This is a genomic window from Kiloniella litopenaei (assembly GCF_000982415.1).
Classification (GTDB): Bacteria; Pseudomonadota; Alphaproteobacteria; order Kiloniellales; family Kiloniellaceae; genus Kiloniella; species Kiloniella litopenaei.
Map to the genome: position 1 here is coordinate 1 of NZ_LANI01000022.1, position 57,671 is coordinate 57,671.

General features: G+C 47.2%; 56 protein-coding genes (1 of these 56 running past the window's edge). 33 read left to right on the plus strand and 23 right to left on the minus strand.

Annotated elements, in window-relative coordinates; genetic code table 11:
- The first annotated feature begins 317 nt into the window (after positions 1-317).
- On the plus strand, positions 318-839 hold the full coding sequence (locus tag WH95_RS14715; RefSeq protein WP_046508626.1) for a GNAT family N-acetyltransferase: 522 nt from the start codon (positions 318-320) through the stop codon (positions 837-839).
- Positions 840-928: 89 nt separating this feature from the next.
- On the opposite strand, the gene WH95_RS14720 is transcribed toward WH95_RS14715, so the two are convergent.
- Positions 929-1,867 carry a choline kinase family protein gene (locus WH95_RS14720; protein ID WP_052742061.1) on the minus strand — a complete coding sequence of 313 codons (939 nt, stop codon included), beginning with the start codon at positions 1,865-1,867 and terminating at the stop codon, positions 929-931.
- 10 nt (positions 1,868-1,877) lie between these two features.
- The gene (locus tag WH95_RS14725; RefSeq protein WP_046508628.1) at positions 1,878-4,301 is read right to left on the minus strand and encodes a GcvT family protein; all 2,424 of its coding nucleotides are present in this window, start codon (positions 4,299-4,301) and stop codon (positions 1,878-1,880) included.
- A gap of 175 nt (positions 4,302-4,476) precedes the next feature.
- Here WH95_RS14725 and WH95_RS14730 point away from each other — a divergent pair, with 175 nt between their 5' ends.
- From WH95_RS14730 to nadC, 5 genes are all read left to right on the plus strand, one after another.
- On the plus strand, positions 4,477-5,256 hold the full coding sequence (locus tag WH95_RS14730; protein ID WP_046508630.1) for a DeoR/GlpR family DNA-binding transcription regulator: 780 nt from the start codon (positions 4,477-4,479) through the stop codon (positions 5,254-5,256).
- A gap of 98 nt (positions 5,257-5,354) precedes the next feature.
- On the plus strand, positions 5,355-6,365 hold the full coding sequence (locus tag WH95_RS14735; RefSeq protein WP_046508632.1) for an NUDIX hydrolase: 1,011 nt from the start codon (positions 5,355-5,357) through the stop codon (positions 6,363-6,365).
- A 164-nt stretch (positions 6,366-6,529) separates the two neighbouring features.
- Positions 6,530-7,552, plus strand: a complete 1,023-nt coding sequence (nadA, locus tag WH95_RS14740; protein ID WP_046508634.1) for a quinolinate synthase NadA — start codon at positions 6,530-6,532, stop codon at positions 7,550-7,552.
- 12 nt (positions 7,553-7,564) lie between these two features.
- Positions 7,565-9,169: an L-aspartate oxidase gene (locus WH95_RS14745; RefSeq protein ID WP_046508636.1), complete on the plus strand. Its 1,605-nt coding sequence runs from the start codon at positions 7,565-7,567 to the stop codon at positions 9,167-9,169.
- A 29-nt stretch (positions 9,170-9,198) separates the two neighbouring features.
- Entirely contained in the window at positions 9,199-10,050 is an 852-nt protein-coding gene (gene nadC / locus WH95_RS14750) for a carboxylating nicotinate-nucleotide diphosphorylase (protein ID WP_046508638.1), read from the plus strand.
- Between the two features lie 8 nt (positions 10,051-10,058).
- Here the strand turns inward: nadC and WH95_RS14755 are convergent, their stop codons facing one another.
- The 6 genes from WH95_RS14755 to WH95_RS14780 all read right to left on the minus strand — a co-directional run bounded on the left by WH95_RS14755 (position 10,059) and on the right by WH95_RS14780 (position 15,557).
- Positions 10,059-10,250: a DUF2474 family protein gene (locus tag WH95_RS14755; RefSeq protein ID WP_046508640.1), complete on the minus strand. Its 192-nt coding sequence runs from the start codon at positions 10,248-10,250 to the stop codon at positions 10,059-10,061.
- Positions 10,250-11,254: a cytochrome d ubiquinol oxidase subunit II gene (gene cydB, locus WH95_RS14760; RefSeq protein WP_046508641.1), complete on the minus strand. Its 1,005-nt coding sequence runs from the start codon at positions 11,252-11,254 to the stop codon at positions 10,250-10,252. The genes WH95_RS14755 and cydB overlap by 1 nt, the downstream gene beginning before the upstream one ends.
- Positions 11,244-12,689, minus strand: a complete 1,446-nt coding sequence (locus tag WH95_RS14765; RefSeq protein ID WP_046508643.1) for a cytochrome ubiquinol oxidase subunit I — start codon at positions 12,687-12,689, stop codon at positions 11,244-11,246. Before WH95_RS14765 ends, cydB begins: the two co-directional genes overlap by 11 nt.
- 218 nt (positions 12,690-12,907) lie before the next feature.
- Positions 12,908-13,750: a homocysteine S-methyltransferase family protein gene (locus tag WH95_RS14770; protein ID WP_046508645.1), complete on the minus strand. Its 843-nt coding sequence runs from the start codon at positions 13,748-13,750 to the stop codon at positions 12,908-12,910.
- Positions 13,750-14,613, minus strand: a complete 864-nt coding sequence (gene metF / locus WH95_RS14775) for a methylenetetrahydrofolate reductase [NAD(P)H] (protein WP_046508647.1) — start codon at positions 14,611-14,613, stop codon at positions 13,750-13,752. The genes WH95_RS14770 and metF overlap by 1 nt, the downstream gene beginning before the upstream one ends.
- Positions 14,614-14,618: 5 nt before the next feature.
- Positions 14,619-15,557 carry an ArsR/SmtB family transcription factor gene (locus tag WH95_RS14780; protein ID WP_046508649.1) on the minus strand — a complete coding sequence of 313 codons (939 nt, stop codon included), beginning with the start codon at positions 15,555-15,557 and terminating at the stop codon, positions 14,619-14,621.
- A 526-nt stretch (positions 15,558-16,083) separates the two neighbouring features.
- Here WH95_RS14780 and ccmA point away from each other — a divergent pair.
- From ccmA to WH95_RS14865, 17 genes are all read left to right on the plus strand, one after another.
- Complete coding sequence (gene ccmA, locus WH95_RS14785) at positions 16,084-16,758, plus strand: heme ABC exporter ATP-binding protein CcmA (RefSeq protein ID WP_046508651.1); 675 nt, start codon at positions 16,084-16,086, stop codon at positions 16,756-16,758.
- A complete protein-coding gene (gene ccmB / locus WH95_RS14790; protein ID WP_046508653.1) occupies positions 16,755-17,441 on the plus strand; it encodes a heme exporter protein CcmB in 687 nt (228 codons plus the stop codon). Before ccmA ends, ccmB begins: the two co-directional genes overlap by 4 nt.
- A 185-nt stretch (positions 17,442-17,626) precedes the next feature.
- The gene (locus WH95_RS14795) at positions 17,627-18,361 is read left to right on the plus strand and encodes a heme ABC transporter permease (RefSeq protein WP_046508655.1); all 735 of its coding nucleotides are present in this window, start codon (positions 17,627-17,629) and stop codon (positions 18,359-18,361) included.
- Between the two features lie 212 nt (positions 18,362-18,573).
- Positions 18,574-18,780, plus strand: a complete 207-nt coding sequence (gene ccmD / locus WH95_RS14800) for a heme exporter protein CcmD (RefSeq protein ID WP_046508657.1) — start codon at positions 18,574-18,576, stop codon at positions 18,778-18,780.
- Positions 18,777-19,232 carry a cytochrome c maturation protein CcmE gene (ccmE, locus tag WH95_RS14805; RefSeq protein WP_046508659.1) on the plus strand — a complete coding sequence of 152 codons (456 nt, stop codon included), beginning with the start codon at positions 18,777-18,779 and terminating at the stop codon, positions 19,230-19,232. The genes ccmD and ccmE overlap by 4 nt, the downstream gene beginning before the upstream one ends.
- Complete coding sequence (locus tag WH95_RS14810; RefSeq protein ID WP_046508661.1) at positions 19,229-21,229, plus strand: heme lyase CcmF/NrfE family subunit; 2,001 nt, start codon at positions 19,229-19,231, stop codon at positions 21,227-21,229. The genes ccmE and WH95_RS14810 overlap by 4 nt, the downstream gene beginning before the upstream one ends.
- Positions 21,226-21,783: a DsbE family thiol:disulfide interchange protein gene (locus WH95_RS14815; protein WP_046508663.1), complete on the plus strand. Its 558-nt coding sequence runs from the start codon at positions 21,226-21,228 to the stop codon at positions 21,781-21,783. The genes WH95_RS14810 and WH95_RS14815 overlap by 4 nt, the downstream gene beginning before the upstream one ends.
- A 49-nt stretch (positions 21,784-21,832) precedes the next feature.
- Positions 21,833-22,336, plus strand: a complete 504-nt coding sequence (locus WH95_RS14820; protein ID WP_046508665.1) for a cytochrome c-type biogenesis protein — start codon at positions 21,833-21,835, stop codon at positions 22,334-22,336.
- Positions 22,333-23,556 carry a c-type cytochrome biogenesis protein CcmI gene (ccmI, locus tag WH95_RS14825; RefSeq protein WP_046508667.1) on the plus strand — a complete coding sequence of 408 codons (1,224 nt, stop codon included), beginning with the start codon at positions 22,333-22,335 and terminating at the stop codon, positions 23,554-23,556. The genes WH95_RS14820 and ccmI overlap by 4 nt, the downstream gene beginning before the upstream one ends.
- Before the next feature lie 124 nt (positions 23,557-23,680).
- Positions 23,681-24,478, plus strand: a complete 798-nt coding sequence (locus WH95_RS14830) for an ABC transporter ATP-binding protein (RefSeq protein WP_113772035.1) — start codon at positions 23,681-23,683, stop codon at positions 24,476-24,478.
- 44 nt (positions 24,479-24,522) lie between these two features.
- Positions 24,523-25,284 carry an ABC transporter substrate-binding protein gene (locus tag WH95_RS14835; RefSeq protein ID WP_046508669.1) on the plus strand — a complete coding sequence of 254 codons (762 nt, stop codon included), beginning with the start codon at positions 24,523-24,525 and terminating at the stop codon, positions 25,282-25,284.
- 127 nt (positions 25,285-25,411) lie between these two features.
- Positions 25,412-26,182 carry an ABC transporter permease gene (locus WH95_RS14840; protein ID WP_046508838.1) on the plus strand — a complete coding sequence of 257 codons (771 nt, stop codon included), beginning with the start codon at positions 25,412-25,414 and terminating at the stop codon, positions 26,180-26,182.
- Positions 26,182-26,895 (plus strand): ABC transporter permease, encoded by a 714-nt coding sequence (locus WH95_RS14845; protein ID WP_046508670.1) that lies wholly within the window; start codon positions 26,182-26,184, stop codon positions 26,893-26,895. The genes WH95_RS14840 and WH95_RS14845 overlap by 1 nt, the downstream gene beginning before the upstream one ends.
- A 172-nt stretch (positions 26,896-27,067) precedes the next feature.
- Entirely contained in the window at positions 27,068-28,048 is a 981-nt protein-coding gene (locus tag WH95_RS14850; RefSeq protein ID WP_046508672.1) for a sodium-dependent bicarbonate transport family permease, read from the plus strand.
- Position 28,049: 1 nt separating this feature from the next.
- Positions 28,050-28,361, plus strand: coding sequence for a P-II family nitrogen regulator (locus tag WH95_RS14855; RefSeq protein WP_046508674.1), 312 nt, complete (start codon positions 28,050-28,052; stop codon positions 28,359-28,361).
- A gap of 309 nt (positions 28,362-28,670) precedes the next feature.
- Positions 28,671-29,249 carry a hypothetical protein gene (locus WH95_RS14860; protein WP_052742062.1) on the plus strand — a complete coding sequence of 193 codons (579 nt, stop codon included), beginning with the start codon at positions 28,671-28,673 and terminating at the stop codon, positions 29,247-29,249.
- A gap of 116 nt (positions 29,250-29,365) precedes the next feature.
- The gene (locus tag WH95_RS14865; RefSeq protein ID WP_046508676.1) at positions 29,366-30,523 is read left to right on the plus strand and encodes a mechanosensitive ion channel family protein; all 1,158 of its coding nucleotides are present in this window, start codon (positions 29,366-29,368) and stop codon (positions 30,521-30,523) included.
- A gap of 65 nt (positions 30,524-30,588) precedes the next feature.
- Here the strand turns inward: WH95_RS14865 and WH95_RS14870 are convergent, their stop codons facing one another.
- The gene (locus WH95_RS14870; RefSeq protein ID WP_113772036.1) at positions 30,589-31,077 is read right to left on the minus strand and encodes a CreA family protein; all 489 of its coding nucleotides are present in this window, start codon (positions 31,075-31,077) and stop codon (positions 30,589-30,591) included.
- 12 nt (positions 31,078-31,089) lie between these two features.
- Complete coding sequence (locus tag WH95_RS14875) at positions 31,090-31,680, minus strand: DNA-3-methyladenine glycosylase I (protein ID WP_046508678.1); 591 nt, start codon at positions 31,678-31,680, stop codon at positions 31,090-31,092.
- A 144-nt stretch (positions 31,681-31,824) separates the two neighbouring features.
- Here WH95_RS14875 and WH95_RS14880 point away from each other — a divergent pair, with 144 nt between their 5' ends.
- Entirely contained in the window at positions 31,825-32,454 is a 630-nt protein-coding gene (locus tag WH95_RS14880) for a carbonic anhydrase (RefSeq protein WP_046508680.1), read from the plus strand.
- A gap of 89 nt (positions 32,455-32,543) precedes the next feature.
- A complete protein-coding gene (locus WH95_RS14885; protein WP_157845980.1) occupies positions 32,544-32,957 on the plus strand; it encodes a hypothetical protein in 414 nt (137 codons plus the stop codon).
- Between the two features lie 94 nt (positions 32,958-33,051).
- Here the strand turns inward: WH95_RS14885 and rfaE1 are convergent, their stop codons facing one another.
- A complete protein-coding gene (gene rfaE1 / locus WH95_RS14890) occupies positions 33,052-34,548 on the minus strand; it encodes a D-glycero-beta-D-manno-heptose-7-phosphate kinase (RefSeq protein ID WP_046508849.1) in 1,497 nt (498 codons plus the stop codon).
- 222 nt (positions 34,549-34,770) lie between these two features.
- Between rfaE1 and WH95_RS14895 the strand changes: the two genes are divergently transcribed.
- Positions 34,771-36,087: a hypothetical protein gene (locus WH95_RS14895; protein ID WP_052742064.1), complete on the plus strand. Its 1,317-nt coding sequence runs from the start codon at positions 34,771-34,773 to the stop codon at positions 36,085-36,087.
- Between the two features lie 60 nt (positions 36,088-36,147).
- Here the strand turns inward: WH95_RS14895 and WH95_RS14900 are convergent, their stop codons facing one another.
- The gene (locus tag WH95_RS14900; RefSeq protein WP_046508682.1) at positions 36,148-36,702 is read right to left on the minus strand and encodes an ActR/PrrA/RegA family redox response regulator transcription factor; all 555 of its coding nucleotides are present in this window, start codon (positions 36,700-36,702) and stop codon (positions 36,148-36,150) included.
- A 146-nt stretch (positions 36,703-36,848) separates the two neighbouring features.
- The gene (locus WH95_RS14905; RefSeq protein ID WP_204247805.1) at positions 36,849-38,237 is read right to left on the minus strand and encodes an ActS/PrrB/RegB family redox-sensitive histidine kinase; all 1,389 of its coding nucleotides are present in this window, start codon (positions 38,235-38,237) and stop codon (positions 36,849-36,851) included.
- A gap of 182 nt (positions 38,238-38,419) precedes the next feature.
- On the opposite strand from WH95_RS14905, the gene WH95_RS14910 reads away from it, so the two are divergent.
- Complete coding sequence (locus tag WH95_RS14910) at positions 38,420-39,238, plus strand: ABC transporter ATP-binding protein (RefSeq protein ID WP_046508686.1); 819 nt, start codon at positions 38,420-38,422, stop codon at positions 39,236-39,238.
- Positions 39,239-40,087, plus strand: a complete 849-nt coding sequence (locus WH95_RS14915) for an ABC transporter permease (RefSeq protein WP_082114178.1) — start codon at positions 39,239-39,241, stop codon at positions 40,085-40,087. It begins immediately after the preceding gene.
- Between the two features lie 50 nt (positions 40,088-40,137).
- On the opposite strand, the gene cobT is transcribed toward WH95_RS14915, so the two are convergent.
- Entirely contained in the window at positions 40,138-41,166 is a 1,029-nt protein-coding gene (gene cobT / locus WH95_RS14920) for a nicotinate-nucleotide--dimethylbenzimidazole phosphoribosyltransferase (RefSeq protein WP_046508688.1), read from the minus strand.
- 222 nt (positions 41,167-41,388) lie between these two features.
- Between cobT and cobS the strand changes: the two genes are divergently transcribed.
- Together cobS and WH95_RS14930 are read left to right on the plus strand one after the other, a co-directional pair.
- Positions 41,389-42,249: an adenosylcobinamide-GDP ribazoletransferase gene (gene cobS, locus WH95_RS14925; protein ID WP_052742066.1), complete on the plus strand. Its 861-nt coding sequence runs from the start codon at positions 41,389-41,391 to the stop codon at positions 42,247-42,249.
- Between the two features lie 9 nt (positions 42,250-42,258).
- Complete coding sequence (locus WH95_RS14930; RefSeq protein ID WP_052742067.1) at positions 42,259-42,957, plus strand: histidine phosphatase family protein; 699 nt, start codon at positions 42,259-42,261, stop codon at positions 42,955-42,957.
- Here WH95_RS14930 and WH95_RS14935 read toward each other — a convergent pair.
- Both WH95_RS14935 and WH95_RS14940 read right to left on the minus strand, forming a co-directional pair.
- Entirely contained in the window at positions 42,952-44,493 is a 1,542-nt protein-coding gene (locus WH95_RS14935) for an inorganic phosphate transporter (protein ID WP_082114179.1), read from the minus strand. The two genes, WH95_RS14930 and WH95_RS14935, sit on opposite strands and share 6 nt — an antisense overlap.
- Before the next feature lie 277 nt (positions 44,494-44,770).
- A complete protein-coding gene (locus WH95_RS14940) occupies positions 44,771-46,381 on the minus strand; it encodes a GMC family oxidoreductase (RefSeq protein WP_046508692.1) in 1,611 nt (536 codons plus the stop codon).
- A gap of 260 nt (positions 46,382-46,641) precedes the next feature.
- Here WH95_RS14940 and WH95_RS14945 point away from each other — a divergent pair, with 260 nt between their 5' ends.
- Positions 46,642-47,343 carry a lipid-binding SYLF domain-containing protein gene (locus WH95_RS14945; protein ID WP_052742068.1) on the plus strand — a complete coding sequence of 234 codons (702 nt, stop codon included), beginning with the start codon at positions 46,642-46,644 and terminating at the stop codon, positions 47,341-47,343.
- 97 nt (positions 47,344-47,440) lie between these two features.
- On the opposite strand, the gene WH95_RS14950 is transcribed toward WH95_RS14945, so the two are convergent.
- The 4 genes from WH95_RS14950 to WH95_RS14965 all read right to left on the minus strand — a co-directional run bounded on the left by WH95_RS14950 (position 47,441) and on the right by WH95_RS14965 (position 50,205).
- Positions 47,441-48,382: a cobalamin biosynthesis protein gene (locus WH95_RS14950; protein ID WP_046508695.1), complete on the minus strand. Its 942-nt coding sequence runs from the start codon at positions 48,380-48,382 to the stop codon at positions 47,441-47,443.
- A 20-nt stretch (positions 48,383-48,402) separates the two neighbouring features.
- Entirely contained in the window at positions 48,403-48,900 is a 498-nt protein-coding gene (locus WH95_RS14955; RefSeq protein WP_046508697.1) for a DUF2244 domain-containing protein, read from the minus strand.
- A gap of 118 nt (positions 48,901-49,018) precedes the next feature.
- Positions 49,019-49,498: a hypothetical protein gene (locus tag WH95_RS20715; RefSeq protein ID WP_052742069.1), complete on the minus strand. Its 480-nt coding sequence runs from the start codon at positions 49,496-49,498 to the stop codon at positions 49,019-49,021.
- Positions 49,499-49,509: 11 nt separating this feature from the next.
- On the minus strand, positions 49,510-50,205 hold the full coding sequence (locus WH95_RS14965) for an EI24 domain-containing protein (RefSeq protein ID WP_046508699.1): 696 nt from the start codon (positions 50,203-50,205) through the stop codon (positions 49,510-49,512).
- Between the two features lie 303 nt (positions 50,206-50,508).
- On the opposite strand from WH95_RS14965, the gene WH95_RS14970 reads away from it, so the two are divergent.
- Both WH95_RS14970 and WH95_RS14975 read left to right on the plus strand, forming a co-directional pair.
- Positions 50,509-51,126 (plus strand): SCO family protein, encoded by a 618-nt coding sequence (locus WH95_RS14970; protein ID WP_046508702.1) that lies wholly within the window; start codon positions 50,509-50,511, stop codon positions 51,124-51,126.
- Between the two features lie 274 nt (positions 51,127-51,400).
- Positions 51,401-52,117, plus strand: a complete 717-nt coding sequence (locus tag WH95_RS14975; protein WP_046508704.1) for a M48 family metallopeptidase — start codon at positions 51,401-51,403, stop codon at positions 52,115-52,117.
- A gap of 7 nt (positions 52,118-52,124) precedes the next feature.
- Here the strand turns inward: WH95_RS14975 and WH95_RS14980 are convergent, their stop codons facing one another.
- From WH95_RS14980 to gyrB, 3 genes are all read right to left on the minus strand, one after another.
- On the minus strand, positions 52,125-53,633 hold the full coding sequence (locus WH95_RS14980; protein ID WP_046508707.1) for an SEL1-like repeat protein: 1,509 nt from the start codon (positions 53,631-53,633) through the stop codon (positions 52,125-52,127).
- A gap of 131 nt (positions 53,634-53,764) precedes the next feature.
- Entirely contained in the window at positions 53,765-55,717 is a 1,953-nt protein-coding gene (locus tag WH95_RS14985) for a transglycosylase domain-containing protein (protein WP_245622982.1), read from the minus strand.
- Between the two features lie 309 nt (positions 55,718-56,026).
- On the minus strand, positions 56,027-57,671 hold the 3' portion of the coding sequence (gene gyrB, locus WH95_RS14990) for a DNA topoisomerase (ATP-hydrolyzing) subunit B (protein ID WP_082114181.1). 809 nt of this gene lie beyond the right edge of the window; the window shows 1,645 of its 2,454 coding nt (coding positions 810-2,454); its start codon lies beyond the right edge, outside the window; it ends in the stop codon at positions 56,027-56,029.

The following is a 57,671-nucleotide window of genomic DNA, read 5'->3' on the forward strand; positions in this document are numbered from 1 at the left end:
CCCCTCAACCAACACTGTCAAAGACCTTTTTGCAAAAAACTCACATTTTTTTAATATTACCTTCACAAGGGGTCTTTGCGTAAGTTTATTACCCGAAACATAACCATCTGTGATGTTTTCTGAAAAGAACAGATTCCCGAAAGTAAAAATCATGAAAGAATCAGTGCAAATCCATGAAGAATCCCTGACTCTAAATATGAATCGATGCAAAAAAACACGTATGATTCTTCCGCACATTATAAAAAACAACTCTCGTCCCTATAAATTTGTCCGAATTTCTGCGAATCACCCCAAACAAAAAGGATTCTGCACTCGAGATGCCCATAGATAACGATTTTATATTCAAAAGAATCTCTTCCGACGACGCTGCCCTTTATAGAGAACTCAGATTGGAAGGCCTGAAAAACACACCCGAAGCATTTGGCGCATCTTATTCGGATGAATCAACCAAAGCGCCTTCTCATTATCGGGAGCTCTTAACAAACAACGAAGTGTTTGGTGCCTACACCAACAAAGGGATAATTGTTGGTATTGCTGGCTTAGCCATTCCAAGGAAAGAGAAGCTCAAACACAAAGGAATGTTGTGGGGCATCTATATAAAGCCGGAAATGCGGGGTAACGGTTTGGCCAAACAACTAATTTCACAAATTATCGAAATAGCAAAGCACAGAACCGAAGAGCTTCTCTTAACTGTGGTGACATCGAATACTTCAGCCATCAAGCTATATAAGAAGCTGGGCTTTATCGAATATGGGTGCGAACCCAGAGCCATCAAGGTTGGAGATTGTTACTATGATGAACTTCTTATGCGCTTACCACTCAAGACAAAAGCCATATAAGAAGCATACGCCATTTCCCGATACCTAAATAACCAGATTAACGGCTAAATATCATTCCCCGGACAACACCTCCCCCCCTAAAGAAGGAATCAATCATATAGCCGCCCCTCATCAACCGCGCGAAGGTGCCCGGCAAAATCAGAAGAAGACATTAACGCCTTACAACGCTCAAAGCGCTCAATACTGTAGGCCCAAAAATCTTCGGCCGGATTATTATTCCCGTGCTGAATTAGCCCCCAAAGCGTCCAGAGAAGATCACACATTGCCTTGTAGATGACCATACGACCAAGAATTTCAGCTGGTGGTTCCTCCCCCCAGTAAGCAACAAGTAATTCCCGATCCTGTTCCTCGGAAAATTCAGCTTCGACTGAAAGATCGCCAAGATCCCAGAGAGGATCATTCATCCCTGAATATTCCCAGTCCACAATCCACATCTTATCGCCGTCATCCAGAAAGTTTTCAGACAGGGGATCACAATGACACGGTGCTAACGGCAGATTTTTCTTTGAGGCCAATATATTGCGAATATTTTGTGCCTCTTCGACAACCTCGGAATACCCCTCGGGCAAGGTGACATCCAAGCCAGAGAGAACCTTCAAATACTCATCAATCATGGCAAAGAGTTCAAAACGGAACAAAAACTCCTGACCAGAGTTATGCAACAGGGCCAAGGAATGCCCAGCACGCCCCACAGCCCCGGATACTTCTTTGAAGGCAAGAGGGCTCATTGTTTGCGCCCCCTCCAAGAATCTAGAAACCATCACACCGCTTGCAGGATCACTATAGAGTACTTCCGCAGATACCTCTATATCCGCAGCAACTTGTGCATTATGAGATTCAACAGACCGATCAATATATGCCTCAGTTCCCTCACCGGGAATTCGAACAATATAGCTCTCGTCATTTCTCGATAGCTTAAAAACAAGGTTTGTCAGCCCACCGAGGCGTTCAACACTATAGCTGCCGGGTGTCCAATCTTCTAGCTCAGGAACCAACAACAGGACTGATGTAATTTGCTGCGCATCCATTTCCATCCCCTTACATTTTTAATCGCTTATTCGTCGGATCATACAATGCGCCATCAACACGCACTGCAGGATAGCGTTTACCAAAAGCTTCAATCTCGAATCCCTGTTGGTCAGCAAGCGAAGCAGGAAGATAACCCATCGCAATTTGCGTCCCGATTGTATGACCATGATTTGCAGATGTCGTCAGCCCAACCACATCATCCCCGTGGAAAATTGTTTCTGCACCATAAAGAGAGACATCAGCCTCAACAGTAAAGGTCGATAATTTTTCAGTCGGCCCACTTTCCTTGATCGACAAAAGAGCTTCACGGCCAATGAAATTTTCTTTTGATTTCAACGCGACCTTAAAACCCAGCCCCGCCGCATAGGGATTGTAATCTGGGGTTACTTCCGAGCTCCAATAGACATAGCCCTTTTCCAATCTCAAGCTATCAATCGCCCGGTAACCAATATTGGCAATTTCATAGGATTGCCCTGCCTCCCAGAGCTTTTCGTACACATGAGCAGTAAATTCAGTTGGAATATGTAATTCCCAACCCAATTCACCAACATAACCAATACGCAACGCCCAAAGAGTTGCAGCGCCAATTTCAATTTGTTGACAGGTCGAAAAAGGGAAAGCGTCGTTGGAAATATCTTCCCGCGTAACAGACTGCAAAACAGCCCTTGAATTTGGCCCACAGATATTGATCACGGCCCGGGCAGAAGTCACATCAAACGTATGGACCGACCCATCTGCTGGTAAATGTGATTTAATCCAATGAAAATCATGCGTCGCAAAACCGCTACCTGTAATAATATAAAAGCGCTCACGCCCCAGACGACAAATCGTCAAGTCAGCTTCAATCCCGCCTTTTTCGTTACAAAGCTGAGTATAGATAACCGATCCATCTGGCTTATCAAGGTTTGAAATAGCGAGCCTTTGCAAGGCTGCTAATGCGCCCGGCCCGACAACTTCCATCTTCGCAAAAGAGGATTGATCTATTAATCCCACATTCTCTCGCACTGCCTTGCACTCTTTGGCAACAGGAGAGAACCAGTTTGTTTTCTTGCGGTCAAAATCCAGCTGATCAACAGCTTCTTCCCTATCCTGCGCAAACCAGTTTGGGCGCTCCCAGCCCGCTTTGCTGCCATAACAGGCCCCTTTTTCCTTCAAGATATCATAAAGCGGGCTGCGTCTTATTCCTCTGGCCGCTTCGGCTTCCTCGCCTGGTTTATGGAGCAGGTAATGCCCCCCATAGTGTTCAACGGCACGGTTATACATAAAATAGTTAGTGTTATGATGTTCACTGAACCGCCGAATATCCAGGGGCCAAAGATCAAGGCTCGGGGCTTCATTAACGATCCACTCAGCCATCATTTGCCCGGCGCCACCGCCTGCGGCAATCCCGTAGAGGAAACCACTGGCAACAAAATAGTTATCAAGCTCAACGGCCTTTCCCATTACAAAGTCACCATCTGCAGAATAGGGAATAGGGCCATTAATAAGTTCGCGAATACCAACAGAGTTAATTACCGGTGTGATTTCCGAAGCCAGACAAGCCAACTGTTCAAAGCGGTCAAAATTTCCACCCAGTAGTTCCCGCCCGAATCCCTGAGGAATACCATCATCCCCAAAGGGAAGCGTTCCTTTTTCATATCCGCCGACAACCATTCCTCGCACTTCTGGCTTGTAATAGACCAACCGATCCGGATCACGCATGGTTGGCATGTTCTTGGGCATATCAGGGATTGGATCAGTGATCATGTATTGATGTTCCAAAGCACACGCGGGCACTTTTACGTTACTAAGCTTGCCGAGATCCCGAGACCACATACCACCAGCATTTACCAATATGTCGAAAGTCCAAGTTCCCTCAGAGGTAACGACCTCGGTGGCTTGCCGTCCGTTTCGACGCACTTCCAGTACTTCGACACCCTGGTAAATTTTTGCCCCCTGATCTCGGGCCCCCTTTGCCAATGCCTGACAAACCGAACTTGGGTCAATATAACCATCACTTGGAATGTAGGCCGCCCCTTCGACACCGTCCGTTGTCATAATCGGAAAGAGTTCCTGAGCCTCTTGTGTCGTCAGGATTTGCATCTCAAGACCAAAGCTTTTGGACGTTGTCGCCAAACGCTTTATTTCGAGCATGCGATCCTTAGAACTTGCCAATCTAAGGCTGCCAACCTTTTTCCAATCCAGTGCTTGCCCGGTTTCGGCTTCTAGCTTGTCATATAGTTCAACAGATTTCTGTAACATGCGGGTTGTATTCCGCGAGGATCTTAACTGCCCAACCAAACCAGCGGCATGCCATGTTGCCCCATGGGTTAACTGATTTTTTTCCAAAACAGCCACATCCTGCTTGCCCATACGCGTCAGATGATAGGCAATAGAACACCCTATAATCCCACCCCCGACAACAAGAACCTCTACATGACGCCGATCAGTCATCACTTTCTCCCTAGAGCAACAAATGCCCACATAAATCCACAATAACCACATAAAACCACTTAAATTAGAGTCGCGTCAATCACAAAAACTCAAAATTTGAGGATAAATTATGTTTTTCTTGTGGATTTGATGTTATAGACAGAGAAACAACAGCAAAGATATGAAATAGAATTAAATGACCCCTTCAAAACGCCAACTCGATATCCTGAAAAACGTTCGCTTTAATGGCTTTTGCACCACGTCCGCTCTTGCAGATACCCTTGAGGTTTCAATGGAAACAATCCGCAGGAATGTAAATAGCCTTGTCGCAGAAGGTTTATTGGAAAAAGTACACGGTGGCGTCTCACTTCCTGAAAGTATTCCAGAACCATCCTTTTCCCGGCGGCTTGCAGAGGATAAAGAAGCCAAACAACAGATCGCCGCCCTGGTCGCAGCACAAATTCGCAACGGAGAATCACTTTTTCTCGATAATAGCTCGACCACTGCTTACGTTGCCATGGCACTTAGCGAACATAAAAATTTGTTCATCGTTACAAACTCGGCCTCGATTGCCAATATACTGGTAAGTAGAAATGGAAACAGAGTATTTTTAGCCGGGGGAGAGCTGAGGGAACATGACGCAGGCGCTTTCGGCCCCGAGGCGTTGGAATTCGTAAGTCGGTTTGAGCTGGACCACGCGATACTATCGGCATCAGCTGTGCATTGCGAAAAGGGTTTTATGGTCAACCATCTTTGCGAAGCAGTATTCTCTCAAACCCTAATCAGCCATTCCCAACAGACCATTATGGCGCTTGACCAAAGCAAGTTTGATAAAATGGCCCCGGTTAAACAATGCGACTTCTCTCAAATCAATCAATTTGTCACGAACAACGCGCCTCTGGACCCTTTGCGAGAAGCAATTAAACTTGGCGACTGTGATTTACTGACCGCAGAACAACAAACCTTTTCACAGTAGAAATTTGCAGATTATACCAATCACCCGCCATCAGCCCCCTTGCCTAATCGCAATTCCTCTGTGATCTTAGGCGCTTAAGTAAAGAGGGCAAACTAGGAATGAATGCAAGCACAGAACCAGCAAACGGACAGGTCGTGATCGGGCTGAATGCCGTTATTGTTGCGATTATTGAAGAGCAACCAAAGGTTCTTGTCGTACAACATACATCCGAAACATTGACTGCCCAGCACGAAACCCTGACAGAACGAACAGCTCTGCCCCATGACAATCGGCACGAAGCTCTTCCCTTTGGCCCCTTCTACCCGCTTAAACACCGCACCCTTGAGACAGGATTGAGATCATGGGTGGAAGAACAGACAGATCATGACATCGGGTATGTCGAACAGCTCTATACATTCGGCAACGAGGGACGTGACCCTCGTGAAGAAGCAGGCGGCGCCCGTCTGGTGTCCGTTGGTTACCTTGCTTTGGTGCAAGACACCGGGCCAACCGCAATTGAGAATGCAGTTTGGCAGGACTGGTATCGTTTCTTCCCATGGGAAGATTGGCGCGATGGTACGCCCTCTATATTAGAGAGCGATATTATTCCCGCCTTACGAAGCTGGATTGTAAATGCCCCAAATAGCGACGAAAAAAAAGATCGCTACGAACGAACCTGCATCACCTTTGGATTGGATGACACTCCCTGGAACGATGAACTGGTTCTCGAGCGGTACGAGCTCCTCTATGAAGCAAGTTTAGTCACAGAACGACAAGATAGCTTGAATGGAGAAAAAATAAGTGACCATCGCGGAACCGCAATGGCACTGGATCATCGACGCATTTTAGCAACAGCTATTGGGCGCCTGCGGGGTAAAATAAAATATCGACCTGTCGTGTTTGAGTTGATGCCCCCAACCTTTACCCTGTTGCAACTCCAAAAAGTTGTCGAGGCTCTCTCGGGATCCCTTCTCCATAAACAGAATTTTCGGCGCCTGATCGAGAAAAAGGGTCTGGTGGAAGCAACGGGTAAAATCGAAAGCCAGACCGGGGGGCGTCCGGCCAGTCAGTTCCGTTTTCGGCGTGAAGTCCTTAAAGAACGACAAGCACTGGGTGTCCGGCAAAACTGACTCTCTCAAAAAAACCCGAGTCATCTCTGCACCACCCTACTTATACTAATATTGAGCATAATATGCTTGACCCAAGTAATACTCATTTGTAGCATAAGCCAAACAGGGGCTACCCATCTTTTTTTATAGCCCCCTTATACTCAAATGGAGCAAAAGAGGTTGTCATGTCTGCCAATATCGCACTAGCAGAGACAGAAGAATACACATACACCCCAGAAGTAGCCAAACGTACTGCAGCTGTCTTTGATCAGGTTTACCCCGCGATAAGTAAGGAAGAATGGCCCGATTTTGCACCTTATGTTGATGAGATCCTGCGGTTAAAAAAAGAACGTAATGCAGTTGTTCTCGCCCACAACTATCAGACCAGAGATATCTATCACTGCGTTTCTGATATCGTCGGGGACTCACTGGCTCTGGCACAAAAGGCCGTTGATGTCGAAGCCGACGTCATTGTCATGGCGGGGGTTCACTTTATGGCCGAAACAACAAAGCTTCTTAACCCGTCCAAAACCGTCTTGATACCAGACCCCAAAGCCGGGTGCTCACTGGCAGATTCCATCACAGGTGAAGATGTACGTAATCTTCGCAAAAAATATCCCGGCGTGCCGATTGTGACCTATGTAAACACCTCGGTCGAAGTAAAAGCTGAATCAGATATCTGCTGCACATCGGGCAATGCTGTGAAAATTGTTGAATCATTGGGTGTGGATCGGGTGCTCTTGATCCCCGACCGTTTTCTTGCCGCCAATGTTGCCGCCGAAACCAACGTTGAGATTCTGACATGGCAAGGCGAATGCGAAGTACATGAACGCTTTACGGCACGACAGGTTACTCAACTGCGCAAAGCGCACCCCAACGTCACCGTCCTTGCACACCCGGAATGCCCACCAGAAGTTGTCGAAGCTGCGGACTATTCAGGATCAACAGCAGGTATGATCAATTTTGTATCAGAGCAAAAACCAGCCGAAGTTGCCCTGATCACCGAATGTTCTATGGGCGATAACATAGCTTCTGAAAACCCGGATACCAACTTCATCAGATCCTGTAATCTTTGCCCCCATATGCAACGTATCAATCTGATGAACATCTGTGAGTCCCTAAAGACCATGACCCACGAGGTTACTGTCGACCCTGCCCTTGCTGATCGGGCACGTCTTGCGGTTCAACGCATGCTGGATGCAAGTTAGGAAGGCTTCGCCGTGCCCACACAAGCTGACACAATTAAAGGTACAACCACAGATGTTTTGATCATTGGTGCAGGTCTCGCCGGATTGATGGCCGCGCTACGTCTTGCGCCCAAAACAGTTACGCTTTTATCCAAAGGTCCGCTTGGGCAAGAGGCATCCAGCACCTGGGCACAGGGGGGAATATCGGCGGCACTGGATCCTGCCGATAGTCCTGCAAACCACCTCGCGGATACGCTTGCTGTGGCCGGGGGCATTGCAGATGAAGATGTTGCTTCACTCGTCACCGATCTCGGGCCAGAACGCATTCGCGATCTGATCGATCTTGGTGTCATCTTTGATCATGATGACAAAGGCCTGTCCCTCAGCAGAGAAGCCGCACACAGCCACAGGCGCGTTGTCCATGCCAACGGGGATTCGACGGGCAAAGAAGTCATGCGTGTTCTGCAGCTACGGGTCAAAGAAGCCGCACATATTACTGTCCTCGAAAATGCAGAAGCCCTGGATTTGCTATGCCAGAATAAACAGGTTTTCGGCGCAAGCCTTCTGCAAGACAATCAGGTGCTGACAGTCACCGCAGAGGCCACAGTTATTGCAACAGGCGGTATTGGACAAATCTACAGCGCAACAACCAATCCTTTTGCCGCCTGCGGGGATGGACTTGCCATGGCCGCCCGGGCTGGTGCACGACTGAAAGATCTCGAATTTGTGCAGTTTCACCCCACAGCCATAGATGTAGAAGCTACTCCCCGCCCTCTGGCAACAGAAGCTCTGCGCGGGGATGGCGCCTGGTTGGTGAATGAAACAGGCAAGCGATTTATGCAGGATGAACACCCCCTCGCCGAACTGGCGCCAAGGGACGTTGTCGCCAGAGGCATATGGCAACAGATACAAAAAGGGCATCGCTGTTATCTTGATTGCCGTAAATCTATCGGGGATGTCTTTCCCGAAAACTTTCCCACAGTATACGCGCACTGTAAAAACCACGGCATTGATCCGGTAAATGATCTTATTCCGGTCGTTCCCGCCGCCCACTATCATATGGGCGGCATAGAAACGGATAATCGTGGACGGACAAAGCTTAAGAGACTTTGGGCCTGTGGCGAAGTCGCCTGCACCGGCTTGCACGGCGCGAACAGGTTGGCCAGTAACTCCTTGCTGGAAGCGCTGGTTTTTGCCCCCCTTGTCAGCAAGGATATCTGTGATTCTCTTGCCGACAATGCAGTGCGCAGTAAACCGAAAATCAAGATTCCAGAAAGCGCTTATGCTCGTGCCTACACCAAACCAGATGAAGAGAACATCAGTGAACTGCAAACCCTGAACTATCGCCATATCGGACTTTGCCGGGATGAAAAGGGATTAAAAATGCTGCTGAAAGAGCTGGATCGTATCGAGTTAGAGGTCCCGCATGCTTCGGCGCGACTAAGAAACATAATGACCGTCAGTCGCTTGATAGCAGCAACAGCACTTGAGCGACAGGAAAGTCGGGGTGGGCATTATCGTCTCGACTACCCCGCAAGCAATCCTCAGTACCAGCATCACAGCACAATAGATCTGAGCGATGTCATAAAGAACACAGCTACTGGCACAACAAATACTGCAATGAAGCTGGCTTCATAAACGCCCCCAAAGATGAAAAAGTTTAAACGATGAATATACCCTCCCTACCCTTTCCCCTTATTAAACAGGCTGTACAGGCCGCGCTTGTGGAAGACCTAGGATCAACCGGGGATCTCACCAGCCAGTCAATGATCCCCGAAGATGCCCAACTAAAAGCGTCAATCGTTAGCAGGGAGAATGGCATCATTTCCGGGACAGCATTTCTAAAAGCTGCAATGGCTGAATTATCGGAACAGGTGAGCGTCAAAATCCTGCTGGAAGATGGCTCACGTCTTTCGCCCGGCAGTATCGTTGCTACAATAACAGGCCCTGCCCGTGCAATCCTGAGCGGGGAGCGTGTTGGCCTGAACTATATGGGGCATCTATCAGGGATTGCCACGGCCACTCGCAATATTGTTGACCTGATTCACGACCTGCCTGTGCGTGTTACCTGTACCAGAAAAACTACCCCCGGCCTGCGTGCTTTTGAAAAATACGCCGTGCGGTGCGGCGGAGGACACAATCATCGCTTTGGTCTTTATGACGGCGTCATGATCAAGGATAACCATATTGCTGCAGTTGGTGGGGACATTGGAAAAGCCATAACGTCCGCCAGATCTCAAATTGGGCATATGGTCAAAATCGAAGTCGAAGTTGATCGGCTTGATCAGCTGGAACAGGCACTTCCACACAAGCCGGATATTATTCTGTTAGACAACATGGATCTGCCCACCTTGCGTCAGGCCGTTGCCATGATTGATGGGCAGGCCATCGCAGAAGCATCCGGCGGCATCACTCACGAAACGGCACGCGCCATCGCAGAAACCGGCGTTGATGTTATCTCTATGGGATGGCTGACCCACAGTGCGTCTTGTCTGGATTTGGGCTTGGATATCCTCTGACCCCAAACTCAAGAAAGGCCCAGCCAGGCACGGATCGCATAACCGACCACACCCAAAGCGAAAACACCGCCAAGCCACAAGCCAACAAACCAAATCAAACGATGCCAAAGGTTCTTTCCCTCTGGTTGAGGTGTTATTTCGGCCTGATTCTTTATAGGTGCCCTAGGCAAAGTCTTATTCACAGGGCTATTCGTTGCCATCAATGATACCCCTCTTTTGGATCGACTTTTCCACGGAACACCCAATAGGCGTAGGCCGTATAGCCAAGAATTAACGGTATGAGTACCGCAGTACCAATAAGCAAAAATTCCAAACTAACATCCGGTGCGGCCGCTTGCCAGATCGTCAGGCTAGGAGGCACCATGTAAGGAAAAAAGCTGATCCCCAAACCAACATACGTCAAAACAAACAACCCCAGGCTGGCAAAGAAAGGCCAAGCATCGTTCTTTTCCCGAAGCCCCCGCAACAACACCAGCGCCGTGACCAAAACAAGAAGAGGCACCGGAGCCGTATAGATTATTTGCGGCATGGTAAACCAGCGCGCCAGAAATTCCGGATTAAGAAAGGGCGTCCAAATACTGACAAGGCCAATGAGGCCCAAAAGTCCGAATAACGCCGGCTTCGCGTAGCGATAAGCTTTTTCCTGAACTGGTCCGACAGTTTTTAAAATCAACCATGTCGATCCCAGCAGAATGTAGCCCACAGCAACAGATACCCCCGTCAGCAATGAAAACGGCGTCAGCCAATTCCACCATCCACCAGCATAGGCACGATCAACCACATCAATGCCCTGAACCAAAGCCCCCAAGGCAATTCCCTGACAAAAGGCTGCCGCAAGCGAACCGCCAAAAAAAGCCAAATCCCAAAATCCTTGAGAGTTCTTACTTCGCCATCTGTACTCAAAGGCAACACCGCGAAAAATCAGCCCCAACAGCATAAGGGTCAAAGGCGCATAAAGTGCAGGTAGCACAACAGAATACGCCAGAGGAAAAACAGCAAAAAGCCCGCCACCGCCGAGAACCAGCCAGGTCTCGTTCCCATCCCATACCGGCGCAATGGTATTCATGGCATAGTCACGTTCACTTCCCTTGTTAAAGATGGGAAACAAAATACCAATGCCCAAATCGAAACCATCCAGCAGGACATAAGCAAGAACAGCAAAAGCAATTAACAAAGACCAGATAAGTGCGAGATCAATTTCCATTTGTCTTACCTCCTGAAGCTTTTGCTAATTCTTGATCATGTGAAGAGAGCTTTTTCACTGGGAACATACTTGTGGCACGCACGGGGACTCCATCAGATTTATAATCATCAGGGATATCCGTATCCGGTGTTCGCTTCATCAAACGCAGGATATAAACCACCCCGACACCAAACACTGCGAAGTACACCACAACAAAAGCAAGGAGAGATATTGCCACCGCAGGGGCATCAATCGGTGATATGGAATCAGATGTACGCAACAGACCATAAACCGTGTAGGGTTGTCTCCCGACCTCTGTTGTAATCCACCCTGCCAAAAGGGCGATAAAACCGGATGGCGCCATCCATGTCGCAAATCGCAGCATCAAAGGTGTTTCATACAGCTTATTCTGCATGCGCCGAAGAAAGCTCCAGGCCCCCAAGGCAGCCATCAGGAATCCCAGCCCAACCATAATACGAAATGACCAGAAAACAATGGGCACATTCGGCCTGTCTTCCGGGGCCCATTCTTTCAAGCCCTTGATTTCACCATTGAGATCATGCGTCAGAATCAAGCTGCCTAACTTGGGGATTTCCAATGCATAATGAACCGCTTCATCCTGCATTGATGGCAGACCAAAGAGAATAAGTGGCGCCCCTTTTTTTGTTTCAAAATGTCCTTCGATGGCAGCGATTTTAGCAGGCTGATGCTCCAGGGTATTCAGCCCATGAAAATCACCCGCGATAATCTGGATCGGTGCAACGATAACCGCCATCCACATCGCCATTGAAAACATAATCCGCGCAGACTGGTTCGTCTTGTCACGCAACAGATGCCACGCCGCAACACCGCCAACAACAAAGGCCGTTGTCAGATAGGCCGCCAAGACCATATGAACCAAACGATAGGGAAAGGACGGGTTGAAAACAGCAGCCCACCAGTCCACGGGTATAAACTGTCCAACTTCGTTGATACCGTAGCCTGCCGGTGTCTGCATCCAGGAATTCACAGACAATATCCAGAAGGCAGAGAAAAGAGTACCAAGGGCCACCATAAGCGTCGCAAAAAAATGTAGCTTTTTGCCAACCTTGTTCATGCCAAAAAGCATGACACCCAGAAATCCGGCCTCAAGGAAAAAGGCGGACAGCACTTCATAGCCCATTAAGGGACCAAGTATCGGGCCTGTTTTGTCGGAAAAAACACTCCAGTTCGTTCCGAACTGATAGCTCATGACAATGCCAGAGACCACACCCATGCCAAAAACAACGGCAAAGATTTTTATCCAGTATTGGAAAATACGCAGGAAGACATCACGCCCCGTCCAAAGCCAGAGGCCTTCGAGAACAGCAAGGTAACTCGCTAATCCGATAGAGAAGGCCGGAAAGACAATATGAAACGAAATCGTAAAGGCAAATTGCACACGCGCCAGAAACGCAGCATCCAGAAACTCAACCATATCCAATCGCACTCGGATCAGAGTGCCCTCAGTTGTTGATCTGAATCTATAGTCACGTCAAATGGATATAAGCGCAAGACGCCATAAACGAGCGAATTGTCTCGCACAAAAAGTAGGGATTTAGAGTGATACACCTAACTAAAGAGGATGCACTCTTCGCCAGATGCATCCTCTTTTCTATGATCGCACAATTAAAATGTGACTTCATTAAATACAGATCAGTTATTGGCAACCGCTGAATAGTCATTCCAGCTCGACACAGGCACAATGGCCTCACGCGGGGATACATTCGGGCGCGTGACCGGGCGATAGCCATCAGCCGCTTTTTTACGCAACGCCGTATCAAGTCTTGAGGTCTCCTGTGGGGAGCGCCCCCCATGGACAAGGATTTTCTGTCCGACTTGATGCACTGGGAAGCCAGCTTTTATCGTGTCCCCATTTTCAACATAACAAACGCCATCCACCAAATCGCCAACGGTATCATCCGTAAAATCAAGTTCTTCGGAATAATCCAAAAGCAATGGAACCGAAGACCCAAGCTCTAAAAGGGCCTGTCGGGCAGAGGCCAACTGTGCACGTGCCTGTTCCAAATCGGCCACAGGCTTGAACGTCAGCGCATCAACGCCCCCAGATACAAGTCCCTGAACCTGAATGTAAGCACCATATCGCAATTCATTATCAGTGCCAGATGCACCAGACTGATCTGCAACGCCCAACACAAATCGACGACGATCACCGCCGGGCAGGGAATCAACGGCGAGACAAGCAGCCTCCGCGGCCAGATGATTGATAATAAAGACTTCATCCTGCATATCGAACTTTGCCAAAGCATCTATCGAAGCTTCTTTTGTATGAGTTCGAATAACATCCGCGCCTGCTTCCAAAAAGTCTTTGTGGGCAGCCGTCACCAAATCGGGGCGGGAAATGTTCAAGGCGGCAAGGCAATCGTCGTTACCAAAAGTCGCACGCTTTAGATCAATCGCAGCCTCACGCAGGGTTGGCTTCAAATCGCCATCAGTTAACAAAACACGGCTGTTTAGCGCATCAATAAAGTTTCTCATTATGCAGCTTCCTTCTCTTCAGCTTGAATAGATAGAAGCCGGCATACAGCTTCTGTTAACGGTGAACGGTTAAGTGTATAAAAATGGAATGCGTTCACACCGCCATCGATCAAATCACGGCACAGATCCAGACAGAGCGATACGGCAACGGCCGCAGCCGTTTCAGGATTATCGTCCAACCCCTCGAAAGCTTTGCTAACCCAGTCTGGAATTGTCGCGCCACAACGATCGGCAAAGCGCTGTAATTGAGTAATATTATTAATGGGTAAAATACCCGGAATAATCGGAATTGTTATGCCCGCTTTTCGCGCGGCCTCAACAAAGCGAAAATAGCACTCAGCCTCAAAGAAAAACTGGGTGATGGCCGTTGTGGCCCCCGCATCCTGTTTTTGCTTCAAAAACGCCAGATCATCGGCCAATGACTTACTGTCGGGATGTGGATCAGGATAGGCCGCAACGGCAATATCGAAATCACCCAGTTCTCTCAGACTTGCAATAAACTCAACAGAATCCCGAAAACCATTTTCATGAGGTTTAAAGGCCGCACCCGGTTCCTCTGCATCACCACGCAAGGCAACCAGACGGGTTACACCCAGATCACGCCAACCTTTGACCGTTTCCAGAATATCAGCTTTTGATGCGCCGGACATTGTGATGTGAGCCGCAAGTGTCAGGTCTTTGTCTTGTGACAGCTGTTCCAGCAGATTTTTTGATTTCTGTTGCCCGGACCCACCCGCTCCATATGTAATAGAGTAGTATTTCGGCTCAAAAGCTTTCAGACGCGTTACAGTCTTTGTTAGATTATCAAGACCGTTTGCCGAAGTCGGCGGAAACAGTTCAAAACTGATATCGGGTCTTTTCATTCTTTTTACTCCGTATTGGGATCGCGACGCGCTGTCCAAATGCAGACCGTCAGCGGATCACCCGGAAGATGTTCTGGGTCAGAGAGGGTTAACCCCGCATCATCACAAAACTCTTCAATTTGTTTATCATCAAAACCCAACCAATGATGTGCATGATCATCGCGCAGGCTGTCCATACGGTGGGGCGCGAAGTCCACCAGAATTAAACGGCCCCCGGGCTTGATAACCCTTGCAGCCTCGCGCAGACACATTCGCGGATCGAGCGCATAATGCAGAACCATGTTCAGACACACAGCATCGAAACGGGCATTACCAAAGGGTATTTGGTACATATCCCCCTGGCGCACCTGACAGTTTGTCAAACCTGCACGATCAATATTGTTTCGGGCAATTGCCAACATCTCGCGGGAAATATCCAAACCGACAATGGAACCGACTTCGCCAGAGACAAGTTCCAGCACGCGTCCGGTTCCGGTCCCAATGTCGAGCAACTCCTCTACAGGTTCACTCAACAACGTTTCCTGGAATGCTGTTTCAATAGAAGAGGTATCGATATGAAGAGATCTGATCTCGTGCCAATCCGAAGCATTTTTACGGAAATATTCCTGTGCTTTGCGACCACGCTCTTCTTTAATGTCTTCCAGTCGTTGAAAATCCAAAGCGAGTTTAGGGTCATCTGCCGGGATCAAATCAATAATCAATCGCGCCAATTCTGAACAGGGCTGGTTATCCGATAGCCTGAAATAAGCCCAATTACCTTCTTGATGACGTTCCAGAAGCCCCGCTTCCATCAAAAGCTTCAAGTGGCGTGAAACACGTGGTTGGCTTTGTCCAAGAATTTGAACAAGCTCGCTCACAGTCAATTCCGCATGGGCACATAGTCCCAAAACACGTAACCGCGTTGGTTCGGCGATTGACTGTAATCCTTTTAATAACACTTCCACGATAACGACTCCTCTAGGCGTGAGCTGTGCGCCAAAATCAATATAACAATATCTTTATATTGTGATTTATCAAGATAAAAAATAACCCAATAGCGATCATTTTTTACTCTCATGCGACACTTGCGGTTTTATCTAATTGTTTTCACAGCATTTTATATAGTTCATTCACTACCATTACAAAAAATGAAGAATCTTTAAGCCATAGGATAAATCACCATTTCGCCACATTTAGGGCTAAGTCCCTTCAAAATTGGGTCCTACATTCAAAACCGTAGAGAGCTTCCCCTCTCTGCTAGAGATCCTGAAGATCTCCACATTACCCCAAAGCTGGACTCTAGCGGCTGCCGGATACCCGACTGGCAGCCGCATCCTCTTTAAGGACTCCCGATCCCCTTGCGTCATAAGGAAACACCTTATTGGCGAGAGGGGATTTTTTTTGCTATACGCTTTTTAGTTATTCGCGAAAGAACTGATCGGGCATGATGACTTCTGCACTTTCGTTCCTATAAAAATAAGGGTTTAGAAATTGGGCAATAGCCTTTTCCATGGGGAAGACCTTACCTGTATAAGAGGTGGGCGCACCGTCTTTCTCGGATTGAATTTCAGTCTATCAGAAGGAGAGGCCCTAATTTTAGAAGGACCGAACGGTAGCGGGAAGTCCAGTCTGATACGCATGCTGTCCGGCCTTGTCCGACCAAAGCTAGGTAAGATTCTCTGGCAACAGCAGGATGCCACAAAAGAGCCCGAAATTGTCCAAAGGCACATCCACTACATCGGACACCGAAACGCAATTAAGCCTGTCTTAACAGTTTTGGAAAATCTGGCCTATTGGTCGGGAAAGACAAAAGACGATCCGAGTTTGGACGATGCATTGGATCATTTCAGAATGCTTCCCCTTAAACACACCCCGGCGAATCTTCTGTCATCCGGGCAGAGCAGACGGCTAACCCTGTCACGCTTGCTGGCATCAGAGCGATCTGTCTGGCTATTGGATGAACCCTCTGTCGGGCTGGATGTCGCATCAGTGGCTTTGCTGGAGAACGTCATACAAACGCACAGATCAAAAGGCGGGTCTGTTATTTTTGCGACCCACAGCCCTATTCATGTTGAAAGTCCAAGCCGATTAAACCTGCAGGATTACAGCCCGCTTTATAACAAGGAACTTCTTGCGGTCGAAGATGACGAGGAGTCCTGGGTATGACAACTTTCCTGAACATTGTTTCCAGAGATTTGCGTCTGGCTCTACGCCAAAAGTCAGATTTAACCATGGCCGTTTTGTTTTTTATTCTCACCGCCATGCTATTTCCTTTTGGTCTCGGGCCAGAGCCAAACTTGCTCGCGCGTATTGCCCCCGGCATTATTTGGGTCACGGCGCTGTTGGCTGTCCTGCTTTCTCTTGAACGGTTATTTCTTGCTGATTACGAAGACGGAAGCCTGGAACAACTGATTCTGTCCTCAACATCGCTGGAAGTTGCGGTCCTCGCCAAGGTCCTCGCACACTGGCTGACAACTGGCCTCCCCCTTATTCTGGCGGCTCCGTTGATTGCCCTGCTGTTTAATATGGATTCTGATGCCATGACGATTCTTCTGATTGCCATGATGTTGGGAACACCAAGTCTGAGCTTAATCGGAGCTATTGCAGCCACACTTACACTCGGTGCAAGACGCGGGGGTGTCTTGATTCCTCTGCTCGTTCTCCCACTTTATATACCAACATTGATTTTTGGTGTCGGGGCTATTGATGCGGCCATGAACAGTCTGGAAGCTGGTGCAGTGATCGCCAATGCGCGACCTCACCTTTTGTTGCTTGGCGCGATATTGCTCGTTTCGTTATTAATAACGCCACTGGCCGGAGCCGCCGCTTTAAGGCAATCGGTAGAGTAAAAAACATAAGAAAGTGAGTTGAGACCAATTGATAAATACCCAAGTTGATTGATATCTCAAAATTGATTGATATCCCAAAATTGATTGATATCAAGGCAAGGTATATATCTTTGCACTAGTGTCTGCTCACCATTGAATGAACCTGTGCCTGATGCACAAGAATGTAAATTGAAGGGATAAGGACAATGTCGGTCTTTCACCGATTTGCCAATCCAAATAGATTTTTGAAGCTGACCAATCAGGTGCTTCCATGGGTTTCCGGCCTGACAGTAATCTCACTGGCCGTCGGTCTCTACATGTCATTTTTCACCTCTCCCCCTGATTATCAACAGGGTGAAAGCGTACGAATTATGTACATTCATGTGCCCTCTGCGTGGATGGCCATGTTTGTTTACACCTCAATCGCTATTGCATCCGTATGCTCTTTGATCTGGCGGCATCCTCTTGCAGATCTTGCGGCCAAGGCATCCGCCCCCATCGGGGCTGGTTTTACCTTTCTGGCCCTTGCAACAGGATCACTTTGGGGCAAGCCCATGTGGGGAGCCTGGTGGGTATGGGATGCACGCCTGACATCTGTGCTCATTCTCTTCTTCCTTTATCTCGGCCACATGGCCCTGATGCATGCCTTTGAAGAACAGGAACGGGGAAACAAGGCGGCAGCCATTCTTGGGATTGTCGGTTTTGTAAATATTCCGATTATCAAGTTCTCTGTCGATTGGTGGAACACGCTTCATCAACCAGCTTCTGTAATGCGTGCCGATGGTCCCACTATTGACCCATCAATGTTGTGGCCATTGATGATCATGGGGATTGCTTTCAAATTTTTTTACGTCGTTGTTTTACTGATACGAATCAAAAGCGAGTTAATAGAGGCTAAACTGCGAAAATATCGTCGTGCAGTTGTCGACAGAGCGCACTAGTAAAAGGGTGTACAAAACAGAAATGAAAAGCTTTGATTAATTAGCCCAGATCAAGAAATATTGATCATGATGTGAATCAAAGTCTTAGGGTTTTAGTGTGACATAATGCGCCAGTGTTTAAACGGTAGAATTATGTCTATCTACAAAATAAGAGAAGAAGCCGGGAAGCTGTTATAATTAATCCCGACACAACTCAGGTTACGCAGGACAGTATGGAACAGATAACGAACTTTCTCTCTATGGGAAACTATGGCGCTTACATCTGGACGGCCTATCTTTTAACGGCTGTCGTGATGTTGGGCTTACTTGTTACAACCTTGCAACGCCTGCGGAAAAACAAAGCTGAACTGGAAGAATTCCAAAACCTTCAGAATTCAACCAAACAGTCTGGTCACAAGGAAGAGACAGCCCGCCCATGACGCGGAAAAGCCGTAGAATGTATATACTCGTGGTCGCCATTGCTTTGCTGGCCTCTGCGACAGCGCTCGTTTTAACTGCACTGGATGATAACATCACCTACTTTTACAGCCCGTCAGACCTCAAAACCAAGCAGGTAACAGTTGGCCGGGCGATTAGACTGGGTGGCCTTGTCGAAGATGGTACATTCGAGAAACTGGGCGATGGCCTCGAGGTTAAGTTCTCCATTACAGATGGCGCAGAAACTGTCGCCGTCACCTACCAAGGTATCCTCCCAGATCTCTTTCGCGAAGGGCAAGGCGTCATTACCGAAGGCAGTCTAAACGAAAAAGGTGAGTTCGTGGCCCACGAAGTTCTTGCAAAACATGACGAGAATTATATGCCAGCCGAAGTCACCGAAGCCCTGAAAGCAGCTGGCGAGTGGCGCGGAGATGAGGAGCAAGCAACGGAATGATTGCCGAACTTGGACAGTTTGCCATTATCATGGCTCTGCTTGCCGCGATTGCTCAATCAATCCTGCCGTTAATAGGTGCGGAACGACTGGATAGCCGTTTGATGGCTTTTGGCAGTCAGGCATCATTGGTGCAATTGCTTTTTGTTATTCTTGCTTTCGGCTGTTTAACCCAAGCCTATATCGTTTCTGACTTTACCCTTGTTAATGTCGCCGAAAACTCTCACTCCACAAAACCGTTGCTTTATAAAATTAGCGGTGTTTGGGGAAACCATGAAGGTTCCATGTTATTGTGGATCCTTATCCTTGCTGTTTTCGGGGCTGCAGTCGCAGCTTTCGGGCGCAACCTCCCTGTAACACTCAAAGCACGTGTTCTCGCCGTCCAGGCCATGATTGGTGTCGGGTTTCTAACTTTCCTGATCTTCACATCCAATCCTTTCGCACGCCTTGTCGTGCCCCCGGAAAACGGCCGCGATCTCAATCCGTTGTTGCAAGACCCCGGCCTGGCCTTTCATCCACCGATGCTTTACGTCGGATATGTCGGGTTTTCCGTTGCATTCTCTTTTGCCATCGCTGCACTTATCGAAGGCAAGGTTGATGCCGCGTGGGCGCGTTGGGTTCGACCCTGGACATTGACCGCATGGACCTTTTTGACAGGCGGCATTGCACTGGGGAGCTGGTGGGCCTATTACGAACTTGGCTGGGGTGGCTGGTGGTTCTGGGACCCTGTGGAGAACGTTTCCTTCATGCCATGGCTTATGGGCACTGCCCTGCTGCATTCCGCCATTGTGGTTGAGAAAAGAAACTCTCTCAAAGTCTGGACAATTCTTCTTGCCATCCTGACCTTCTCACTCTCCCTCATCGGAACTTTTATTGTGCGTTCAGGACTGCTGACATCTGTCCACGCTTTTGCCGTGAACCCGGAACGCGGTATTTTTATTCTCTTCCTTCTCGCCATTGCCATCGGCGGATCACTGACTCTTTTTGCCCTTCGTGCACCTTCCCTCAAAGCGGGTGGTATTTTCTCACCAATCAGTCGCGAAGGCGGGTTGCTGTTAAACAATCTCTTGCTCAGTACAGCCTGCGCTACGGTTTTTCTCGGCACACTCTATCCGCTGTTTATGGAAGCTTTGGGCGGCGGTCGCGTTTCAATCGGACCACCTTTCTATAACAACACCTTTGTCCCTGTTATGGTTCCACTGCTTTTGCTTGTTTGTGTCGGCCCGCTGCTGCCATGGAAACGTGCTGATTTGATTGGTGTTCTCGGGCGCTTGAAGTATGCAGGCCTGGCAACAATTCTGGCTATTTTACTGGCCTGGTATGTCACAGAAGGTGGCCCGCTTATCGCTATCCTTGGACTTGGCATGGCCGCCTGGCTCTTGCTGGGTACCCTGAGTGAATGGGCAGATAAAATAAAGCTTTTCCGTGCGCCACTGGCCACAAGCTGGCAACGCATGATCAAACTACCCGGTTCAGCCTGGGGAATGACACTTGCTCATGGAGGCCTTGCCATTGCCGTTGCAGGTATGATTTCAACATCTGTGTGGAAAGTCGAAGACGTTGCCGTCCTGAAACCCGGCGAGACGATTTCTGTTGCCGGAACGGATTATCGTTTTGATGGTGTTCGCGAACTGACAGGCCCCAACTATCAGGCAGTAGAAGGCACCTTTACAGTTAGTCAGAACGGAGAGTTTATGACGATCCTAAAGCCTGAAAAACGCCTTTATAACGTTCAGAAAATGCCGACCACAGAAGCTGCGATCTATTCCACTTTTGTTGGTGACTACTATGCGGTTATCGGGGATCAAGTTGAGGACGGTGGCTGGACAGTTCGCATATACCGCGAGCCTATGGTTACCTGGATATGGTTTGGCTGTACCTTGATGGTCTTGGCTGGGTTCCTCTCTCTTGCTGATCGACGTCTCAGGGTCGGTGCCCCCGCAGGGAAACGAAAACAAGGCAAAGGAAAACAACAATCAGAGCGGAATGCCGCAGCATGAATAAAAAAATACTCTTCACGCTTCCACTTCTGATCACGCTGGTTCTGTTTGGCTATTTCTTCTGGGCCCTGACCAAACCGGGCAGAGACCCTAAAATTCTGCCTTCGGTATTGATCGACAAACCAGCACCCGATTTCAATCTTGTTGCCTTGGAGAATCTTGGCGTTCCCGGTTTCTCACGCGCTGATTTAACCAGCAATGGCAAGGTATCAGTTGTAAATATTTTTGCCTCTTGGTGTGTTCCTTGTCTTGCCGAACACCCTGACATGGTCAAACTTGGCGAACGGGATGATATAAATCTTTACGGCATCAACTATCGAGACAAGCCGGAAGATGCCCTGAAATGGTTAAACCGTAACGGCAATCCCTACCACAGAGTTGGCCGAGATCCCAAAAGCAGGACAGGGATCGAATGGGGCGTGTATGGTGTTCCGGAAACCTTTATTGTCGATGCAACAGGGACCATTCGTTACAAACATGTCGGGCCTTTGAATCCGGGTGATCTGGAAAACAAAATTCTACCGATTATCGACAACCTTCAGACACAAAACTAGTCTGGCTTTGTTTTAATATCTGGTTTTATATCTGGAAAGTTATTCATCGATGCGTGGCTTATTTCTTTTTGCAGCCGTCCTTTTTCTCTTCACAGCCAACTCTAATCCTGTGAAGGCTTTCGATCCTGATGAAGTCCTTGATGACCCGGCACTGGAAGCACGCGCCCGCGAGATATCAAAAGAAGTCAGATGTCTGGTTTGCCAAAATGAGCCGATCGATTCTTCAAATGCTGATCTGGCAAAAGAGCTACGAATTGTTGTTCGGGAAAGGCTTGTTGCCGGTGATAGTGATGAGGAAGTAAGAAGTTATCTCTCGGACCGCTATGGCGATTTCGTTTTATTTCGTCCTCCATTTAACACAGCGACCTTTTTGCTGTGGTTCGGCCCTCTTCTGGTTTTAGGCGTCGGGGGCATCGGCATGTTCTTTTTTTATCGCGGGAGCAAAAAACTCAAAGTTGCCAATCCTCTCAGTCCCGAAGAAAAGGCCCGTTTGAATCAACTACTAGATAAAAACACGAAAACACAAGGTTCGGATTCAGGAGAAGTTTCATGATTTTTTGGGCAATCATCGGAACACTGACAGCACTTTCTCTTCTAGTTCTTATCAAGCCATTGGCAAAAAAAGCTGAGAGTGCACCCGCAGATACAGCTGAATCAGATCTTGCTGTCTACAAGGACCAGTTGACAGAAATCGACAAGGACCTGAAAGCGGGAAACATTGCCGAAGCACAGGCAGAAATAGCGCGTATTGAAATCCAACGACGCATCCTGAACGCCGGCCAGGAACAATCAGCCACAACCAAAGGCCAGCCCCTATCACCAAATACCATGAAGGGGTTACTAGCCTGCTTGATCGTGATCTTCCCAATCGCGGGGCTTTCGCTCTATATGTATCTGGGGCAGCCCGGTATTCCGGGTATGCCGCTCGCCGAACGCGACATCACCGCCGAACGCATGGCGATTGCCCAACAGCAAAACGATCAACGCAACCAGGAAATGATGGGGCTTGCAGAAAAGCTTCGGGCGCGTCTGGAAAACGAACCCCAGAATCTAGAAGGCTGGATGCTACTCGGCAGTACCTATGCCGAAATCGGCCAGTTTTCGTTGGCCGAAAAAGTCTTTCGCCAAGCGATGGAAAACAATCCGCCCAATCCTATGATTTACAGTGCACTTGGCGAAATGATGGTTGCACAGGCAGAGGGGCAAGTCTCATCTGATGCGCTTGAGCTCTTTAGAAAAACGCTTGAACTCGATCCTCGTGACCCTCGCGGACTTTTCTATAGCGGACTGGCCTTAACACAAGCCGGGGCAAACGAAGATGCCCTGAAAATTTGGCTGACTTTGCGCACTTATACTTCTGCTGCGGATCCATGGTTGCCTATACTCGATTCACAGATTGTAGAACTTGCGAAACAGGAACAGATGAACCCAGGAAAACTGCTCGCATCTTACCCTCCTCAAGAAGCAGCGGAACAGCAGGAAACAGCTCAATCCGGACCTTCTGCAGAAGACATGGCCGCAGCAGCAGAATTAAGCGCAACGGAAAGAACAGAGATGATCAACGGTATGGTTGAAAGGCTTGCTGAGCGATTATCAGAGACCCCGGATGACTTGAAAGGCTGGATACAACTGGCAAGGTCTTATCACACTCTGGGTAGGTCAGCAGATGTGTTAGAGGCGATAAAAGGGGCAGAAATTGCAGCAGAGAAACAGCCTAATGTTCAAGAAGCCAAAGAAGAAATTCAAAAGCTAAAGCAAGAACTTGGCCTTTAAATGCCCAAGACAAAGGCATCTACAGAAGTTGTATGTATTTTTTTTGCTTTTCATAATGAAAAAACCACACTAATTTCATTAGGAAGTAAAATAATAAAACAATTCAACAATGGGGACATAACCTATGGCGTCAAACGCCGCGGCTATGGTGGATAAAACACCTGCTCTTGTCTGTGAAGACATACATAAATCATTCGGTAATATCGAAGTTTTAAAAGGTGTTTCCTTAACGGCTCACGAAGGTGATGTGATCTCTATGCTCGGTTCCAGTGGTTCCGGGAAGAGCACTTTTTTACGCTGCATCAATCTTTTAGAAACCCCGAATTCCGGTAAAGTGATCGTAGGTGGTGAACTCATTAACATGAAAGCCACCAAATCTGGGGAACCTGTCCCCGTCGACAACAAGCAAATCGAACGTATTCGTTCCAAGTTATCAATGGTATTTCAAGGTTTTAATCTTTGGTCCCATATGACAACACTGGAAAACATCATCGAAGCTCCAATTCATGTCCTTGGCCTAAGCAAAGCCGAAGCAATTGAACGCGCGAATGAAATGATGGAAAAGGTCGGCATTTATGAACGCAAGGATTACTATCCAGCCCACATGTCTGGTGGCCAGCAACAACGTGTGGCAATTGCACGCGCCCTGGCAATGAATCCATCTGTCATGCTATTCGATGAACCGACGTCCGCTTTGGACCCAGAATTGGTCGGCGAAGTATTAAAAGTAATTCGCGATCTTGCCGAAGAAGGTCGCACAATGATTGTTGTTACACACGAAATGGGGTTTGCCCGGGAAGTGTCAAACCAGACTCTTTTCCTTCATAAAGGGCACATTCTGGAGCAAGGAAATCCACAAGAGATTTTCGCAAATCCGCAATCAGAACGTTTCAAACAGTTTATCGCTGGAAATCTAAAATAAGAACATAAACACAAGTATAACAATTAAATTTAGGGAGCCATTAAATGAAAAAGTTTCTTGTAACTGCTGTAGCTGCAGCAATGACATTCACAGCTGGCGCTGTCGCAGCAAAAGACCTGCGGATCGGTGTAGAGGGCGCATACCCTCCATTCAGCAGCATCGACACCAATGGTAACGTTGTTGGTTTTGATATCGATATTGCCAATGCCCTTTGCGAAGAAATGAAAGTAAAATGCACCTTGGTCGTTCAGGATTGGGACGGTATCATTCCTGCGCTTAACGCAAAAAAATACGATGCAATCATCGCATCTATGTCCATTACTGAAGAGCGCAAAAAGAAAGTTGATTTTTCAGAGAAGTACTACAACTCTCCAGCTCGCTTCCTTCGCAAAAAAGGATCAGGTATCGAAATCACAGCTGAAAGCATGAAAGGCAAAACTGTGGGTGTACAACGCGGTACAATCCACGACACTTTCATCACAGCTGAATTCCCTGATACCGAGATTAAGCGTTACGGTACGCAGGATGAAGCATATCTTGATATCGCAGCTGGCCGTGTAGATCTGTTGATTGCTGATTCCATTGCCATGGATGACGGTTTCGTCAAAACAGACGCAGGAAAAGATTTCGAATTTGTAGGCCCATCTTACAGCGACCCTAAATACTTCGGTGACGGTGCCGGTATTGCCGTACGTAAGTCAGATACAGAACTACGTGATCGTTTCTCAGCTGCGATTAAAGCTATCCGTGGAAACGGCGTTTACAAAGCGATTAACGACAAATACTTCGACTTTGATATCTACTAAGATTAAGGATGGATCACCATCTTACATCCTAGTTATGTAGTACAAAAGCACCCCCAGATACCAGTATCAGGGTTTTGGGGGTGCTTTTTTGAAGCTCTTAAACGGGCCAAAAACCGATAGGTTTAAAATGATAGATCTTGATGGCTATGGATACAGCATCCTAATTGACGGTGGTATCATTACCATCTCCATCTCTATGGCATCTCTGTTCGTTGCTTGTATTCTCGGAATGATTGCGGCCCTAGCCCGCCTTTCCAATAACAGAATTGCCAGCTCAATTGCCTTTAGCTACACCACCATAATCAGGGGTGTTCCTGATCTGGTTCTCATGCTCTTGATTTTCTTCGGGGGACAGATTTTTGTAAACAATCTGCCGGAAAATCTCTTGAACCTCACAGCTTGGCTAGGAGAGCTCGTCTCTGGAAATGGCGATAGTTGGAGAGCTACAGCCGAACCCTATCTTGATTGGGGCTATATAGATATAAATCCCTTCATTGCTGGTGTCCTTACGATCGGATTTATCTTTGGTGCCTATATGGGCGAAACCTTCCGCGGTGCCATTATGGCCGTTGACCATGGCATGCTGGAAGCAGGTACCGCCTATGGCATGACCAAAGGCCAAATCAATCGGCGTATTCTCCTGCCTCAGATGGTACGCCATGCGCTTCCCGGCATTGGCAACAACTGGCTTGTTTTGATGAAAGCCAGTGCCATCACATCAATCATTGGATTGGAAGATATGGTCCGTAAAGCGGGCCTTGCTGCTGGAGCAACCCGTCAACCATTCAAATTTTATCTTACTGCTGCCGTCGCTTTCCTGATCTTAACGACTCTCTCAATATGGATACTTAAGCTCATTGAAAAGAGATATTCAGCCGGTGTCAGGAGTGCGCTCTAATGGATCTACAAATTATCTGGGACGAGTTGCCTCTATATTTTGACGGCCTACTTCTTACCATTCAACTGGTACCCTTATCGCTCCTAATCGGTTTTGTAATCGCAGTCCCATTAGCTGTCATGCGCTTATCCAAAAACCCTTTCGTTAACTACCCGGTTTTTGCCTTTACCTATGCCTTTAGGGGGACGCCCCTGATCGTTCAGCTTTTTATTCTCTATTATGGGGTCGGTACACTTGATGGTTACAGCGAGCTGACAAAAGAATTCAACTTTCTTAAGGGAGCATATTTCTTTGCCTTATTGGGTTTCACACTCAATACCGCAGCATATACGGCCGAAATTTTCCGCGGGGCAATGGCACAGACATCCTTTGGAGAAGTCGAAGCCGCAAAAGCCTGTGGCATGTCACAGTTTTTGATCTTTCGACGGATCATCATTCCCAGTGCATTAAGACGCGCCCTGCCTGCTTATTCCAACGAAGTGATCTTTATGCTGCACGGCAGCGCATTGGCCAGTACCATTACCCTTGTTGATCTGACAGGTGCAGCACGTATCGTTCAATCCCGTTATTACGCCCCTTACGAAGCGTTTATTACAGCCGCCGTCTTTTATTTCGTGCTGACCTTCTTGTTTATCTGGCTCTTCCGCCTAGTTGAAAACCATTACAACAGGCACCTGAAGCGTCGAGAAGAAACAATTCAGGTTGTGACTTGATATAAGGCAAGAGGGACACAACATACCCAAAACCGATTTCCGCAGCAGAAAAACACCCCGTCGGGATGATAGACGCTGCGGAAAATCAATAATTAGGTATACGTAAATAACGACCTTTTACGTGGTGGATAATTGTGACGCTATTATCTATAGCGCCTACAACGAGGTTTTTATGGAACAGCTTTTTTCACTCGCGCAGCAAAACTTGCTATCCCCCATAATACTTTTCTTTGCCCTAGGCTTTTCAGCAGCAATTGCCAAATCAGATCTGAACTTCCCGGAAGCTATTGCCAAGGGTATGTCCCTTTATTTGCTTTTTGCGATTGGGTTTAAGGGCGGCGCAAGTCTTTCAGGGTACGGAATTGATGCACAATTAATACTATCGTTGTTGTCCGGTGTTATTTTATCCGCCTGTTTACCGTTTCTTGCTTTTGTTTTATTACGCATAATGACGAAAATGTCGGCCATAGATGCGGCGGCTGTTGCAGCACACTATGGCTCAATTTCTATCGTCACATTTGTCGCAGCGTCATCTATTCTGGAAATTCAGGGCATTACTTTTGATGGCTATATGGTCGCTGTCGCTGCAACTATGGAAGCACCTGCGATCATATCTGCGCTTTGGTTGATCTCGCGAAAGAGCAAAGAATCAAAAGGGCTCGACAGCGAATTAATGCGTGAAATCCTGTTAAACGGATCAATTGTTCTTCTGATCGGCTCGTTCTTTATCGGACTGCTCACAGGAAAAGAAGGGCTTTCTGAAATTGCTCCTTTTATAAGTGCTCCTTTTAAGGGTGTTTTGTGCCTCTTCCTTCTCGATATGGGGCTTGTTGCCGGACGCGGGTTAGTGAACGCGAAAGGCGCTGTTTCTGCCCGCGCTGTTCTATTTGGAATTGTAATGCCATTAGCTGGCGCAACAGCAGGCTTAATCTGTGCCATGATAATCGGGCTATCTCTTGGTAGCACTGTTTTGATGATGGTGCTGTCCGCATCCGCTTCTTATATTGCAGTTCCCGCGGCTATGCGTGTAGCAGTACCAGAAGCGAACCCGGCGATTTATCTAACACTGTCCTTAGGGGTTACCTTCCCATTTAATCTAACTGTGGGTATTCCACTTTATGTTACTATAGCAAGTGCCGTGATCGGAGCGTGAAATGGATATGCATGAAGCCAAAAGAGTCGAAATTATTATCGAAAAGATCATGGAAAATCGTCTGACAGATTTATTGATTGAAGCAGGCGTAAAGGGTTTCAGTGTATTGCCCGTTTCAGGAGGTTCAGGACGATCCGGTCATTGGAGCCGAGAGGGACAAATTAGCCGAGCACAGGGAATGTCTGCAGTCGTTTGCCTTGTAAAACCGGACAGACTGGATAAAACGCTGGACGCTATATTCCCAATGCTTGATCGCCATATCGGTGTTGTCAGCGTAACCGATACAAAAGTGATGCGGGCAGAGCTCTTTTAAATCAATCGCCACAAAATCGACATCTCTCGTCGAAATAAGCGAGACTGAACAAGCTTCTTCTACCTGTGCGTTTTATTGCTCTTCAATTGATCACAACATTATCAATTATTAGCGATTTTTGTATAAGTAATATCGCCAATTAAGATATTCTTTACGTTGCTCTATGTTAAAATCGGGCATGCCTTTTTACTCAATAATAAATTATCGACTGAAGATTAAGGGTAAATTTATATAGTTGGCAGAAAATAGGTTAACAGCACTGTAGGGTGTTCACGCCCCCAAACAGCAATAAAAAAAGGTGAGAGCTACGTGGATCGTGAAAGCATCAAGGCACAATTACCAGGCTCAAATATTGATGAGACGAGCTTTCTAGCGACGGATTATTTAAATCATCTCAACGAAGCAGTGATGATGCTAGAAATGGTGCCCGATATGCCGGATCTTTTTGATGAAGTTCAAGCTTGGCAACCAAAAAGCTATCAACAACACTTCTTGGACAGCAGCTTTCAAGCCAAAGAGCTTGCTGTTGCCGCTTATGAAGCAGCCCCAAGCGAATTCCGCGAACCTTTTGACAAAGCAGTCGAGCTTGCAGACAAAGGCATCAAAGACAGTAAAGACGCGATAGAACAGGCTCTTGCCGCAGGTGACCACGTTTCCATCGCCGCGCTTGTGCCCGATGCTTCCACCCATATCCGCCATATGATTGACATTGCCAGTGCTGTTATCCACGGTAACCACAATGTACTACCCGCCGATAAAGTCATGGAAATAGAAATGGATTGGCAGGCTACATTGTCTGGTAACATGATGGCTGGCGGCATGTCAGAAGAAGAAAAACTTGATGCAGAGGCAATGGGGCAAGACGATATTGATGCCCTTTTCGATTAGGTCAATATTTCTTCTTACCAAATCTTTCTTTGTTGTTCCGTGACTGCCAGCTTTCACTCTTGACGACATAGCTCTCCCTGAGCAAACTCCCCTCGCGCACAAACCGAGGAGAAGTCATGGACGATTTATCAACATTCTGGGAAATAACACTGGAAGTCTGGAATCAGGGTGTTTTTGGAGTCAGCATTGGCCACATTGTAACTTCCATAGCAATTTTCTTTGCTTTCCTTGTCATTAGGGGATTGTTTTCAAGGCTCGTAATCAATCGCCTCAAAGCGCTGACACGCAGAACCAAAAACTCGGTGGATGATCATGCTTTAGAAGCACTAGAGGGACCAATAAGGATGATCCCTATTGCCCTTGGTGTTTTTTTCTCACTCGATTATTTGAACCTCGGTGGCGAAGCCGCCGTATTAGGCAACAATCTTGTGCGCTCCCTGATTGCCTACACGCTTTTTTATGCCGTCTTTAAACTAATCGATCCGCTAGATTTTCTACTTCATCGTTTCACCACTGTGCTCACCAGCATTATGGTTGATTGGATTATCAAAGCCCTCAAAATTTGTGTCGTTCTACTGGGGGCCGCCAGTATTCTGGAGCTATGGGGAATCAATGTCGGCGCCATTATTGCCGGTCTTGGCCTGTTCGGTGTTGCAGTTGCTCTTGGTGCTCAGGATCTATTCAAGAACCTGATTGCCGGCATTCTCATCATAGCTGAAAAGCGTTTCAGTCGCGGCGATTGGGTACGGATCGAAGGAATTGTCGAAGGAACGGTCGAAGATATCGGGTTCAGATCCACCCGGATCAGGCGTTTTGACAAAGCTCCGGTTTATGTGCCAAACGCCAAGCTCGCGGACAATGCCGTTATCAACTTTTCCAAGATGACCAACCGACGCATTTACTGGAAAATTGGCGTTGAGTACGACACGACAAGCGAACAGCTTCGCAAGATCGTGCAAGAGATTAAAGATCACCTTTATGGGACAGAAGCATTTGAAACGGATGATGCCCGTGCCACAACCCTGGTGAATGTCGATTCATTTAACAGTTCATCCATCGACATTATGATTTATTGCTTTACCAAGACAACAAACTGGGGCGACTGGATGAACATCAAAGAAGATTTCGCCCTGAAATTAAAAGAAATCGTCGAAGGTAACGATAGCGCCTTTGCCTTCCCAACATCCACTTTGCATGTGGCAAGCCTGCCTGAATCTCCCGCACAAATTCAAAATCTTCCGGGGCTTGAGCCGGAAACGCCACTCAATAAATAATCGCGATAAAGAAAAGGGGCTCTTTGATGAGCCCCTTTGTTCCTTAGCACCTAGCGGTTAGTACATTACCCCTCATTCCAGGGCATAATCGGGACAGAGGTAATCGAGTTCTTCGGGCTACCTTCGATAACGCGGTCGCTATAAACCAGATAAATCAGAACATTGCGCTTTTCATCAAAAAAACGAACGACCTGCATGGTTTTGAACACAAGCGATGTCCTCTTGGTGAAGACTTCTTCGCCGTCCTCTAGCTCTTCCCGGAATTTGATCGGACCAATTTGACGACAGGCAATAGATGCATCAGTCGTATCTTCGGCTAGTCCCACTGCACCGGATATACCCCCGGTCTTTGCACGACTGAGGTGACAGGCAACGCCTTCGACCTTTGGATCATCAAAGGCTTCAATCACAATCTTATGGTTAGGCCCTAACCATTTAAAAACAGTATCAACCTCCCCAATCTCTTCTGCCTGAACAGCGGAAGAGAAAACAAGCAGGCAAGCGCCAAAACACAAAGATACCCTGTTCACAATAGTACGTAATTTTAAATTCATTTTTAAATCTCACTAAGTTCTAGGGGCATGTTTTTCATAACAAAAGCAATCGGTCGTATGGTCATTGACCATGCCGCATGCCTGCATAAATGCATAACAAATTGTCGGACCAACAAAACGGAAACCTTTTTTCTTCAAAAGCTTGGAAAGTTTTTCAGATTCAGCCGTCGAAGCCGGTACCTGGGATAAATCAGTCCACGAATTCACAAGTGTTTTGTGATCCACAACGGACCAGACAAAATCGCGAAAAGCCCCTTCGCCCGCTTTCATAATCTCTAGCCATGCCTTGGCATTACTGACGACCGAATTTATTTTCAGACGGTTTCGTACCAACCCGGTATCCTGCATAAGACGTTCCACATCATCCTCGGAAAAACTTGCAATTTTTTGTGGATCAAAACCTGCGAATGCTTTGCGATAATTTTCACGCTTTCTCAAAACCGTTATCCAGGATAATCCCGCCTGTGCCCCTTCGAGAATAAGCATTTCAAAAAGTTCTTTATCATCAGTGACCGGAACGCCCCATTCTTCATCATGATAGTCAAGATACAAGGGTTCATCACTCACCCAGCCACAACGATTTTTTTCCTGATTATTACTCAAAACCTTTCCACCCTCACCTCTGTCTAAAGCACTTATGCTCTCTCGCGGAAAACGTATAGCAACCGCGAACGTATTTACAAAATATTGATAACCGGATACTCAATCCCTGTCTGGGAATACAACAACGACTATATAGGATGCCAAATGAGCGAAATCAATTCACTGATCAAAGGCTACCATGCTTATCAAACTGTAGATTATCGCAGAGACGAAGCATTGTTACGCTCTCTTGCTGAAAAAGGACAGTCACCAAAAGCAATGGTCATAAGTTGTTGCGATTCCCGGGTTGAACCCTCCTCAATATTAGGTACCTTGCCCGGCGATCTTTTTATGGTTCGTAATGTTGCCAACTTGGTCCCCCCCTGTGCCGCGGATGACCAACATCATGGTACCTCTGCTGCGCTTGAATATGCGATTACACAGTTACACATTCCGAATATCATTATTATGGGCCATGCTATGTGTGGCGGTATTAAAGCCCTTGTTGATGGAATCCTCGACGACTCCAATGACAGTTCATTTATTGCCAACTGGATTGAAATCGCAAAAAACGCAAAAGAAAATGTCAATTGCTGTGACAAAACTGAAGAAGAAATCCAGCGTTCTGTTGAGCAAGCCTCTATCCTTAACTCACTGAAAAACCTAATGACTTTCCCATTCATTAAGGAACGGGTTGCTGATGGGCGGGTTCATTTACACGGCTGGTATTTTGACTTCTCTACGGGCGAGTTATTCAGCTATGACAAAGAAAAAGACGCTTTTATCAACCTCTAGAAGCTAACCGATTCAAATCGTTAACTTTTAATCAAATGAATCGAGTCACACTACCCTCAATCAGGTAAACTATTGGGGGTTGTGCGCGCATGCGCATTACAGGGGACATGGCATTGGTTGAGTTAGACGAGAGAACACAGAACACAAGCACTGAAAAAAACACCGATAAAAGATCCAGTTCTACAGAAGATGCTTTTATCAAACACTACTTTAGCCGTATTGACCCTGATATTGCCGCAAGCTTCACAGATGACCAAAAACATGCCATCAAACAGATGTTTGGTGCTAGGGGCTATGCAAAACATCCCGTAGAGGTCAGAAGGTCAATTCCCTTTGGAAGACATAGGTTCTATCTTATCTTTTTGCTTGGTCGTGAACGTCGCGCCTATGAACGTTTAAAGTCAGAGGGGCAAGCATCTGGCTATGTTGCCTATGCACTGGCGAGTGCTTTTTGGCTTGCACCCGCGATCATGATAGCTGCACTTGTACATTATTTCGGTTAAAAATATTTCAAAAAGCAATCATTATTATCGGGTTGAAAATTTGCGCTGGGAACAAGACCCTTAGCACAATTGATCTCGCCTATTTTTTCCCGTGTCACTTTTTCGTCTGATCAATTTTTGCGATCGTGTTTGTCGTGGAAAACCCATCTTGAAGATCTGCCAAGATAACCCGGCCGCCATTTTTGATAACAACGTCCCCACCGACAACCTGATCCAACGTGTAATCAGCGCCCTTGACCAATACATCCGGAAGAATGGCTTCGATCAGCTTCAAAGGTGTATCGTCATCAAACAACACAACCTGATCAACGATTTCCAAAGCTGCCAGAACCGTTGCCCGTGCATTTTGATCTTGAATCGGGCGGCTTTCCCCTTTGTAGCGCTTTACGGACGCATCTGTATTAAGACCCACAATTAGACGATCGCACGCAGATCGAGACTGTTGCAAAGATGCAATATGTCCAGGATGCAAAAGATCAAAACTACCGTTTGTAAATCCGATTTTGTAACCCGCTTTACGCCATTGATCGACACGATGCAGTACGGCGTCCAGTTCAGCAACTTTTGCCTGGCAGGTCTGCCCGTTCCTCGCCAGTAAAGCCTGTCTGATTTCGCTGCCATAGGCAACGGCTGTCCCCGTCTTGCCGACCACGATCCCGGCCGCAACATTAGCAAGGCAAGATGCTTCGAGAATGTTCAACCCGGCCGCAAGGGCCGCCCCAAGTACAGCAACGACGGTATCACCAGCCCCGGATACATCAAAGACCTCACGTGCTTCTGCGCCCAGGTGCTCAACAACGCCATCGGATGTAACCAAGGTCATCCCTTCTTCACTGCGTGTCGCCAGAACGCCGTTAATACCGCAGGTTTCAATCAAATGACGGCAGGCTGCGACAACGGCCGCATCACCGTCAACTGACATACCAGTGGCTTCGTGCAACTCTCTACGGTTCGGGGTTACAATGCTCACGCCTTTATAGATGCTATAATCCCGACCTTTGGGATCAGCAATTATTTGACACCCCGCTTCTAGGGCTGAACGAATAATCGTGCTCAATGTCTTTTGAGTTAGAACCCCTTTGTCGTAATCAGACAAAATTAAAACAGGTACAGCGTCCAGATTTTCCTGAACCCGCTCTATAATTTGAGAACAGGTATGCGGGGTAAGAGCACGGTCCATCTCGCGGTCAGCGCGCAAGAGTTGCTGATTGCTGGCAACAAAACGTTCTTTAATGGTGGTTTGACGCTTGGCCTCAACAACAAGATTAAGCGATTCCGAACCAATTTCTTTTTGAACAAGGTCGCTCACTTCCTGTCCGACAGCGTCATCGCCAATAACAGCTACAAAATTCGTAGAGGCACCAATCGCCGCCAGATTACGAAGAACATTCCCCGATCCACCCAACATCGAAACCTGACGATTGATCTTTAACACCGGAATTGGACCTTCGGGTGAGATACGTTCAACACTGCCATAGATAAAACGATCAAGCATCAGATCCCCCACAGTACGCACACGTGCACCTGCAAGGTCATCGACCCGAGCAACTAAATCCAATAAATCAATCGTGGGAAGAGATTCCGTAGTCATCCGAATTTGAACCATATATCCATAAATTTTCTTGCCTCTCTTTTGCAATCAATTCAAAGGGCGAGCAAGTTTTTTAGAGGAAAGCTCGTCTAACCACCTATATTTTGTTTGTAAAACACATAAATATAGGTCATTCCGGTAAGGTTAACGAACTTTGAAGACTCTCATGGTTAATAATGTTACACAAGCTAGTGCAATCTGGATGTAATGTAGTCTACCCTAATGGATAACTCGACCTCAACAAAACAACCTGAGGGCCAATTCAGTCAAGAAAAGGTCTTTCTGGATTATGTGAAGCGGATCGGAAAACAAACCGATAACCGCCGTGCAGTTCATATACATTTATCGCGCTTGCGCCCCTATCACCAGCGAGACCACCATCTACGTATTGCACAAAATGCCTGTGAAGATCTGATCGCAAAGTTTTCAGGCACTGTTTTTAGACTGCATAACAATGATTTAGTTGTTGTTACGACGGGTGCTTCGGTCGCCCAGATTGACGAAACAATTCTAAGGTTACGCTATTTATTTAGTGATGACCCGATGCTGGCTGGTGATTACGATCTTCAAGCTGATCAATTCTGTAGCTGGTTTGATCTCGACCATCAATACGCTGATCTGATTGCCCTTGCAGTCAAGATGAACGAAGACCTTGATACCCAGATCCGCCGGGAAAAAGCAGAAGCTATCGCGGCTATGCATGGCAAACCGCCCGCAAAACCTAAAATTCCGCTCATGCCCTCGCATCTGGATGCAGTCTCAAAGGCTATCAATCAAGCAGATCTATCAAGCCTTATGAAACGCCAATCTATTTTTTTGGTGAACAAAGATCAAAAGCCCGAGGCTTTATTCAAAGAGCTGTTCTTTTCCATTGATCAGCTTCAACAAACTCTTTTACCAACCCATGATTTATTATCAAACCGCTGGCTGTTTCAAGACCTGACACGTTATCTAGACAAACGTATGTTGGTTATTCTCCGCCAGAATGATGATTCGAGTTTGACCCGGTCCTATAGTTTGAATCTCAACATTTCAACAGCTTTATCCGACGAATTTCTAAAGCTGGACCACACCTTAGGCGAATCAGTTCGGCGTTCAATCGTTATTGAATTTCAGCTCCTGGATGTTTTTGCTGATATCGGTAGCTTTACTTTCGCACGCGATTTTCTTAGGGAACGTGGTTACAAAATCTGTCTTGATGGCATTACACATCTGTCTTTACCAATGATTGATCGTCGGACCATGGGCTTTGATTTGATAAAGCTACAATGGAACCAGGACCTGACCAAGTTTCTGACAACTCCACGCGGCGATGAAATCAGAAACACCGTCAAGAAAGTGGATCCTAACAGAATGATCCTCTGCCATTGTGGTGCCGAAGATGCAATTGCGACCTCTCACGAGCTTGGAATTAAGCTTATGCAAGGTTTTTACATTGATAAATTTGTCAGGAACTGGGCTGCATCGAAAAAAGAAGAGTCCAAAAATCTTGCAGATGCAATGGGTCGTCACCGTGCTGAAGCAGATCACGACGCCTAGGAATTATTCAAGATAATATAGTAAACACAACGTTATACGCGCCAAACCGTGACTAAAGATCTACGCGTGTGGCGCATACTTTGCCAAAATACGCTGTAACGTACGACGGTGCATTCTTAATCTACGAGCAGTCTCAGACACATTACGATCACATTGCTCATACACGCGCTGAATATGTTCCCAGCGTACACGATCTGCTGTCATGGGAAGTTCAGGCGGTGGCGGCATATCCCCGTCGGCGCTCGACTGTAATAATGTCGCGGCGACCTGATCAGGGTCAGCAGGTTTCGGTAAATAATCCAATGCCCCGACTTTAACGGCGGCAACAGCCGTTGCAATATTTCCGTATCCGGTTAACACAACAACGCGTGCATCTTCAGAGCTTTCGTGGATGGCCTTAACGACATCAAGCCCCGACCCGTCCTGAAGCCTTAGATCAACAACAGCATATTCCTGGGATTCTGAATGCGCCAAACGAATGCCATCAGCGACAGAATTGGCGATAACAGGCTCAAATCCACGTCGATCCATAGCCCGTGACAAGCGTTCTGCAAAACGCTCGTCATCATCAACAATCAGCAGCTTCTTTTTTTCCGCATCTTGCGACTCTGACATTACTCGTTACCCCTAGACTGATTCTATTCTTTGTTATCTTATAATATTCTAAGCTGCCAAATACAGGTGGTCAAAGATGTATTAAGCTCAGCTGTCTTGCAAAATTTTCATACGCTCTGGGCTTAACAGATCCAAAAGCATGTCACCTATATTGGATGTGCCGCAACCTCTAAACGATGACGTGGCCAGACAATCTGGACAACTGCTCCACCTGTTTCATGATTCGAATAGGCAACTTTGCCCCCCGTATGAGAAAGCAGGGTTGTTGCGATAAAAACACCTAGTCCCATGTGGTCTCCGTCTTCTTCTTTACGACGATCCAGCTTCTTTGGCGCTTGATTTTTTTGAACGTATTCACGATTAGATAACAAAGGATCGCCTAAACGCCCGAGAACTTGAGGGTCAAAGCCTGGACCATCGTCATGTATTGTCAAAGTGATCGTTCGTTTATCCCAAACCAGAGAGATATCAACTTTCTCTCTCGCAAACTGAATAGCGTTTTGAGCAAAAAGCCCCAGTGAATGTAAAATCTCGGGGCTTCGCTCGACCATTGGATGTTCTGGACCTGTATGTTCTGGGCTTGAATTCTTTCCATCATCTTCACGTGCAGATGCTTTAATAACTGTTTCAATTTCCAATTTTTCATAGGGCGCGACAGCTGCCTCAACAAGGCTTTGGATTGGCATAAAATTATATGGATCGCCCCCATCCTCTTCCGGCCAGGCCGCAAGATTTTGTAATATTTCCCGGCATCTGAGAATTTCACTAATCAAAAGCTCAACATCAGGTAAATAAATATCATCGGGCGGCAGTTCCTCTTTCATTTCTTTGGCCACAACAAGCATTGTTCCCAAGGGGCTTCCAAGTTCATGAGCGGCAGCGGCAGCCAATCCCCCCAATGCCGATAGTTTTTGTTCTCTCGCCAATGCCATCTGTGAAGCCACCAGCGCCATTCCCATTGAACGTGCCTCTTCTGTTAGGGAAGAAACATAAACAGCCAAAAAAATTGCCGTAAAAACCAACGCAGCCCATAAGCCATAGAGATAAAGCGAATGAAGAAAGAAACTACCTTCGGGCCATGGTAAAGGCAGGTAAAAGAAAACATCAGCAGTCACAGCAACAATTGCCAGGATGCTTAAGCAAATTGTACTCCGTCTGGTTAAAATCGAAGCTGATACCGTTACCGGACCTAGGATCAGAATTGAGAAAGGGTTTGTCAGTCCACCAGTTAACGACAGCAGTACCGATATTTGAATCAGATCAAATGCCAAGGCCATGGTCGCTTCTTTGTTACGCAACCATGATGACGCAGGACGCGTGGCTACCTGTGCAACATTCAAGGCACCGGATGTCAAAACCACCAAAAACGCCGCAATCAATGGAAGTTCTAATCCAAGACCAAAATGCGCAATCAGCAACGCCGCTGTCTGCCCACAAATTGCCATCCACCTGATAAAAACCAGAGTTCTTAAACGGACGCGCCCTTGATCGGGATGTAATCCAACTTCAGGTTCCAATCGGAAAGCACTACTCACTTTTTTCTTCCATGTAACGGATTTGCTCTATTCCAAGGCTCTGTCGCCTTGGTAAGGTCCAGCAATCATTCTCGATTAAATAGCTATAATTCATATGATTTTTCTAGCATCTCATGGAAATAGATATCATTCTATAGCAAAACAGAACAAAATTTCTTTTCCTATCATGTAATATTAAGTTCATGCCTAAATACGCTATCCACGTCGAGAAACTCAGCAAAAGTTACGATGACGTTCTTGCCGTTAAATCTATTTCTTTCGCGGTGAAACCCGGTGAAACCGTCGCCCTATTGGGCGGAAACGGTGCAGGGAAAACCACAACTATATCCATGCTTCTCGGTATTCTCTTGCCAACATCGGGAACGATTAATGTTCTTGGCGAAGATATGGTCAAAGACCGTTTCAAAGTCATGCATCGTCTAAACTTTTCATCCCCCTATGTCGATTTACCCAGAAGGCTGACCGTCCGGCAAAATCTTATGTTTTTTAGCAAGCTCTATGGCATTATCAACGCCCGGGAACGCTTGATGCATCTGGCAGAGGAACTTGACCTTCTAGAGCTATTAAATCGCCCAACGGGCAGTTTGTCGGCGGGACAGAAAACACGGGTTTCCGTTGCGAAAGCCCTGATCAACGAGCCTGAGATTTTGTTACTTGATGAACCTACTGCTTCCCTTGATCCGGATACAGCAGATTGGGTCAGAAACTATATCAAGGAATATCAAAAACGCACCAACGCCGCGATCTTGCTCGCGTCCCATAACATGACAGAGGTCGAGCGAATCTGTGACAACGTCCTAATGATGAAATACGGCAAGATCGTTGATCAAGGAACACCGGATGATCTTTTACATCGCTATAGCCGGACAAACCTGGAAGAGGTCTTTCTTGATATTGCTCGGGATAGGAAAAATTCTGCAGATCAAAAGGACAGTGATGTTCCCTCAAAGAATATACCGAGAAAACCGCCTCATGATGATCTGGAATACGGGGATATTTAGATGTCGAACGCATCAAACCAAACCACATCGACGATCCCTCAAATCAGACGTAATCCATCGACACTGATTCGCATACACTCAGTCATGATGCGTCACCTCTACCTGATGCGTGCTTCCTGGCCTCGCATTTTTGAACTTATGTACTGGCCATCCATTCAGATTGTTCTCTGGGGTTTCATTACACAATTCCTGTTAACAAACAGCAGCTATATCGCTCAGGCTGCGGGCGTTTTGGTCTCTGCTGTCCTTTTGTGGGACATCCTCTTTCGGGCACAGCTTGGCTTCAGCCTCTCGTTTTTGGAAGAACTCTGGTCCCGTAACATAGGCAATCTGGCTGTCAGCCCTCTTCGACCCTATGAGTTCTTAACTGCCCTGATGGTCATGAGTATGATCAGAACGCTTATCGGGATTTTACCTGCAACTTTCCTCGCAATTCTGTTCTACGAAGTATCGCTCTATGATCTGGGGTTACCTCTGATCCTGTTTTTCAGCAATTTAATGATGATGGGATGGACCATCGGCCTTTTGGTTTGCGCACTGATTCTCAGGGTTGGGTTGGGCGCAGAATCCATGGCCTGGCTCACCATCTTTCTCATTGCCCCCATATCGGCAGTCTACTACCCCGTAGACATCTTGCCTGAATGGCTACAAGCCCTTGCGTGGGGGTTGCCAACAGCGCCCGTGTTTGAAGGCATGCGTGCCATTCTTTTTGATCAGGGATTTCAACTTGACCTCTTCATACATTCCCTGCTCTTGAACGTCCTCTATTTCTCTATCGCAATCGGCGTATTTTTGTGGGCTTATCACGTTGCCCGAAAACGCGGTCTCTTATTACAAATGGGGGAATAGCAGCGCTCCTCCCCCGAAAAAAATATTCATGTAGGTGTGAAGGTCTGGCATTAAGCCGGACCACTTACTCCGGCTTCAGCAAAAGTGGCCATGCCATTATGACAAGCACAGGCTGCCTTCAGGATTTGCATTGCGAGAACAGCCCCGGAGCCTTCGCCCAGACGCATATTGAAATCCAGTAAAGGTTCCTTCCCGATATTTGCCATCAAAGCCTGATGTCCGGGTTCAACAGACTGGTGTCCGACAACACAGTGATCAAGCAACCGGTCATCAATGGCATGAAGAACAGCCGCCGCTGCTGTACAGGTATAGCCGTCAAGAATAACAGGAGTGCGCGCTAGCCGGGCCGCAATAACCGCCCCGACAATTGCCGCAAGCTCAAGCCCGCCAACACATCGTAAAATCTGAAAAGGATCATCCGCAAAAGTCGGTTTATGCAATTCAACCGCCTGATTAATCAGCTTTGTTTTCAGGGCGAGCGTTTCATCGTCCACCCCCGTACCACGTCCAACCCAGTCGGCAGCATCTCCGCCATAGAGAGCTGTGCAAATCGCGGCTGCTGAGGTGGTGTTACCGATACCCATCTCGCCAACAGCCAAAACATCTATTCCCTCTTCAACCGCCATCATTCCATAGGCAATCGCACGGACAAAGTCTTCCTCTTCCATCGCGGGCTGTTCACTGAAATCAGCCGTTGGCTCGTCAAGAGCAAGCTCGTACACACGAAGGTCTGAATCAGCCAGTCCGCAAAGCTGGTTTACCGCCGCGCCACCATGGATGAAGTTCGCGACCATTTGTTTGGTAACTTCAGTTGGATAGGCCGAAACACCCTTGGCCGCAATGCCATGGTTTCCAGCAAAAACAGCCGTAAAGGGACGTTCAACCTGTGGCTTTTTCTTTCCCTGCCACGCAGCAAGCCAAATGGCCAACTCTTCTAGTCGCCCCAAGGCACCCAAGGGTTTCGTGAGCTGTGTCTGCCTTTCTTCTGCGGCTTTTGCAGCCTCTCGACTTGGCCCCGGTAATTCCTTGAGCAGAACATGAATTTCATCCAGCGTCGAAATAGATGCCGCGTCTGACATAGTTTATTATCTCCCTTGCCCCTGATTTAACACAGGATTGCGATGCCCTCAGACTATCAAATAACTTTACAGAGCCGCTTTGGAGCGGCATTTGTTTCTTTGTGCGTTGATAGCCCGATTTAATCGGTTTTATAGCTCTGGCCCAAGCCATACCATAGCAGCAAGCCATTGTCTTTACCTCAGAACCACTCACTTTGTCGCATATAGACCGGATAAGGCAACATGACAGCTCAACAGAATAATAAACCGCACCAATGGCTGAACATGATAAAACAGTTTGAACAGGACCTTCGCATCGCCCTTGCTTTTATGACACGCATCCCGGTGCCCTATCCCATGGACCAAGAAGGAAAACCAACAAGCCGTAGCCTTGCAGAAGCATCCTGGTCCTTCCCCCTTATCGGTATTCTGGTTGGCTTTATTAGTGCCACAGTGCTGGTTATAAGCTTCTACCTCTCGCTTCCCCTCTATGTTTGCGCTCTTCTCGCGATTATCGCCAGTATTCTCTCCACAGGTGCCCTGCACGAAGACGGACTGGCCGATGTTGCTGATGGTTTTGGCGGCAGTCATGATCCGGAACGAAAGCTGGAAATTATGAAAGACAGCCGTGTCGGGAGCTATGGTGTCCTTGCCCTTGGTATCTCGGTTCTCATGCGCACGCTTTTGCTGGGCAGTTTACTTTCTTTAGCGCAACTTAGCCCTCTGGGAGCCGATAACTATCAATGGGCCATTCTAATACAGATCTTTGCCATCTACATTTCGGCACACATGATTGGCAGAGGACTGGCCCCCTTGATGATGAGCCATCTTCCACTGGCAAAGAAAAGCGGTATGGCAGCGACCGCCGCAAAACCCAAATTACGAAGCAGTTACGGCAGCCTGCTTCTGACCATGGTGTTTCTGTTTCTTTTTCTGCCGCCCTTGTCTGTCTTGATTGTTCTTGTTTCCAATGTCCTAATGGTTCTGTTTTTATCATGGCTAACAATGCGACAGATTGGCGGCTATACGGGGGACGTTCTTGGTACCGCGGTTCAACTCTGTGAAATCGTGACCTATCTCGCTCTGTTAAGCTATATCGCCTAGGAGGCACAGGTGACACAAACCAGATGGTGGTGGATCAGGCATGCGCCTGTCACAGAAAACAACGGCACGATATACGGCAATCTGGATCTGAATTGTGACTGCCATGACAAAGAAAGCTTTCAGGCTCTCGCTGGGGTTCTGCCTGATGATGGCATATGGGTGACAACACCTCTCAAACGAACACACCAAACGGCCAATGCTATTCGTGAAGAAATGCAGGCTAATGATTTTCCAGCTTATGATGTAATTGACGATTTTCAGGAACAGTCCTTTGGCGACTGGCATGGTATGACGCATCAGGAGTTGGGTGAAATTCGGGGTGATGCCTGGCATCGTTTCTGGCATGCACCTGCATCGGAAGCGCCACCGGGTGGCGAAAGCTTCGAAGAGCTTATTTCCAGAACAGCACGATCGATCGATGTCCTTAATCAAAAATACAGCGGCAAAGATATTATTGCGGTAACCCACGGCGGCACAATTCGGGCAGCAGTAGCTCATGCGCTGGATCTAAAGCCCGAAAAAGCCCTTGGCCTGTCTATTGGTAATCTGTCTTTAACAAAGCTTAATTACTACACGACCCAAAACGATACCCAATTGGATCAGTCATCTTGGGGAGTTGATTGTATAAATGCAGAACCTCTAAGCTTCAAAAGCAAAAAAGCCCCGGAACCGGAGCTTTTTTCGCAATCACAAAAGATTAAATTATAGCACAAAGGTGATCACAAAGAAGATGGAAGCAGACAATAGAGCTGCAGCAGGAACCGTGATCACCCAAGCCGCAATAATCGTCGTAAAGTGGGAACGACGCACCAGTTTACGACGGCCAATTTCCTCTCGATCAGAAACAATACCTTCGTGTTTCGTCTCTGGATGGCGTTCGTGCTGACGCACGTACTGGCGGCGACGTTTACTGTTTTTGGTATAATATTCCCGGAAGAAACCAACACCAAACACGGCCCCGACAGCAATGTGTGTTGAGCTAACAGGTAATCCCAAGGCTGACGCCATGATCACTGTAATCGCGGCAGAAAGCGCCACACAGTAAGCCCGCATTGGGTTCATCTTGGTAATCTGCTCACCCACCATCCGGATCAGTTTCGGACCATAGAGGAAAAGCCCAAGGCTGATACCACCGGCACCAATAACCATCACCCAGATCGGAATAGAAACCTTCGCGGCAACATCACCTGATTCAACAGCATGTAAAACCGCCGCCAAGGGACCAACGGCATTGGCAACGTCGTTTGCTCCATGTGCAAAAGACAACAAAGCAGCAGAGAAGATCAGCGGCAAATGGAACAGCTCTCTCAGGGACTGATTCCGGTTTTCCATACCTTCGGATTGCTTGCGAATAACAGGTTTCAACAACGCATAGGAAGCAACAAAGATCGCAGCACCAACCATGGCAACAGTTGCATAATCAGGCTTCCAGATTTTCTTAAGCCCCTTCATCATCAAATAACAAGAAAAGGCCGTCGCCATAACAGCAAGCAACACTGGCACCCAACGGCGGGCAGCGGCAATCTTGTCATCACGATAGATGATGTTGCTTTTGATAAAGGCAAGGAAAAGCGCCGCAATAACACCACCCAAAACAGGCGATATCACCCAACTCGCTGCAATCTTGCCCATGGTAAACCAGTTAACGGCACCAAAACCAACCGCAGCAATACCAGCACCCATAACACCACCAACGACAGAGTGTGTTGTTGAAACCGGTGCCCCGATATAGGTAGCCAGATTAACCCATAGTGCCGATGACAACAGCGCAGCCATCATTGCCCAGATAAAGGTCTGACTATCAGGAACGAGCGATGGGTCAATAATGCCTTTGGATATTGTTGAAACAACATCCCCCCCGGCCAACAGCGCCCCGGCACTTTCAAAAATGGCGGCGATAATCAGCGCCCCGGTCATGGTCAAGGCCCGCGACCCAACGGCCGGCCCGACATTGTTTGCCACATCATTGGCACCGATGTTTAGCGCCATATAGCCGCCCAGGGTTGCCGCGACGATGATATAAACCGCATTCGGCTGTGCCCCGATCAAGATACTGGCAAAGCCACCAGCAACCGCTAGAAAGAGGATCGCAAGACCCGGCGCAAAAAGATGTTGCGATATCGAGCGCGTGGCCTCTTCCATCGTAACAATTTTGCTCAGGTCTTTATCCAGGGATGGTTTTGCTAACTTCATATCGTCTGATGACGATGAGTTCGTATTTCCTGATGGATCAGAAGATGCCATTTTTCAAACTTTCATACACCAAAGTCGGGGTAATTTCCGAATTGTGATAGTTTCGTTGCAGTTAAATGACAAATTATCGTTTCGTGACTCTAATGTGACAGTTTAATGACAGCCCCTATTCAGATAACAAAATCAATTTGTTCCATCCCGTTACGGAAATCGCTATACCTATGGGCACATTATCGAAGACAACAAAAACCTTGTTGTTTCAGGTGGTCTGGGTTGTTCCATACTCACCGTCCGTTTTGGCGTTCTCCCGGGAATTACATTAATTGATTTAGAGTGAACGACTCTCGCCAAGAATTAAATCACTCGCCTTCTCAGCGATCATGATTGTTGGCGCATTAGTGTTGCCAGAGGTTATCGTCGGCATGATTGAAGCATCCGCCACCCGTAAACCCGCTATGCCGTGTACGCGGAGTTCTTCATCCACCACGGCCATCGCATCAGATCCCATTTTACAGGTCCCAACGGGATGAAAGATCGTTGTCCCGATATCCCCGACAGCTTTTAAGATATCTTCATCGCTGACAACATGAGAGCCGGGCAGATATTCCCTTGGGGAATGAACTGACAGTGCAGGGCTAGCACAGATCTTACGGGTTAGTTTTATCGCATCAATGGCAACCTGCCGATCCCCTTCTGTCGAGAGATAGTTCGGAGCAATCTTTGGCATTGCCTCACCGTTAGGATCATTCAGGTGCACGTAACCACGGGATTCAGGTCTCAGATTACAGACCGAAGCGGTAAAGCCGGAAAACTTGTGGAGAGGATCACCAAGTTTATCCGTCGACAGCGGTTGCACATGATATTCCAGATCCGGCGTTTCCAGCCCCGGATTACTCTTTGCAAAGCAACCCAACTGGCTTGGTGCCATCGACAAAGGCCCCTTGCGAAACAGGGTATAGTCCACCGCCATAGCAGCTTTAGAAAGAAGGCTGTGAGACATTTCATTCAACGTCTTCGTACCCGAGACCTGAAAAACAGTCCGGATTTGCAAATGATCCTGCAGATTTTCGCCAACACCTGCGAGTTCATGCTGCACCTCAACCCCATGACGAGCCAAAAGATCTCCCCCGCCGATACCAGAACTCTGTAACAATACGGGTGATGCCACAGCTCCGGCAGATAAAATCAGCTCTTTTCTGGCCTTTACCTCGGACCGAACACCGTTATGGTCAAGCACCAGTCCTTTGGCTGTTTTATTTTCCAGAATTATTTTTCGTGCCTGCGCTCGTGTCAGGACCGTCAGGTTTTTGCGGCTTTTAACAGGATGAAGAAAGGCACGCGCCGCACTGAAACGCACGCCTTTCTTCTGCGTTACTTCGAAATAGCCAACGCCTTCATTATTTCCCCTGTTAAAATCCGTAGTTATGGGAATCCCGGCTTCTGCCGCGGCTTCTTGAAAACGATCAAGGATCGGCCAGGAAAGACGTTGTTCTTCTACCCTGAGTTCCCCCCCTTCACTGTGAAACTCAGAATTCCCTCTGTGATAATTCTCTCCCCGTTTAAACAGCGGGAGAACATCATCCCACGCCCAGCCAGTATTTCCCATCTGTCGCCACTGGTCATAATCACGGGCCTGACCACGCATATAGATCATACCGTTAATTGAGGAACAGCCCCCCAGAACCTTGCCACGGGGGTAACTCAGGGACCGACCGTTCAGTCCCTTCTCTTTAACGGTAGAAAAGCACCAGTCCGTTCGGGGATTGTTAATCGTATAGAGATACCCAACAGGAATATGAATCCAGTGATAGTTATCTTTTCCACCAGCTTCCAGCAAAAGCACAGAGTTGTTCGGATCTTTTGATAGTCGGTTTGCCAAAACACAACCGGCTGTTCCCGCCCCGACAATCACATAATCATAAGTTCCTAAACTCTGCATAATCAGCCTCTCCGAGCCAAAGCCTTGGAAATAAGACTTGGCCTATTATTTGGGATTAAAGGAAATTACGGATGTGCGGTACGGTGATAATGAATCAGCCTGTTTGAGGGGTATTAAAGTAAAATCCTTTGCATAGATGACAATAAATTATGCTAATTGACACAAATTGTCTCTGCCTTTTCCGGCATTTTCCTGCGATACTGCTTTGCAGAATTAACCATATCTGCCCCTAACAACCGCTTACGAGCGAGGAGAACGACATGATCAAAAGCCTCGGACAGGCTTTCATTTCTGCCATTTCATCCAAATTAATATTTCTGATCACCCTTTTCGCAGTATCCTTTTCCTTTCAGGTACAGGCCGCAAGCGATGCCGAGGAACTCGTTGCAAAATCCCGCTATACATTGGAAAAAATGCTCAGTAATCCCGATTATTCCAAATTGCAGGAATTCGCCAAGCAATCCAAAGGCATCATCATCATCCCCCAACTGGTAAAAGGCGGTTTCATCATTGGCGGTGAAGGCGGGTCAGGTGTCCTGCTTGTCAGAGGCGCCGATGGCACGTGGAGCAACCCATCCTTTTATACACTAGCCGCGGGGAGTATCGGCCTACAAATCGGTGGAGAGGTTTCCGAAGTCGTCTTTACCCTTATGAACCAAGGCGCCGTTGATGCTATTTTGGAAAGTGAAATCAAATTTGGCGGGGATCTATCGCTCGCAGTTGGTCCCTTTGGGGCCGGCGTAGAAGCGTCAACAACAGCAAACCTAGATGTTGATGTCTATGCTTTCTCTAGCTCTGTCGGCCTATTTGGTGGCGGTGCCTTTGAAGGGGCAAAACTATTTACCCGGGAAAGCTATAACAGCAGTTATTATGGTGCTGGTGCTACACCCCGGAAAATTACCATCGAACGCGCCTTTTCAAATCCGCATTCAGACAAACTAAGGGCTGCACTTCCCCAGTAACTCTCTAGTAACGCCTATAGTCTTCTCACTGCGAAAGACCACATCACGATAAAATCCCTGTCCGGATCACTAATCCTGGCAGGGATTTTTTTTTAGCCTAAAAAGCAAAGCGTACCAGAATAGCGCTAGCGATAAGTCCGATAGCCATAATTCCCGCGATTAGCACAATCATATTGCCGCGCTCCAGTTCCTGTCGCCAGTTGGTTTCGCTGGGGCGGGACAGATCCAGCTGCAAAGCACCACCAAGCGCAGCATCAGCCATATGCGTACCGCGCCAGCACCTGAGAAAAGCTTGCGAGAAAGATGTCTTGGGAATAAAGAGCGAAGAAAGAATAAACATCATCGCCGCAAGCGCATCGGGAACGACGATGAAAATTCGTTCGAAAACAAAATACATCTGACTGAATTGTTTTTCCTGCGGCGCTTGTAAATAACGCTGTTTATAAAACTGTGCCCCCTGAAAAACCGCCTGTTGTGCTAAAAGCCCGGGGAGGCCCAGCAAGGCGTACCAGAAAGCGGGTGTGATAAAACCTTCGACAAAACCACGCGCCATCCCACCAACACAAGCTGCTGCCAACTGACTTTCGGACAGTTTCTCTAGATCTCTGGGACGGAACAGGGATGAAACCAGTGGATACAGTTCTCCTCGTACAGTGATAAAACTCTTCAATGCCAAAGCTTTACGCACCTTTCTCATCCGAACTTGCTGATCTCTATAATCCAGACAAAAGGCAATCACAAAAACCTCAATCAGCCAGAGAAAAGGCGCATTTAAACTGATCAGAGAAATACCAAAACCAACAATAACAGCCAGAGTAATCAATAAAATCGTGCTCAATCCACCTGTGACAAACGTTATTTTAGACGAAGAAGAGGACTCGTTTAGAAGCCTGTCAAAGCGCACAATTATTCCCGCCAACAAACGCCGCGGTTTGGGCAACCACTTTTCAAGGAAAAACACGCCCCCGTACAAAGCCTCAATGCCCAAAGCAAAGAGTAAAAGAAACAGTGGTTCAGCGGAACCATAGACGCCTGGCACGAAGTATTCCCCTTGGCCTGTTACACCTGATTTTGTTTGAGACGATTGAGCACAGAAACAAGCTTGTCCGCAAGCTCCTTTCGCTCAATTGGCGCAAGAAAACGTCCAAGAGAAATCGAGCGCCCATGTGAAGATAGAATCAGAGAATTTTCATCATCCTGCTCTTTCAATGATATCTGTAGCCAATAGGGCTGAAAGGAAAAGGATCTTTTCTGTCCCCACGGGTTCACTGTTGTAACCAGCATTTCATCCTCGGTCATTTGCACCAATTCATATTGCCCGCCAGATCGGTAACTGAATCGAAAGGCAAAATAAACCAGAGCAACATCAAGCCCCAAAAACCCCAGAACAGGCCACGCACCAGCCAGGAAAAAACCCAAACTGCAAATAAAGATGATACTGAAGATAAAGCCCATCAAAACCTTAAAGCCCTTTTTACTCAGGTTTCTATTGGGGCGTAACACAGCATTGAAAAGAAGATTTTCAGTACTGGAAACTGAACCTTTCACACTTAACATGGGACCTCATTCAGGGCACAACTCAAGCAATCAACACAAAGCTTAGTGGTTTTGCCAAAAATATCCCACTGAAATATCTCGTTAAGCTATTTTGTCTGTCAGAAGTGACGATGACGAGCTATTGCTTTGACAAAAGCAAACGACGCAAACATGCTCGATTATCCATCGGCCTGACCTGATCGTCACGGGCCTCAACATAGGATGTCACAGCATCATAGAGAACAAGATCCAACACGCAGTTCTTTGCATTGTATTGCCAGATCTCCGCAGGGCTCTCTTTTCTAATAAGTGACGGTGTTCCCAGCAGTTCTTTTAACGCTTGCGTATCAATCCCCAAGAGCTGTTTTGGATCATCGTTAATTTCTGCCTCTATCGGCGCAGCATCATAGGTTAACGCGGCCAGCTCTTCCGGCTGTTTTGCATTATCAGCTTCGGTCTTGTCTTTTGATTCTGCAGTTGCTGTTTCCCCACTGTCCGCTTTTTGCGAAACCTGTGGCTCTGAGCCGACAATCACAACCTTTCGCTTGGCCGCGCTACCGCAAGCGCCAAGTGTCATAGCTAAAACAACGAGCACGAGAAGTCTTTTATAATTGGACATCCGTCTTCTTACTACGCAACGTCTCGACGAATGCGCTCAAAACGATGAAGCATAAAAGCCGTCGCCCAGATTGGCATCGCAATATTCAGAATAGGAACCGTCAACAGAAACGCGAGGAAAAAGCCAGCGATAATGACACGTCCGCCAAACTGTTTACGAAGCAGCTTTGCTTCTCTTAACACCATGCGACGTTGTGCAACCATTTCAAAATACTCACGCCCAAGCAGATAACCATTGATCAAGTAGAAAGCAAAAAGGTTTACAAGCGGGATGAAATATAGAGGTAAAGCGATAATATTTACCAGTAACGTCACACCAACAAACTGTATTGATCCTAAAATCGTTTCTCCCACTGGCGGTTGGCGCCCTTCCCCTAGCTCTGGGTAAAACTTAGTCTCAACAGCCTTGGCAATATCTTCCAGGAAAAAAGGGATAATAATCAGCATCACTGAAGGAAAGAGCATAATGCTCAAAAAGGCGACCCCTATCCAAGAAACCGCCTCGGCAACTGTGACCAGCACACTCGTAAACCAACCATCAGATTCAGCCCAGTTCGCAATCAGTCCGTCCAAAAAGCTGACACCATATCCCGCCAAACCCCAGAGAAGTGCAAAAATTACCAGCGAAATAGCGGTAGAGATAAAGAACACTTTTCTGAAAGCCGGATCACCTGTTTGGCCAAATGCTTTTGAAAGATCACTGAACATAAGTCTAAATTCCGTCGCTTAACCCAATGGAAGAAAATCACAAACAAGGCCTCGCCCTAACGAACAAAACCTCATTCCTTGAAATTAGATTAATTCTTTACGGGGGAAACGTGCCTTTTTCAAGGCGAGAAAGTATTTCGTCTGGTCATAACAGCTACTTTCCCCCTGTAGGACAGGTAAACAAGTGGGCGATTATGCCGCAACCTTTCGCTTAATTGTGATCGGTTGAGGTTATTGTCATCCCCGCCTATTCACATTAAACATAAAGGTGATTATCAATCCTGTTTTCGCGAGCCAAATCAGATGCCGAAAAGTTTTATTGCACGTTCAATTTTTATTCTATGTATCGCCTTAATCGTCGCTGCCGCTGCTTTTATCGGAATGAAAGTTTTCGATCAGAAACCAACCTCTAGCCAGTCGAGTTCACTTATCGGTGGGCCTTTTAATTTGGTCGACCACACGGGTAAGAACGTTACTGAAAAAGATTTTCTGGGCAAATACATGCTGATTTACTTTGGCTATACCTATTGCCCTGATGTGTGCCCTACATCTTTGACGCTGTTATCAGGTGCAATGGACATCGTAGAAGAAAAGGATCCGGAACTGGCCAAGCAAATAACACCAGTATTTATTACGGTTGATCCAGAGCGGGATACTGTTTCTGCAATTCATGACTATGTCGAAAATTTTTATCCCACAATGGTTGGTCTGACGGGGACAACAGAGCAGGTTGCTGCCGCAGCAAAAGCCTATCGTGTTTTTTACCAAAAGGCTGAAACCGAGGAATCAAGCGAATATCTGATGGATCATTCATCAATTACCTATTTGATCGGCCCTGATGGCCTTTATGCCAAACACTATGGCCACGGCACTGAATCAGACAAAATGGCAGCGTCTTTGATTGATATCTTATCCAAGTAATTTGGCCCAAATAATCTGGTCCAAGTAATCTGGTTAAATTACGTTTTTTGCCTCTAACGAAGATAATTATCCATTCTTTGATTAGAGGCCAAAAATGAGAATTCAAAACAAAACTTACCTCAAGACAGGCTCGACGACAGAACCCAAGGCGCAATACGAAACTAACCACTAAGGGCAAAGTCGATCATATCAGTTAAGCTTGTCGTCTCTAGTTAACTTTTCTGGTTAAGCTTTCTGGGTTGCGGGTATGCCAACAGACCGATAATCTGCCCAAATGGTCAAGAAAAACACCTATCTAGATATTCAGGGGCAAAAACTCGAGGTCATTGTTCAGCCTCACCCAACCTCTAAAAAACTATCCCTGAGATTGGTTGCGGGAAAAGCTGCCATTAAAGTTGTTTCCCCCCCCAACTATCCCATCGCTGATATACTGGATTTTGTTGAAAGACAACGGAACTGGATTACGGATCGTCTTGATAAACAGTCACCCTCAGTTTCCTATGAAGACGGCTCAAATATACCCATTCTCGGGCGCGAGCATAAAATTGTCAGGATAGAGCCAGGTACCAAAACCTATTCTCAAAAAGGAGCTGTCTGGCTAGAAGCTAATCAGCTTTATATCAAATCACATGCGGAACATTTGCCACGAAGAGTTCGGGATTTTCTAAAGAAACAGGTTCGCTTTGAAATCAATCTCCGTGCGCAGGAGAAAGCCGCAAGAATTAACAAAAAAATTACAGCCATTCGTATCAAAGACACGACAAGCAGATGGGGAAGCTGCTCGACAAAGGGTAATCTGAACTTTTCCTGGCGTTTAATTTTTTCCCCCGAAGAAGTTCTGGATTATGTCGTCGCCCATGAAGTCGCCCATTTAGAACATATGAATCACAGTGCAGAATTCTGGGCATTGGTCGACCAGTTAACAAGTACCCGAAAAGCGTCTCAACAATGGCTTAAGCGCAATGGCAATCAACTTCTTTCATACAGCTAGATGAAATCTATTTTTCAGAATAAACCTCGATCTCATAAATACGGAAATCACCCCCTTGATTTCCAAAAACCAGCCCATCGAAATCACCCTCTAAAGAAGTATCTTTAACTTCAAAAAGAAGTTTGTCATCCAACAAGATATCCATTTCCCCTCGGCTGTTACGGCGTAATTCTACATTATGAATTTCACCACTCAGCTGTTGATCCAAATCGGCCACCGCCAGTACGACCTGCCCATCCCGCGAAGTACGCGTTAGCTTCACCTGACTCTCTTTACCTGTGATATAAGCCAGCGAATACCCATTAATTCTCGAAGATCCTTGGTACACACCAAAATTTGCACGTCCGTTATCCTGTAGCCCATTCAAATTCACTCTTAGAGAAAAACTGTTTGTGATACTTGTGGCACTATAGATCTCGGCATAGCCTTTATATTGTGTATTGTTGGGGGACTGATCTTTACTCTTCAGGAAAATATCCGAAAAAATACCAACAATTTCCTGGGCACCATTTTTACTTTTTTCTTTTGTTTCAGCCTTAGCAACCGGAACTGAGCTATATAGATACTCTCTGTTAACGACATCAAAATCACCTGACTCAACGAACCACTTTGGATTTAAAGAGAAATCCCCGTCACGGAATGAATCAAACAAGACCCGGGTTGACCAGGGACGATCATAGTCCGCCAGTATTGCAGAAATTCTCTGTTTATATTGAGCCCCGGAAAGTTTTGATTTCTGCCCTTCGTCATCAAGGTCTCTTAACTGCTGGACCAAGACTTCGGAACGAGAGTCTGTTACAGTTTCTAACACGGTGTCAGCAAAATTTCGGGTTCTTAAATCTTCTAGAATCTCACGACTTACCAAACCATCTACAACCAGTCCAAAATCAGATTGATAAGATCTGATCGCCCTCAGGGTTCGTTGCCCCGGCAGCCCATCGATTGGTCCGGGATCATACCCTGCATCACGTAACCTGCGCTGTAGCTCTCTCTTTTCATCGCGGGTCAGGTCTATTTGGACATCGGCCGTCGGCGGATTTGGGTTAGACCACGTAATTGAAGATTGTTGCTTCTCGTCACCCTCAAGCTTTTCGGCCTCAGGCTGTTCCGACAAAACGTCTTCATCAGCATTTTTTGATTTCACCGAAACTGGTTGCCAATTGGCGGCTTCCTCTTGTGCCAAAGAAATCTGCTGCGCTGACATGAAAGGCGTCAACTTATCCCGTGCCCTACGAGCTTCCCGATCCCCTTGGGACGCGGCAATATTGAACCACTTGTGGGCCTGAACATAATCCTGTGTTGTTCCATAACCTTTGGAATAAACATACCCCAACATGAATTGAGCATCACGATTACCTGCCATTGCAGCTTTGGAAAAATCGCGAAAGGCAACGGCATAATCCCGGCGATCAAAGGCAGCCATCGCGTCATCAAATGTCGCGGACACCGCAAGAGAACTCGTAGCCAAATTCAATGCGATGATCCCAGCTATAATGATCTGCTGAAGCTTTCCCATATTTACACTTTCCCGAATAGATAGCGATCTTCTGTCCAAGGTAGAGTATAAACACCCGAATTTGACCAAAATATGCGGCAACTTATGATTGTTGCCAAAAATCGCTGGGCACGAAAAAGTATGTAATCAGATTATTTAAATTTTCCGGTACCATTATTAGAAGGCAGGTAATCCAAATCATTTTTATCCCGGGGCTTTCTGTCATTGTTATCAGTTGAACTATCACTCGACTTCAAGCGGCCAAAAAGGCTTTCCAAAAACCCTGACGCCTCTTCAACAACATCTTCCAGCACCGTTGGGGATTGTTTTGGTAGCTCTACAACGGGTTTATTCTGTTCAATTTCACGAACAAGATTCCCCCATACCCTGGCAGGCAGGGTGCCGCCTGTGACTGATTTCATAGGGCTGCCATTATCATTGCCAAACCATACACCTGCGACAGTATAGGGCGTATAGCCCACAAAAAGAGCATCACGTGAATCCTGTGTCGTTCCGGTTTTTCCGGCTGCCGCACGCCCAGTTTGCGCAGCTTTTCCCGTTCCCCAGGCAACGGTTGCGCTCATCATGTCATTTATCATGGCAACATTACGCGTCTTTACAACACGGCCAAGGCCACTTCCTGTGCGTTGATAGAGCTTGTTACCGTTACGGTCCTGAATTTCTTTAATGCCATAGGCAGAAACTGCATTCCCCCCGTTGGAAAAAACAGAATAGGCCGCAGTAAGTTCCAATAAAGTCACTTCGGACGCACCCAAGGCAATGGAAGGGGATGTATCCAGATCAGTTTCAATACCTAATCGGTGCGCAACCTCTGCCACTTGCTTTCGCCCAACCTTTTCCGAGACTTGCACAGCGACCGAGTTCATCGACCTTGCAAAGGCATCTCGCAAAGTAACGTCGCCATAATACTTGCCTTTGTAATTTCCCGGTTTCCATTTTCCGACCTTGATCGGCTTATCGACAAACCGACTATCCGGACGCAATCCGCTTTCGATACCCGCAAGGAAAACAAACGGTTTAAAAGCCGATCCCGGCTGGCGTAGAGCCTGTGTCACACGGTTGAACTGACTTGACCGATAATCCCGCCCGCCAACCATAGCCGTCACGGCCCCATAGTTTGACATGACAACAACGGCAGCTTGCTCAACATTATGCTTCTTACCGTTATCCTTTAGGACCTTGAGAAGATTTTTTTCGGCCAGACGTTGATGTTGGGTATTCAAGGTAGTGTGAACCACGATATCACCACGATATCCACCGATATACTCATCAACCTGACGTAAAACCCAGTCAGTGAAATACTTTCCCTGACCATGACTATCCCGCTTTAGAGATGGACGGTTTTTCTTGGCCTTTGCCGCCTCTTCACTTGTGATAAATCTGGCATCAACCATAGCCTGGAGAACAAGGTTGGTTCTGTTTTCCGCCTTAGACGCACTACTGGTAGGATTATATCGCGAAGGAGCTTTCAAAAGACCTGCAATAAGTGCTGATTCATACAGGCCTACCTGTCGCGCTGACAATCCAAAGTAAATCCGGGATGCAGCATCTACACCATAGGTTCCTGCGCCAAAATAAACCCTGTTCATATACAGAGTAAGGATTTGCTTTTTGGTAAATTTTTGCTCCAACCAAATGGCAAGTAAAGCTTCTTGAACCTTGCGCTTCAAACTCCGTTCCGAGCTTAAAAACAGATTCTTTGCCAACTGTTGTGTAATGGTTGATCCACCGTGCGCCATACGGCCCGCACGGATATTGACCAACATCGCCCGGGCTATACCCAAAATATCAATACCAAAATGATCATAAAAACGGCGATCTTCGATCGCGATTATCGCCTGAGGCAAATAGGGCGACATCTCGTCAACGTCCAGCACATCACCATAGACATCACCATAGCTCGCCAGACGAATTCCATCATCAGACATCAAAGTAACAGAAGGTCGTCTGGATACCTGATCCAATCCACCTACATCTGGTAAATCCCACGCGTAATAAGCAACAAGACCGCCGAGAAGTATGGTGCCCCAGATGGCCAGCACAGAACACCACAACACCATTGTCTTAAACAGCCCACGCTTCACCGTCCGCTTCTTGCCGACCCCTTTTGTCCTTCTCTTGGCCGGGCCAGTCTTACGGGGTTTTGTCGATCGCTTGCTCGCACTTGTAACTCTTTTTTTCGAATCAGCTTTCAGCCCCTTCGATTTTCGAGAGCCAGATCCCTTTTTTGGTGTCTTTTTTGTCGTCGCCATAATGTCACTGATAAACTATTCGTATTTGGCAGGCTAGTGGCAGGTCGGTGTCAAGAAGATGACCTCATAAATAAAAGGCCGATAATAACAAAGGCCGGGACTTTATAAGTACCGGCCTTTTATTACGTCAACATCGTTCTGTTAGACATCGAGATTGGCAACTTCCAGCGCGTTACTCTGAATGAAGTCACGGCGCGGCTCAACCACATCCCCCATAAGTGTCGAGAAGATATCGGATGCCTCATCACTATGACCAACTTTTACCTGAAGCAAGGTTCGTGCGTTTGCATCCAGCGTTGTTTCCCAAAGCTGATCCGGGTTCATTTCCCCCAACCCTTTATAGCGGGAAACATTAATGCCTTTACGGCCCAGATCAAATACAAGATTTGCCAAAGCATTCGGCCCTGTAATCACTGTCTCTTTGTCTTTCACACGGTAGGTAGAACTGGCCGCATAAAATTCTTGCATTTCGTCGGCAAGGCTATTCAAACGGCGTGCTTCACCCGTACGGACAAGCGTCAGATCAATCACCCGACGCTCAGTCAGGCCGCGCAAGGTTCTGGTCAAGGTGATCTCGCCATCCACAGTATTGGTTTCGGCGGCCCATCCGCGTTGCAGTTCAGGCAGGTTTTCATTCATACGCTGTGCAATTTTTTCAGCAACCGCAGGGGCACGATTTTCATCCAGCAGTAATGGCTCGCTCAATGCGCCCAAAATAGTTGCCTGTTCTACCAATTCAACAGAGCCAACCTTGCGGATCAGCGGAATCATCAAGTTACGAGCAGCAACCGCATTGGAAACTACTTCGATCAGATCTTCCCCTGCAACCTGAACACCTTCCTTTGTCTCAAGAATAGCATCTTTGACACCATTGCTAATCAGATAGGATTCCATCATCCGGTCATCTTTAAGATAGCGAATGGAATCACCTCTTTTGGCGCGATAAAGCGGCGGTTGAGCGATATAGAGATATCCACGTTCAATAATTTCAGGCATCTGACGATAGAAAAATGTCAGCAACAGTGTACGGATGTGACTACCATCCACATCCGCATCGGTCATGATGATAATCTTGTGATACCGTAGCTTCTCGATATTAAATTCATCCCGGCCAATGCCGGTTCCCAGCGCGGTGATCAAGGTCCCGATTTCAGATGACGACAGCATCTTGTCAAAACGGGCACGTTCGACGTTCAGGATTTTACCACGCAGAGGCAGAATCGCCTGTGTGGCACGATCACGTCCCTGCTTGGCAGAACCACCCGCAGAATCACCCTCCACGATGAAGAGTTCAGAAAGCGCCGGGTCCCGTTCCTGACAATCGGCCAGTTTTCCAGGCAGCGAAGAAATATCCAAGGCCCCCTTACGACGAGTCAGTTCGCGTGCTTTACGTGCCGCCTCACGGGCTGCGGCAGCCTCAACAACCTTGCCGACAATTCGCTTTGCTTCATTCGGATGCTCTTCAAAGAACTGCCCCAGGCGGTCGTTGACAATATTCTCAACAACGGGGCGTACCTCTGATGAAACCAGTTTGTCTTTTGTTTGGCTAGAGAATTTGGGGTCCGGCACCTTTACAGAAAGAACACAGGTCAGACCTTCACGCGAATCATCGCCTGTCAGGCTTACTTTCTCTTTCTTTAGCAATCCCGAGGACGTCGCATAGGAATTAATCTGACGCGTTAGGGCCGCCCTGAAACCCGCCATATGAGTCCCGCCATCACGTTGTGGAATATTGTTGGTAAAACACAATGTGTTTTCGTGATAGCTGTCTGTCCACTGCATCGCG

Bases quoted from the DNA above. Each gene is read 5' to 3' on its own strand.
- WH95_RS14900 (WP_046508682.1), bottom strand. From the start codon at position 36,702: ATGTCAGAGTCGCAAGATGCGGAAAAAAAGAAGCTGCTGATTGTTGAT.
- ccmB (WP_046508653.1), top strand. From the start codon at position 16,755: ATGACAACTTTCCTGAACATTGTTTCCAGAGATTTGCGTCTGGCTCTA.
- WH95_RS14910 (WP_046508686.1), top strand. From the start codon at position 38,420: ATGCCTAAATACGCTATCCACGTCGAGAAACTCAGCAAAAGTTACGAT.
- WH95_RS14945 (WP_052742068.1), top strand. From the start codon at position 46,642: ATGATCAAAAGCCTCGGACAGGCTTTCATTTCTGCCATTTCATCCAAA.
- WH95_RS14940 (WP_046508692.1), bottom strand. From the start codon at position 46,381: ATGCAGAGTTTAGGAACTTATGATTATGTGATTGTCGGGGCGGGAACA.
- ccmI (WP_046508667.1), top strand. From the start codon at position 22,333: ATGATTTTTTGGGCAATCATCGGAACACTGACAGCACTTTCTCTTCTA.
- WH95_RS14855 (WP_046508674.1), top strand. From the start codon at position 28,050: ATGGATATGCATGAAGCCAAAAGAGTCGAAATTATTATCGAAAAGATC.
- WH95_RS14970 (WP_046508702.1), top strand. From the start codon at position 50,509: ATGCCGAAAAGTTTTATTGCACGTTCAATTTTTATTCTATGTATCGCC.
- cobT (WP_046508688.1), bottom strand. From the start codon at position 41,166: ATGTCAGACGCGGCATCTATTTCGACGCTGGATGAAATTCATGTTCTG.
- WH95_RS14965 (WP_046508699.1), bottom strand. From the start codon at position 50,205: ATGTTCAGTGATCTTTCAAAAGCATTTGGCCAAACAGGTGATCCGGCT.
- WH95_RS14835 (WP_046508669.1), top strand. From the start codon at position 24,523: ATGAAAAAGTTTCTTGTAACTGCTGTAGCTGCAGCAATGACATTCACA.
- WH95_RS14820 (WP_046508665.1), top strand. From the start codon at position 21,833: ATGCGTGGCTTATTTCTTTTTGCAGCCGTCCTTTTTCTCTTCACAGCC.
- WH95_RS14765 (WP_046508643.1), bottom strand. From the start codon at position 12,689: ATGGTTGAGTTTCTGGATGCTGCGTTTCTGGCGCGTGTGCAATTTGCC.
- WH95_RS14980 (WP_046508707.1), bottom strand. From the start codon at position 53,633: ATGGGAAAGCTTCAGCAGATCATTATAGCTGGGATCATCGCATTGAAT.
- WH95_RS14815 (WP_046508663.1), top strand. From the start codon at position 21,226: ATGAATAAAAAAATACTCTTCACGCTTCCACTTCTGATCACGCTGGTT.
- ccmD (WP_046508657.1), top strand. From the start codon at position 18,574: ATGGAACAGATAACGAACTTTCTCTCTATGGGAAACTATGGCGCTTAC.
- WH95_RS14850 (WP_046508672.1), top strand. From the start codon at position 27,068: ATGGAACAGCTTTTTTCACTCGCGCAGCAAAACTTGCTATCCCCCATA.
- WH95_RS14795 (WP_046508655.1), top strand. From the start codon at position 17,627: ATGTCGGTCTTTCACCGATTTGCCAATCCAAATAGATTTTTGAAGCTG.
- WH95_RS14865 (WP_046508676.1), top strand. From the start codon at position 29,366: ATGGACGATTTATCAACATTCTGGGAAATAACACTGGAAGTCTGGAAT.
- WH95_RS14870 (WP_113772036.1), bottom strand. From the start codon at position 31,077: ATGAATTTAAAATTACGTACTATTGTGAACAGGGTATCTTTGTGTTTT.
- WH95_RS14895 (WP_052742064.1), top strand. From the start codon at position 34,771: ATGGATAACTCGACCTCAACAAAACAACCTGAGGGCCAATTCAGTCAA.
- WH95_RS14975 (WP_046508704.1), top strand. From the start codon at position 51,401: ATGGTCAAGAAAAACACCTATCTAGATATTCAGGGGCAAAAACTCGAG.
- WH95_RS14880 (WP_046508680.1), top strand. From the start codon at position 31,825: ATGAGCGAAATCAATTCACTGATCAAAGGCTACCATGCTTATCAAACT.
- WH95_RS14840 (WP_046508838.1), top strand. From the start codon at position 25,412: ATGATAGATCTTGATGGCTATGGATACAGCATCCTAATTGACGGTGGT.
- WH95_RS14935 (WP_082114179.1), bottom strand. From the start codon at position 44,493: ATGGCATCTTCTGATCCATCAGGAAATACGAACTCATCGTCATCAGAC.
- WH95_RS14830 (WP_113772035.1), top strand. From the start codon at position 23,681: ATGGCGTCAAACGCCGCGGCTATGGTGGATAAAACACCTGCTCTTGTC.
- cydB (WP_046508641.1), bottom strand. From the start codon at position 11,254: ATGGAAATTGATCTCGCACTTATCTGGTCTTTGTTAATTGCTTTTGCT.
- WH95_RS14725 (WP_046508628.1), bottom strand. From the start codon at position 4,301: ATGACTGATCGGCGTCATGTAGAGGTTCTTGTTGTCGGGGGTGGGATT.
- WH95_RS14885 (WP_157845980.1), top strand. From the start codon at position 32,544: ATGCGCATTACAGGGGACATGGCATTGGTTGAGTTAGACGAGAGAACA.
- WH95_RS14735 (WP_046508632.1), top strand. From the start codon at position 5,355: ATGAATGCAAGCACAGAACCAGCAAACGGACAGGTCGTGATCGGGCTG.
- WH95_RS14770 (WP_046508645.1), bottom strand. From the start codon at position 13,750: ATGAGAAACTTTATTGATGCGCTAAACAGCCGTGTTTTGTTAACTGAT.
- cobS (WP_052742066.1), top strand. From the start codon at position 41,389: ATGACAGCTCAACAGAATAATAAACCGCACCAATGGCTGAACATGATA.
- rfaE1 (WP_046508849.1), bottom strand. From the start codon at position 34,548: ATGACTACGGAATCTCTTCCCACGATTGATTTATTGGATTTAGTTGCT.
- WH95_RS14730 (WP_046508630.1), top strand. From the start codon at position 4,477: ATGACCCCTTCAAAACGCCAACTCGATATCCTGAAAAACGTTCGCTTT.
- ccmE (WP_046508659.1), top strand. From the start codon at position 18,777: ATGACGCGGAAAAGCCGTAGAATGTATATACTCGTGGTCGCCATTGCT.
- WH95_RS20715 (WP_052742069.1), bottom strand. From the start codon at position 49,498: ATGTCCAATTATAAAAGACTTCTCGTGCTCGTTGTTTTAGCTATGACA.
- metF (WP_046508647.1), bottom strand. From the start codon at position 14,613: ATGAAAAGACCCGATATCAGTTTTGAACTGTTTCCGCCGACTTCGGCA.
- WH95_RS14955 (WP_046508697.1), bottom strand. From the start codon at position 48,900: ATGTTAAGTGTGAAAGGTTCAGTTTCCAGTACTGAAAATCTTCTTTTC.
- WH95_RS14720 (WP_052742061.1), bottom strand. From the start codon at position 1,867: ATGGATGCGCAGCAAATTACATCAGTCCTGTTGTTGGTTCCTGAGCTA.
- WH95_RS14755 (WP_046508640.1), bottom strand. From the start codon at position 10,250: ATGGCAACGAATAGCCCTGTGAATAAGACTTTGCCTAGGGCACCTATA.
- nadA (WP_046508634.1), top strand. From the start codon at position 6,530: ATGTCTGCCAATATCGCACTAGCAGAGACAGAAGAATACACATACACC.
- nadC (WP_046508638.1), top strand. From the start codon at position 9,199: ATGAATATACCCTCCCTACCCTTTCCCCTTATTAAACAGGCTGTACAG.
- WH95_RS14845 (WP_046508670.1), top strand. From the start codon at position 26,182: ATGGATCTACAAATTATCTGGGACGAGTTGCCTCTATATTTTGACGGC.
- WH95_RS14810 (WP_046508661.1), top strand. From the start codon at position 19,229: ATGATTGCCGAACTTGGACAGTTTGCCATTATCATGGCTCTGCTTGCC.
- WH95_RS14715 (WP_046508626.1), top strand. From the start codon at position 318: ATGCCCATAGATAACGATTTTATATTCAAAAGAATCTCTTCCGACGAC.
- WH95_RS14915 (WP_082114178.1), top strand. From the start codon at position 39,239: ATGTCGAACGCATCAAACCAAACCACATCGACGATCCCTCAAATCAGA.